We start from the raw sequence: 57,671 nt of genomic DNA on the forward strand, positions 1-57,671 counted from the left end.
TGTGGGTTGGTATACGACAAGTCCACAATCATACCCAAAGTCACTTGGTTGTTTTCTGCGTGGTATAACCACCAACCGCCTGAAGAACCTGTTTCACTTAATGGCCAGCCTGCACCGTGCATGACTAAACCTGGTTTGTGTTTTGCAGGGTCAATTTCCCAAAGTTCTTTAATACCAATCCCGTAGTGTTGCGGATCGGCATCTTTATCCAAATTGAATTGCTGGATTAAACGCTTACCTAAATGACCACGACAGCCTTCTGCGAAAATGGTGTATTTGGCATGTAGTTCATAACCCGGTGTGAAGTTATGCGTTGGCTCGCCATCTTTACCAATGCCCATGTCACCAGTTTGGATGCCTTTAACCGTACCATCGGCATGGTAAAGAATTTCAGATGCCGCAAAGCCAGGGAAAATAGAAACTTCTAATTCTTCGGCTTTTTGACCTAACCAACGCACCACGTTGCCTAACGAGATCACGTAGTTACCATCGTTATGCATGGTTTTAGGCACCATCCAATGCGGTGCTTGCTGAGCTTTTTCAGGTGACATCAAGAAGAAAGTTTTATCTTCAGTCACAGGCACATTTAAAGGCGCACCTTCTTCTTTCCAGTTAGGAAATAACTCGTTGATGGCGCGAGGCTCAAGAATTGCACCCGAAAGGATATGCGCACCAACTTCAGAGCCTTTTTCGACCACACAAACGGACAGATCATTTAAATTGTTTTCAATTGCAAGTTGACGAATTTTGATCGCAGCAGAAAGACCCGCAGGGCCTGCGCCTACGATGACTACGTCAAACTCCATCGATTCACGTTCGATGTGTTCCATGTAGGACTCCTCATATAATTGAAGGTGGCAACCGCATCAAGCAACGGTGCTGCCATGAGTATTTTTAGTTGCCAGACACAAATTTAATCGTGTCTTTTACAGTATGGGTAAGTATTGTGAGCTAGTATAGTTTTAAACCGAGTCTTAGCCAATTGGCTGAATCGTATTATTTTTCCGTCAGTAAGGTACTGCAGCATGAAGCATGACGATAATTCAATCAAACCGACAGAAAATGTAGCTACGGCTGATAATAAAAATTTAATGCACATTGCACAATATATAAAAACTGGACAGTCAGGTCACAAAAGATCAATCCCTCCTTTGGAGCAATGGCATCCAAAGCATTGTGGAGCAATGGATTTGCTGGTCAAAGCCAATGGAGAATGGTGGCACGAAGGTCAATTGATCAAACGTCAGGCATTGGTTGATCTGTTTTCTAGTGTGTTATGGAAAGAGCAGGGCAAGTTTTATTTAAAAACCCCAGTGGAACAAATTGAAATCCAGGTAGAAGATGAGCCTTTGTTCATCAATCAGGTTGATGTGGTCGAAATCGGACAGCAAAATTATATTCAACTTATCACTACACATCAGGATATTGTGATTGTTGATGCCGAGCATCCTATTTTTATGCGTGAATATGCAGGTGAGCTGCGTCCTTATGTGCATGTGCGTTTTGGTATTAATGCCCTGATTCAGCGTGCGGCTTTTTTACATTTGGTGGAATTGGGCGAGCTGAGTGAAAATGCGCAGGGCGAAACGATTTTATCGTTGAAAAGTGGTGATTTGCACTTGCATTTAAGCAGCTGAGGTTTAAGCTTTATTCATCCCATTTTGTATTGCTGAATCTCTTGCTATGACAGCCATTCATCCTGTTTCTCCCTTAAATCAAGCCATGCCAAAAGCACAAGCCAGTGCGCCAATTGGTATTTTTGATTCGGGCATAGGAGGCTTGTCAGTTGCCATTGAAATTGCAGAATATTTGCCCAATGAGCGCATCCTTTATTATGCCGATACTGCACATGTGCCGTATGGCCCACGTGATGATCAAAATATTCGAGAACTCACTGCAGCTGCAATCGAATGGTTATATCGACAAGGTTGTAAAGTTGCGGTCGTGGCGTGTAATACTGCTTCTGCTTTTAGTCTAGATTATCTGCGCGATCATTACGGCGAAGATTTTCCCATTATTGGTTTAGTGCCTGCTTTAAAGCCTGCCGTATTAAATAGCCAAAGCAAAACTGTGGCTGTACTTGCGACGCCTGCGACTTTTCGCGGACAACTTATTAAAGATGTGATGCAGCGTTTTGCGATTCCTGCTCAAGTGCAAGTCTTGAATGTCACCAATCTAGATTTAGTGCCTTTTGTTGAGCAAGGGGCGCAAATGAGTAAGGCATGTTTAAGTTCCTTACAGCAGAGTTTGCAACCTGTGGTCGATCAGGGCGCGGACTATTTGGTGCTCGGTTGTACCCATTATCCTTTCCTAAAACCTGCGATTGAGTCCATTTTTGGTCAGAAACTGACATTAATTGACTCAGGAATTGCCGTTGCGCGTCAAACTTCCCGCATTTTAATTAAAAATGAGTTATTATTTGAACAAAGTTTGGCAGATACTTTACAAATTGCGTGTTATGTCAGCGGGAACAATGCAGAACAATTAAAGCCCGTGTTGCAGCATCTTATTCCAGGCAATATTTCTTGGAGTATCGCAAATGTGAGTACTGTGGACTGACTTTAAGATAATTTTTTTATGATTGGGGAAAGGCATTACAAGTAGACGGTGACCGACTTGTAATGGCAATAGGAGAGGGGAAACCAATGCTCGATAAGCGCTATCAGGTCTTTATCTCGACGTCTGGGGCAGATATGCAGCCAGAACGAGTGATCTTGGCACAAACATTGGTGGGAATGGGTTTTTTTTCGTGGGGTTTAGAACAACGTACCCCACTCAGCACTGCATTTGCACGCCGTCAAATTGATGATTGTGATTATGTGGTGATTCTATTGGGCAGCCAGTACGGTGAGCAATCGGTGTCGGGCGTGGGGTATATGCATTTAGAGTATATTTATGCAGTCACCAAGCAAAAGCCGATCATTGTATTTATGCACGAAGACCCAGATTCACGTGATTCATCTTTACATGATGAAAAACCTGAATTGCGTGAAAAATTCAAAGAGTTCCGTAAATTATTACAACAAGATGTCGATCAGGTGTTTAGCTACCGCACTCTGCGTGATTTAGAGCTTGCTGTCCGCTTTAATATGTCGCAAATGCTAGAACGTTATCCGACTTCTGGTTGGGTGCGCCCGCAAAATACACAAGCTTTGCATGATGAAATTGAACGTTTAAAAAGTAAGTTACGTCAGCTGGAAACCGATGTGGGACAGCGCGAAGCAGACCCGTTTCTAAGCGTATCTAAAGTGTCGATGAATGAATCATATCGTTTTGAATATCGCATGCATGCCTATCAGGATGGTAACTTTAGAGAGCTGAAAGTTGAGCGAAGTTTAAGTTGGGCGCAGTTGTTGGCAATTTTAGGCAATACTTTTATTCATCCAACCCCTGAAGAATATTTTTCGAAACGCATGAATGAATATTTGAATGAAACTGGTTTGGAGGATGCACGTCGGATCATGCCACGTGCGCATGCAGTTGCACGTGCCCAAATCAATATTCGGGCCTTGCATCAGATTAAAATGCAAATGCGTCAAAATGACTGGATTGTGCAGGCGGGGCGTGATGATCGTCAGCGGATGTTGTGGCAAACCACGGCAAAAGCGCAAAAACTTTTAGAGAGCAATTTGCTAGATACCGATCGGGTTTATTCATTTAAAACACCGTATTAATCTCTCAATACAGAGTGAAAAAACTGTTAAAGTAGTCGGGCTCAATCATCAGACACGAGGGCTGAATGTTGTCTACAGCAAAACCCAAAGTAACCGTTCTTTTAGCCAATTTAGGTACGCCTGATGAACCGACTGCAGCAGCGGTTCGCCGTTTTTTAAAGCAGTTTTTATCCGATCAACGGGTGATTGAAATTCCAAAACCGATTTGGCAAATCATTTTGAACTTATTCATTTTGCCATTTCGTCCTAAGCGTGTTGCACATGCTTATGCCATGGTCTGGCAGCAAGATTCACCGATGCGGGAAATTTTGTTGCAACAGGTTGATGCTTTAAAACAGCAGTTATTGCCGCTATATCCTGAGTTTGAATTGAATATTCTACCGGTAATGACCTATGGCAATCCGGGTATTCAACAGGCTTTGGCAGCTTTGAGTCAAAATCCTCAAGATCACGTGATTTTGTTCCCTTTATTTCCACAATATTCGGCAACTTCGACTGCACCTTTATATGATGCCGTTGCCAAATGGGTGCCACAGCAGCGTAATTTGCCGGGCTTATCCATCATTCGTGATTATTATCAGCATCCTTTATACATTCAGGCGTTGGCGCAAAGTGTGCGTGAATTTCAAGCCGAGCATGGTGTGGCAGAAAAATTATTGATGTCGTTTCATGGCATTCCACAGCCGTATGCCGATAAGGGTGATCCGTATGCAGAGCGTTGTCGGATCACGGCCAAATTGCTTGCCGATGCTTTAAATTTAAATGATGATCAGTGGGCAATTAGCTTCCAGTCACGTTTTGGCAAACAAGAATGGGTCAAACCCTATACGGATGTTTTGTTAGAAGAATGGGGACAGCAGGGCGTGAAGTCGGTGCAAATTATGAGTCCTGCTTTTTCTGCAGATTGTTTGGAAACGCTAGAAGAATTGGCAATTCAAAACGCAGAATTGTTTTTACAAGCAGGTGGCAAAGAATATGCCTATATTCCTGCACTGAATACCCGTGCCGATCATTTGGATTTGCTCAAACATTTACTTCAAGCTAATCTTGATGCTGTAAAGCTTAACCTAAGCCATTAATTTTTGAGGTTCGCCACCATGTTGCAAGTCAAAATTGTTCCCGTCACCGCTTTTCAGCAAAACTGCTCGATTGTGTGGGATGCAGAAAGCAAAGAAGCAATTTTGATTGATGCAGGCGGTGAGCCTGAAAAGCTGAAAGCCGAAGTTGAAGCGTTGGGTTTAACGGTGAAAGCTTTGTGGCTCACTCATGGACATTTAGACCATGCGGGGGCTGTTGGTGCGTTGCAACATTACTGGAATGTTCCTGTGATTGGTCCACAGAAAGAAGATGCTTTTTGGCTAGATCAGTTGCAAGAAGTATCTGCGCGTTATGGTTTTCCTATCCCTGAAAAAGTCACTGTGAGCCAGTGGCTAGACGGTGGTGAAGTGCTACAACTCGGTGAAGAAAGTTTTGAAGTGCGCTATGCCCCAGGGCATACTCCAGGTCATGTGATGTTCTATAACGCCAAATATGGCATTTTGTGGACGGGTGATGTGCTATTTAAAGGCTCGATTGGACGCACCGATTTTCCACGTGGGAATCATCAACAATTGCTAGATTCAATTCAGCGCGAATGTTTTAGTTTGCCCGATGACACTCAGTTTATTTCGGGGCATGGTCCCATCAGTACCATTGGATTTGAAAAACAGCATAACCCGTTTGTAGCAGGGCAAGCAGGTTAGAAGCAGTGTGTATTTATACTTTAAGAAAAAGTCAGCAGTCGCTGACTTTTTTATTTGCGAAAGGGATTATTCAGCATTTGTTTGCTTTCAATTGCAAACAGCATTGTAAAAATTGTCAGTAAGATGCCTATGCACAGCATGAGTAAATCATGCGCATATAGTCCAAAGCCTAAACTGCTGGTAGAGAGTAAAATACACAGCATTACAATTCCTTTTAACATGATTTCCATGGTGAGATGTTCCTAGGTTATTTTTTGCTTTCTTTATTGTTATGTGCAGTGACGGAGTCACGAACAGTGCAAAGTATAACCTGTGCTATTTCTGCTGAAAGCAATTATAGAACAACTAAGTTTTGAGCAATTTTTCTAAAAATGTGAAAAATTCCATGAAACTGCGTGTAGTTTTAGGCAATATTTGGCGTGGTAATTTATTGCTTATTCTTCAGAATTTTCTGCTTGAGGCGCATCCTGCGTTGGCAGTCTGTATTCATCATTTGCCCATGCACCTAAATCAATGAGCTTGCAACGTTCGGAACAAAAAGGACGAAATGGATTATTTTCCCATTGCGAAGGTTTGCCACAACGTGGGCAAGGAAAAGAGCGTGGCATGATCAACTCCAAATGAAAAATGCAGGATTGGATTAGGCAAATAGCACCTGACTTGGTAGACTTGTGCCGAATTTTGTAAGTTTGATCTGATTATGCCAATTCGTCAATTTCAAGCACAGCGTATGCATGCCCCTCGTGATTTTCAAGCCATTGCCAATGAATCGATTTGTGTTGAAATTGGTGCGGGAAAAGGCAGGCATGCTTTATTATTTAGTGGGCAACATCCCGATAAAAAATTAATTGCGATTGAGCGTACCCGCGAAAAATTTGTAGCGATGCAAAAACAGCATCAACTTGAAGGTCAGCACAACTTACAAATTGTGCATGCCGATGCCATTCCATGGATTGTGCATGCTTTATTTCCTGCTCAAGTTGGGCAATTCTTTATTTTATATCCGAATCCAGAACCACATAATGCCACCCAGCGTTGGTTGAATATGCCATTTTTTGAGTTTTTATTGTCGCGTTTAAAAGCAGGCGGCAGTATTACTTTGGTAAGTAATATTCCTGAATATATTGCAGAAGCACAGCAACAGCTGATTGAAGTGTGGAAATTGCCATTTATTCAGCAGGATGTTCCAGTGGATTCAGCACGCACTCATTTTGAAATCAAATATTTAGCACGTGGTGAGCGTTGTCAGGAACTGCTGATCACCAAACCTGCGGCTTATACAACCCGTTTTGATGATTTTCAGCCTTTGCAAGGACAGCAGCCGACTTTAACACCTGCTGCAGTTGAGGCGAAAGTTTCTGCAGACTCAAGTGCAACAACTGAGTAAACAGGCATGAAACAGCGCATTGCAATTATAGGAGCAGGGCCAGCAGGGCTAATGGCTGCCGAAGTGCTGAGTCAGTATGCCTATGATGTGCATGTCTATGAGCAGAAACCTTCAGCGGCACGTAAGTTTTTGATGGCAGGTAAAACGGGGCTGAATATTTCACATGCCGAACTGATTGCACAATTTATTCAGCGTTATGATCGGGCGGAATGGTTGGCGCCGTGGATTCAACAATGGGATGCGGCTTGGATTCAAAACTGGATGCAGGGTTTAGGTATTCAGTCTTATGTAGGTTCATCGGGGCGAATTTTTCCACAAGAAATGAAAGCCGCACCTTTGCTACGCGCATGGTTAAAACGCTTGGTTGATGCAGGCGTGCAGTTTCATTATCGGCATCAGGTATGTGATTTAAAGAACAATCAACTCAGTATTCAAAATCTAAGTACAGCGCAAGTTGAACAACAGCAGTTTGCCGCCATTGTGATGGCATGTGGGGCTGTGTCGTGGTCGAAATTAGGTAGCGATGGTGCATGGCAGCGTTGGTTATCTGCCAATGAAATTCAGCCTTTTCAAGCCAGTAATGCAGGGGTGGAATGTCACTGGTCTAACTATATGCAGCCAGTTTTTGGACAACCTTTAAAACGTGTGCAAGCATGGGTGAAAGGCGCTGAAGCGAGCATGGGCGATATTGTGATTAGCCATTATGGTTTGGAAAGTGGCTTAATTTATAAGCAAGGGCGAGCATTGCGACAGTTGCAGCACGCTCAACAACCGCTGCAGTTACAACTCGATTTGCTACCCGATTTAACCGTTGAGCAACTCTACCAAAAGTTGCAACCTTCCAAAAAACAGTCTGTAAGCAATATTTGGCGTAAGGCAGGTTTGGATGCCGTGAAGTCTGCAGTCGTGCGTGAGTTGGTGGATAAAGCCCTTTGGCAGCAACCTATGCAATTGGCGCAGCAGATTAAAAATTTAACGGTGCCTTTAAAGGGTTTTCGTCCTATTGAAGAAGCAATTAGCTGCGCGGGCGGGGTTAAACGCGAGGTTTTATCTGCACAATTGCAGTTAAACTCTAATCCTCACGTTTTTCTTTGTGGTGAAATGCTGGATTGGGATGCACCAACGGGCGGCTATTTGCTGACAGCCTGTTTTGCTACGGGACGCGCTGCTGCTGAAGGAGTGCATCAGTATTTACAGCAGCGTCCGTAAAAATACGCTATTCATCTAGTTGTGGATATTGCCCACGCCAATGTTCTAGTTGTTGCTGCGCCTGTAATAAGTCTGCTAAGCCTTGCTGTCGTTGTTGTTTGCTGACAGGATAAGGTGCAGAAGCCGTATTTTGAGTTGCCAGATATTGCGCTTGCTGTTCCCAATAATGACTCATTAAGCCTTGAATATAACGCCCTTGCGGCGTTTTTAAATCCAGCTCTTTAAGCATACTCAAGGCAGATTGAACATTGTCCTGCAGGCGATTTTGTGCAAATGCAGCATCGAGTTGTTTGCTTTCATGTAGGCGTTCTAACTCATCTTCCAAATCATTGCTCATTTGGTCATGGCGTTGTTCATAATCCATCAGCAATTGAATGTCATGCGGGTCATCCGCAGTCATTTCAAAGGGTTGAATCGCGGCTTGCTCGACCTGAGTTTGCATGATTTGATCTTCAGGGCTGAGTTTGTCTGCATGTTCTACTTTGCTGCGCTCGCAAGCGCTGAGGGAGAACGCCAAAAAAATTGTTAAGGGAGCAATCGCGTGTTTAAAGGTTATTTGCATTTATTTGCTCCCTCTCATTCAACTTTTTGATAGACATACAAATGTGTACAATAGGGAAATTCAATTTCATCTTGCACATGCTTATTCGTATATTCTAATACTAATTGTTCAAATTGTGTTTTGAGTTGTTGTTGCTGTTCAGTTGGCATTGCAGCAATGAAACTGGTCGAAAGCAAACGCTTAGACACGACTTGTTCAACTGTACCAACATGCGTGTGATGAAATTTCTGCTCGTGAGTAAGTTGGAATAAATCTGTATCGGCAAATACCTGACGCCAGTCCTGATTGTGAAAACGCGGTGTATCGCCCTCAAAAGGCAAAATCATCTTTGCCAGTGCATTGACCCAATTGACTGAAATATCACGTTGATTCCAAATTAACAGCAAATGACCTTGCGGTTTTAAGATTCGGTGAATTTCCTTTAAACTTTGCAGATTGGCAAACCAATGAAAAGATTGCGCACAGCTCACCAAATCTGCACACTGGTCGGGGAGTGGTAATTGCTCACTTCGTGCCTGAATTGTCTCAACATGCGGGTAAAGTTGCTTTAATTGGGCTAACATGTTGGCAACTGGATCTACCGCTATAAGCTGAGTTGTCAGTTTGAGCAAATGTGGCAGGAACTTTCCTGTGCCAGAACCCAAGTCTACAATATTGCTATTCAGTGGAACTTGGAGCCGATCTTGCAGGAAAACATCGACTTCTTGCGGGTAACTGGGGCGAACTTGTTGATATAGGTTTGCCCCTAAAGCAAAGCCTTGTTGTGCGGCAGGATGTAGAGATTGTGTCATATTTTGCGATTTTTAATCTGCTGTGCATCTATAAAATAACATATTCACTTTTGAACTTGCGTACAGTGTATTCAAGTTTAAAGTAACGGTTTAATTCAGCGCCTTGGCGCCGGTGTGGGAATGGACAAACACATAATTTTTGAAGACGGACATATCCGCGCTATTTTCATGAAAGGCTCATCTCAGGAGCTGATTTTTTCTTTTGGCGATTTAATTACACGGGCCAAAGGAACGTCTATTAATGCCGAAAAATCACTGGAAAAGTTTCATTTTAATGTGATTGGGGTCATGCCTAAGGAAAAATCATGGTTTCCTGAAGCTTCTATGCGCGCCATGTTGGCAGCCATTCAAGACCTGATTGCCTCGTTTAAAATTCGAGTGGGCTATGGCGGCTCAATGGGCGGCTATGCAGCAATTAAATATTCCAATTTGCTGGATTTAAACCGTATTGTGGCTTTGGTGCCGCAGTATTCAATTGACCCTGAAGATATTCACGACCCACGCTATAACATGTTTTATCAGGCAGATTTAAATGCCAATATGCGCATTCAAGCGCAAGATGTATCGGCACAGCGTGAATATATTGTGGTCTATGACCAATATTATGCTGAAGATCGTGGGCATTATTTAAAAATTCAGCCTTTAATTCCGCATTTACATACCTTACATTTGCCATTTACAGGGCATGATGCAATTGCGATTTTAGCCAACTCTGAATTACTGAATGACTTTTTAACCCATCCTTTTGATGCGCCGTTCTTTTACCAAAAAATTCGCAAGGTGAAAAAGAACAGCAAGTTTTACTATCGTAAAGTGATTGAAAATGTCTTGCCGAATCATCGTTGGTCTTTAGGTCGTATTTTAAAATACAATAACTTACAGCTAGACAGTAACTTTTTTGATGCCAAGTTAAAACAAAACCTGATTCGCTCTTTGCTTAGTAATAAACAGGTCGATCAGCACGATTTAAACAAACTTGGCTTACAAATTCAGTTGCCGTATGAAAATCGTAATGTCTTGCTCGACCATTTTGGTCATGGTTTGGTGTTTAACATCATCAGCCAAAAAATTGAGAGCTATGCCGCACATGCGATTGCTTTGAACCATAAATTCCTGATTCCGATTTATGCAAAGGGCAGTGGTTTGGTGCAAATTTATCTGAATGATGAACGCTATTTAATTAGTATGAATGATCGTCATATCATGAAACTATGCAAGGAACAAGATGCGCTTGCTGCAGGCATGCACCCATTAATATTGAAAAAATATAGCGACTATTTTGTGTTGAGCTATAAAGATTTAAACTTGAGCAGTGATGAGTTTGGCGGCAATGATTTTGTAGAAGATTTGCCAGATACTGCCAAATTTTCCCTAGAACTGGAACAGTAAGCTGCAAAGTTTGATCCATGATTTAGATGGTTTAAATTTTAGACACTTGTATTGTTTTGCCATTGGGCTAAGATGATCTTAAAACATGGTTTTGTTGATCATTCCAAGGGTAGTATGTATGACCAAGTTGTTGATGCCTGCTGTGCTTGTTTTGCTGTCCAGTTTCATTTTATCTGCGACTTTATTTGTAGATGCGCCTGAGCCGAAGGCTTATCTATTTTTCGCTTTAGGTTTGTTGGTATTGTTGGGATTAGGCGCTTATGTATTCCGACAAGTTCAAAAATCGATACGCTATCACATGAATAAGCCTGCAGATTAAATGCAGGCTTATTTATTTGCGCTGAGTTATTTTTGTGCTTTTCAAGCAACCAATAAATCAAAAAAATTATAGTTTAATCACTTTAATTTCTTCTTCAGCCTCTGCACTTGGTGCAGCCTGAGTTTGTGCTTCCTGATTAGGTGCGGTAGTGGTGGCTGCAGGGGCGATATTCTGCGAAGGCGCGCTTAATGGTGCTTGATAGATAGGTACGGCTTGATCACTTTGCCCTGTAATCACTTCTTTGGTTTCCTGAATTTTATTATTGACCTGACCCGCCAGTTGCTGCCCTGTTTGCTTGGCTTGCGCTGCACCCTGACTGCCCAAAGTTTTGGCATTGTCTAAAGCCTGATGTGCCGATGGACGAATTTTCTCAATGCCTTTTTCTGTGACTTCACCCACTTTTTGTGCAGCCTGAATCACATCTTCCTGAGTTTTATAAGCCCAGACGTGTAATAAATTTGGATTGTCTGCATAAGGGCGAATCGGTTTGTGGCTTTGATTGTCTTGTGTAGGTTCAGAACTGTTTTGCGCACATACAGCAGCACTGCTGAGCAATAATCCAATGGCAATACCGAAACTGATTTTATTCATGTGTTGGCCTCTTTAAATACGCAGTGTGGTGGCTACTGAAAGCTTGAATGTAGATGAGGATTCTTGGCAGTACCCATCTTAAAATTACAACCTTCACGCGCTATGTAGTGATGTTGTTGAGGATTGTATAAGGAATACATGACAAATACTGTTTGCTTCTCGCAAGTTTAATTGTCTTTAGAGTGATGATTGAACATGCGTTTGAATCATGTGGTGTTTCTAAGCACAATTTATGCAGATCATAAGCAGAGCATAAATAGAAAGACCCACAATAATTTGTGGGTCTTGTTACTCTGGAGAGTTTTAAAGCAGGGCAGTATTGGACTGCACTGCACGATTATCTTAATTTGAAATATCTGAAGATGGCGGGTTTGTGTTAAAAGTCACACAATCTTGCTACATCAGGATACATTCAGGTTCGTTTTAAATTAGTTGCATTGTGCAAGTGCATCTTTATGAAAGTGACTGCGCAAGGTAATGAAGTTTTTTTGTACCGTAGCATCGTGCAAGTCAAAGTGCTGTGCGGTACTGGTGCCGTCTTGGGCAAAAGTTGCAGAACCTGCTGAAATTAAAGTGTTGCCTTTAAATGCCCATTGTTCAATTGAGCGACCTGCCTTGAGTGTACCTGTAAATTCAATAACACATTTATCAATAAATTTAGTGAGTTTTGCGCTGTTGTTTACGGTGTCTGGGTAAACTTCGATATTTTGAACTTCTTGTAATACACCTGCAGTAAGCTGCGGAATAACAGGTGCAGAGGTACACGCACTAAGAGAAAGGCAAGTTAAACCCGATAAGATGAGTGTTTTAAGTTTCATAAGCTTGTTTTCTTGTTGAGTGTTGTTAGGTTGAGTATAGGGAATTGGTTAGAAAATGACTATAGCTCAGTGATTAACGATTCCAATCTTGTGTGCGAATACGGCCAGTCTGATAATAAATCGACACTAATTCGATAAAATTCTTAAAATCTGAGTTTTCATTTAGAATTCTATTGATTGATTGCCAATCCACTTCGGGTCTTCGGCGAGCAGGAAGTAAGATTTCACTTTCAGTTGGATTTTCTGGGTTGAGTAAAATTACACCTATACCATGTAAAGCTGAAAGCATACGCAGTTCTTCTTCAACTTCATTGGTAGAAATTGAGGTTGCAACTAAATATCCTTCATTTGCCCAACTTGAATTACTAACAGCTTGGAAAAAACTACTTCTAATATTTGAGTTATTTAGTTCTTTTTTTACCTCGAATGACCAAAGGCGAACATTCTGACCTGAACCATGTTTAACGCAGGTCTTCACTAGTTCATGCCACTTTTTATCAATAGGCTGTATAGCAACAATATCAGGGTGTAACCATTGATTACCATTTTGTCCTCGATTATTTGAAGACTTTTTTTCATCAATTCTCAGGCTATAGAGGTTTAGCTCTTTAGATAAATATTCGATGAGAATAGGATATAAGTCGTACTCTGAAAATATTTTTTCTTGAATTGGTGGTGGATTATTGTCTTCTGCATCAATAATTAATGAATTATGGAAGTCAATTCCTGTTATTGGTGAAAGATTTGAAGGGGGTTCATACCAATATTGGCGTGGACGTGGCCTTTCTTGATATTTTACACAAGGATTATTTTGAATTAAGTCTGGGAAAATACTATATAACTCTCGAATAACTTGTTGTTTAAAAGCACCCTCATTGTTTTCAAATTTAATATTATTTCTTTTCTCGATATAATCTTGAGGATATGTAGCAATTAATTTATCAGCAATAAATCTAGCTGTAAATTTTTGATTAGGATTAGATTTTAAAAATTCTAATGCTTTTTGAGCTTGTGATAATTTCATACTTTTGATAAAAATAAAAAACCCCACTCATTTATAGCGGGGTTTCTTTTAACTTACAAGCAATTAAGACTTTAGTGCTGCAACACACTTACATCTGCAACACGTGTAAATAAATCACGTAATTGCGCGAGTAAACGTAAGCGGTTGGCTTTCAACTCAGCATCATCAGCCATCACCATGACACTGTCAAAGAAAGCATCAATAGGCGCACGTAATGCGGCCAATTGAGAGAGTGCAGTGGTGTAGTCTTTTGCTGCCAATAATGGCTCAACCACAGGTGTGATTTTTGATAGTTCAGCGAATAATGCTTTTTCTGCATCTTCCACCAAGTCTGCTTCAATGACGCTTCCTTCAGGCGCAGTTTCTTTGGCTAAAATGTTGGCAACACGTTTGTTTGCAGCAGCCAATGCAGCCGCCTCAGGCAAGGCACGGAAGTGATTTACTGCATTCACACGCTTATCAAAATCTAGTGGAGATTTTGGTGATAAAGCTTGAACGGCTTGAATCACATCTACCGCAACGCCTTGGTCTTCGTATTTCGCACGGTAACGACCTTCTAAGAAGGCTACCGCATCTGCCAAAGTCTTGTCGTGATCTTTTAATACATCGCCATAAGCAGTCAAGGCTAGCTTAATCAAGTCTTCAATTGAAACATCAAGATTATTTTCAGTCACTAAACGCAAAATACCAATCGCAGAACGACGCAATGCAAATGGGTCTTTAGAACCTGTCGGCGCTTGACCAATACCAAAAATACCTGTGAGGGTGTCTAAACGGTCTGCAAGGGCAATGGTCGTGCCTGTTTTGGTTTTAGGAAGTACATCACCCGCAAATTTAGGTAAGTATTGTTCACCCAGTGCTTCTGCAACTTCGTCATTTTCACCTTCAAGACGTGCGTAGTAAGTTCCCGCAATCCCTTGAAGTTCTGGGAATTCACCCACCAATTCAGAGGTTAAGTCACATTTTGCAAGCAAAGCAGCTTTTTCTGCATCTTGTGGATTTGCACCCGTAATTGGCGCCAAAGCAACAGCCAGTTTGGCAATTCGTTCAGATTTGTTCCAAAGTGTGCCCAATTGCGCTTGGAAAACCATGTTGACCAATTTTTCTTTGCGTGATGCAAGCGGTTGTTTCTGGTCTTGCAAGAAGAAGAATTCAGCATCAGACAAACGTGGGCGCACCACTTTTTCATTACCTTCAATAATTTGAGTCGGGTCTTTAGACTCAATATTGGAAACTGTAATAAAGTAAGGCTGTAATTTGTTGTCGCTATTGACCAAACAGAAATACTTTTGGTTGTCCTGCATGGTGGTAATTAACGCTTCTTGAGGCACAGCAAGGAAACGCTCTTCAAAGCTGGCACGTAAGGCAACAGGCCATTCAACCAATGCAGTTACTTCATCACGTAGATCCGCAGGAACAATCGCAATCGCATTAACTTCATCTGCCAACGCTTTTACTTGTTGGTCGATGATAGCTTGACGCTCTTCAAACGACGCTACAACGTAAGCAGCTTTTAACTTCGCTAAGTAATCATCGGCATGCGTTAAAGTGATAGCTTCAGGTGCATGGAAACGGTGTCCATAAGTGACATTACCTGCCTGATGATCTTGAATCGTTGCTTCAATTACTTGATGATCTTTAAGTAAAACGACCCATTTAACTGGACGCACAAATTCAGTACGGCTCGCAGCAGAGCGCATGCGTTTTGCAATTGGCAGGTTGTCCAACGCAGTTTGTAGAATTTGTGGCAATAATGCATCAATGCTTTGACCTTTCACATCTTTTAGGTAGCACACTTTTTCAACTTTACCTGCTTGGAATGTAGAGACTTGATCTACCGTAATGCCTTGACCGCGCATAAAGCCTTCAAGGGCTTTGGTTGGTTTGCCTTCGGCATCGTAAGCAGCTTGAACAGCAGGGCCGTCAAAGCGTTTTTGTGTGTCTGCTTGTGCGGCATCGACATTAGCAATTTTAAGTGCCAAGCGACGTGGTGCTGCATAGGCTTCAATTGCATCAAAAGCCAAGCCTGCATCTTTTAAACCTTTTTCAGTTTCTGCAAGTAGTGCATCACGTAAGGTTTTTAAGCTTTTCGGTGGGAGTTCTTCGCAACCGAGTTCAAATAAAACTGTATGTTTAGACATTATTTGCTTTCCTCAGTATTTTGCGCTTTGGCTTCCGCTTCAACCTGTGCTTTTAATTGTGCCAAGACTTCATCACGTAAATGCGGTTCAGCCATTGGGAAGCCTAATTTTGCACGTGCAGTCACATAACTTTGTGCAATAGAACGTGCCAAAGTACGAACACGTAAAATATAACGCTGACGTTCAGTCACAGAAATTGCACCGCGCGCATCCAACAGGTTAAAGCAGTGAGATGCTTTAATCACTTGCTCATAAGCAGGTAATGGTAATTCTGCTGCAATTAAACGGCTCGCTTCTACTTCATAGAAGTCAAACAGTTCAAACATTTTTTCTACAGGTGCGTATTCAAAGTTATAGGTCGATTGCTCAACTTCGTTTTGATGGAACACATCGCCATACGTCACAGTACCAAACTGTCCTTTAGTCCAAACCAAGTCGTAAACTGAATCTACACCTTGCAGGTACATTGCCAGACGTTCAAGACCATAGGTGATTTCGCCTGTTACAGGGTAGCATTCAACACCACCGACTTGCTGGAAGTAAGTAAACTGAGTCACTTCCATGCCGTTTAGCCATACTTCCCAACCTAAGCCCCAAGCGCCAAGTGTTGGAGATTCCCAGTTATCCTCTACAAAGCGAATGTCATGCACCAATGGGTCAATTCCAATTGCTTTTAAAGAATCTAAATACAATTGTTGGATGTTGTCTGGGTTTGGTTTCAGCACCACCTGAAATTGATAGTAGTGTTGTAAGCGGTTCGGGTTTTCGCCATAACGACCATCTTTAGGGCGGCGAGATGGTTGTACATACGCCGCGTTCCATGTTTCTGGACCTAAAGCACGTAGGAAAGTTGCAGTGTGGAATGTACCTGCCCCCATTTCCATATCGTAAGGTTGTAAAACGACGCAGCCCTGCTCCGCCCAGTAGTTTTGTAAGGCAAGAATTAAGCCTTGAAAGGTATCAATATGCGATATGGCGCGACTCATGGTCATCCACTTAAAATTAGAGAAAAATTGTGCTCAATTATAAGGATTTTGAGGTGCAGTGCAAAGGATTCGAGCGTTTCAGCGACAAGTTCTGATAATAAATTATTTAAACGCTTTTGTTTAATTTTCGAGTTAATTCAAAACGTACCCCATACCAGACATATTTTCCCAGTTGGCAAAGTCCTGAATCGCAGACCATTCACATAAACGTCACCTCATGACGCATAACATCTTTCTCAATCTTAATTTTCAAATCATGAAATGTTAGCTTTGAAATGATGTTGTCACTGAGGTGTTTGCTATGTCTGATCGCATTCGTGAAAAATTACAAATTCTTGCCGATGCAGCTAAATATGATGTGTCCTGTTCCTCTAGTGGTAGTGACCGTAAGAATAAAGACAAAGGTTTAGGCGATGCCAGTCGGGCAGGGATTTGCCATAGCTATACCGAAGATGGGCGCTGTGTTTCATTGCTGAAAATCTTGTTCAGTAATGTCTGTATTTTTGATTGTGCTTATTGTGTGTCGCGCCGTTCTAATGATGTGAAACGTGCTGCATTTACGGTACAAGAGGTGGTTGATCTGACCATTAATTTTTATCGTCGTAATTATATAGAGGGATTATTCCTTAGCTCAGGTATTTTTAAATCCGCCGACTATACGATGGAGCGGATGCTTCAAGTGGTGAAAAAGCTACGTCTCGAAGAAAATTTTAATGGCTATATTCATCTCAAAACTATTCCTGGAGCATCGCCTGAGCTGATTCATGAAGCAGGACTTTATGCTGACCGTATGAGCATCAATTTAGAAATGCCAACTGAGGTCGGATTAAAAGCGTTTGCGCCTGAAAAATCACATCAAGAAGTACAAAAAGACTTGGGGCTAGTGCGAGATCGACTGATTCAACTCAAAGATGAACGCCAGATTATCAAGCATGTGCCAAAATATGTACCCGCAGGGCAGACCACGCAAATGGTAGTCGGCGCACATCAGGAAACTGATCAAGACGTACTTATGATGGCAGATCGACATTACAAGGAATTTAAACTGAAACGGGTATATTTCTCAGGTTATATTCCAATCAACACAGAAAATAACTATTTACCAGCGGTCGGTTCGGCGCCGCCTTTATTAAGGGAAAATCGGCTTTATCAAAGTGATTGGTTGATGCGTTTTTATGGTTTTGAAGTCAATGAAATCGTCAATGAAAAACACCCACATTTAGATTTGGATGTAGACCCCAAACTGAGTTGGGCGTTGCGTCATCCCGAGCAGTTTCCAGTGGATTTAAATCGTGCTGACTATCGCATGATCCTTCGTGTACCAGGCATCGGCGTAAAGTCAGCCAAGAAAATCGTGCAAGCGCGTCGTTTTGGCAAGATACATACTGATTTATTGAAGCAACTCGGTGTGGCGTATTCACGTGCCCAGTTTTTTATTCGTTGTGAAGACAGTCCACGATTTCAAAAGGAACTTTCTACGACTGATATTCGTCAGCAAATATTAACGCAGGGTTCATCTAAATACGTTAAACAACTGTCACCGCAATTGAGTTTAGGATTTTAAACATGCTCAGTGATGCGGTGGTTTATTACTACTTTGATGGCTCTATGGTCGGTTTACTCAACTGCGTATTTCGTGCTTTTCAATTTAAAGAGTTTCACGTGCAACTGTGTTTAAACCAAGGTGCGCAGCATGGCTTATTTGCTACGGTGGTTGAAATTCCAAATCATGAGCAACATGCAAGTCGTGTTTGGTCAGCTTTACAGCAGAAACTTTCGCATTCATCTCTGAGACAATTTTATCTTGCTTATTTGTCAGAATCGTTGGATGCCTATCAACATTTATTTAATTACTGTATCTATGTTTTTCGGCATCAACATTCAGTCGAAAAAAATTACTCTCATCCCAGTGTTTTAGCGATTTCGCAATGGACGAAAAAGGTCGGGCGCGAAAAGCATCGTATGGAGGCTTTTGTGCGGTTTAAGAAAACCACAGATGGATTGTTTTTAAGTTTAGTTCGACCTGATTTTAATGTATTACCTTTGATACAGCCGCATTTTAAGCGTCGTTATCAAGATCAACGTTGGCTCATTTATGACGAACAACGTAAATATGGACTGTATTATGACTTACACGAGATTCATGAGGTGTCTCTAGATGCTCATCAGATTGACCGTAATATTGAAAATGGGGCTAGTCAAAATTTTCAATTAGAATTAGATAAACAAGAAGAATTATATGATCAGCTTTGGAAAGATTATTTCAATAGTATCAATATTAAAGAACGTCAGAATGTGAAATTGCATGTGCAATATTTGCCAAAACGTTATTGGCGATATTTGAATGAAAAATATGTTTAAGGCATTTTTTTGATTATTATTTTAAAAATACCAACATAACAAAAGAGCACATTCATGACTAAATTAGTTTAAAAAACAGCAGTACTGATTATGGCTTGTTTGAGTACTTTGGTATTTGCCAAAACGCAAGATAAAGCGATAGATCCTTATAGCCAATGTGTCGATGACATAATTCCACAGCTAAAACTGGGCAATATCAATAATGCTGTGGTGGAGATCTGTAGTACCAGAACCAAAACTTTATATGCAAAGCAGATTGTGCAGGTATGGGATCAAATAAAAAAACAGAGTCAGGAATACAAGCAGCTTGAACGCTATCAGGACATCATGAAATCACAACAACTCTTGAAAAATTTTGTCGATCAAAAGTGCCGTAATGCTGGTGCTTATATCGGTTCGCCGATGTATGAGTTTTGCCCCATGCAAAAATATGTAGAGCGATTGGAGCAATTGGAGGAGTATTTAAATTAATCTTGATCAGTTTTCGTTATTATTTAAAACTGTAATTTAAATACATCTTCAGTCTGAGTCGGCGTATACTGCTGCAACCAATGAAACAACACTATTCCAGCAAGGTGCATTGTGAGCTTAACCCAATCAGACTGGCTAAATGTCTTAAAACCGAATTACAAAGTATTACCTTTCAAAGAACGCCTACTTTGTGGTTTGGGCGCATTATTGGGTTTGGCATTATCTTCCCTGATCAGTTGGTGGGTGTTGGGCGATATTAACGCATGGTATATCGCGCCAATGGGTGCATCTTCGGTATTGTTGTTTGCTGTGCCTGCCAGTCCTTTGGCGCAGCCGTGGAATATTGTAGTTGGGAACAGTATTGCAGCAATTATGGGCGTGAGCTGTGCTTTATATATTCCAAATTTAACCGAAGCCTTTAGTGTGGCTGTGGCTTTATCTATTTTCTTGATGATGACCACCGATTCGCTGCATCCACCGAGTGGAGCAGTGGCCATTACCGCAGTGCTTGGCGGAGATGCCGTGCGTGAGCTGGGTTATCACTTCATCTTTTATCCTGTGCTGCTTAATTCAGTTTTGCTGATGATGATTGCAATCGTATTTAACCGCATGATTGGCAAGCCTTATCCTCAAACGCCACAGTTGAATCAACGTACCCAAGACCCAACGCCTACTCAAAAAGCCACTATTCAGCCGCAAGATATTCAAGATGTTTTAGATGCACAAACCCAGTTGCTAGATATTAGTGAATACGACTTACAAAAAATCATTTTAGAAGCGCAACACAAAGCCAGTGAACGACAAACTCAAGCACTGACTTGTGCCGATATTATGAGTAAAGATGTGGTCAGTTTGCAGCAAGATGAGGATATTCACAGTGCTTTAGAAAAATTCAAACACATGAATTTAATGAGTTTGCCAGTCATTGATACTGAACAACATTTGGTGGGAACTTTGGCATTGTATGAAGTGGTGGAATGGTTTAAACACGTAACAGATTTACCTTATAGCTGGAAACATCAAGTAAAACATATCATGTTGCGCCAAGTGGTCACGGTGCAACCGCAACAAAGTATTCAAGACCTTGTACCGTACTTTGTCGAGCGTTCTTTTAACTACATTCCTGTGGTAGAGCAGCAGCGTTTGGTGGGGATTATTAGCCGTGCCGATATGATTGCCGTCTTAAATCAACAGCTTGCTGTAAAGACCAATTGATTGACTTGTATTGTCGATGCGTATTCAACACGACTCAATCCTGAAATGCTGTGACTTTTAAAATATATTGCAGGTTGAAAGGCAAAAAAAAGCTACGATGCTTGGGGGAGCAATCGTAGCGAAAAAGAAGAAAGTTGTGTGAATAGGGTGGTGTCTACGAGTGAATCGGTAAACGATTCAAGCCTATGAATCTTTAAATATGGTCAGTCTTTCAAATTTCAATACCGTTTATCGGTCTTGATCAGGATTGACTGTGCGCACAGGTCTTGTGTAGCCCTGAGTATAGTTTGCTGTATTCGACTGGTTTTGTTTAGGAATCACCAACCACAACACCAAATACACCAAAATGCCAGGAAAGGCAGCGCTCATCACGGAAACAATCACAAAAATTAAGCGCAGTAAATTTGCGTTCCAACCAAAACGTTCAGCAATACCACCCATAACCCCAGCAATCATATTTGAGCGGTTTGAGCGATATAAACCAACATTGGCCATCTAATTCTCCTTGAGAGATCTAAAATTCAAAATAAATACCCGCTGATGTTTAGCTTCGCAGCACATCATCTGTATATAGAATAAAAATGGTGATGCACTTGGGTTTTTTAAAGGGCGGTGGCAAAGCAATTAGTAAAGTTATGTAACTTTTAGTGTTGCTTAAACCAGCATCCACCTAAAATATCGTAAAGAAGCGATGGGCAGAGTAAGCGCTTGACCACAAAGGATTGAGGAAAAGCATGGCTTACATTGAGTTGCCTATTCGGTGGTTTGAATAGGACTGAACATTCAGTCTATTCACTCTATATGAGGGATAGTGTGTCGGCTAAATCAAATATTTGCGCAGTTTCTATATGGAGTGCAGTGGCATTGCTTGGATGCGATGATTCACAACTTGAGCAAGCTGCAGTGCAAAAATATACAGAACAGGCAGAAACTAAAAGACTGACTGAAGTAGCAGGGCAGGCAACCGCACCCATGCAAACGGCTGCAACAGAACATCATATTCCCGAAAATCATCTGACTTATGTGGGACGCTATACTATTCAGATTAGCTGTGAAGATAAGTTTGTTATGTGCGAAAGCGGAAAAGTCGATTATATTCTGACCTTATTGCCTGATGGGACAGCGCATCGTATTTTTGTCAATGCGGGGCAAATCAGTTACGACAATAAAAAAAAATACCGCAAAGATTTATGGTTCTATGATGAAGACGCGCATCAAATTGTGGTGGCACGCGCCTCTGGGGTGAACTTTTACTATAATGTTGATCAAGACCATAATTTAATTATGGATAAAAACAAAATTGCGATTGCAACAGAAAATAATCGTGAATACTTTAAAAGCAATCCCTTACCTTCGCAAAACTATCATTTAATCAGAGCAAGTTAATTATTCGCTCATTCAATTCTTAGCCCATTCGTGAAAAACTTTTGGGCTTTTGTTTTTTTACATCAAGTTTTTATTTGGGATGTGTAAAGTATGATTTATCAATGATGGCACATCGTCTACAACTGAATTGAGCAAGGTGTAGTGGATAAAAGTGTTAGTCAAACAGGGCAGAATACGGGAATTCTATAGTAAATTACGAAACTGCACGATCCACAGAACAGTGCTGTGATGACTGGTAATTTAAAGATTTTTTAGAAGGAATGGTGGGTCGTCCGCGATTCGAACGCGGGACCAACGGATTAAAAGTCCGCTGCTCTACCGACTGAGCTAACGACCCAGAGGAGTAAAAATGACGATGATCATTTTTAAAGTATCAACCTTGAAGAAGATGGTGGGTCGTCCGCGATTCGAACGCGGGACCAACGGATTAAAAGTCCGCTGCTCTACCGACTGAGCTAACGACCCATCTAAGGTTGATCAAGGAAATGGTGGGTCGTCCGCGATTCGAACGCGGGACCAACGGATTAAAAGTCCGCTGCTCTACCGACTGAGCTAACGACCCTGAACCAGCAATCAAGCAGGCTTGATTGTGAAGTGCAAGAAAAACCAGAGGGTTTTAAGCACCACTTCGTTTGATGGAGCGTATTGTAGCAAGATATGAAGCGAGCGCAAGTAAAAAATAAAAAAGTTGCCTATGTTTGATTATAAATGCAACAAATTTGTCGTATCTAATCAAAAAATAGGCAACATAGTGGCTTAGAAGCGATATTGATACTGTTGAATATTGTCGTAAATTTCTTGGGTCAGCTCGCAATAAGCAGATTGGTTTGGCAATAACACCAGAATTTTTTCATCACACTGTTTTAAATCAAAACCTTGAGTTTTCAGGGTGTTCTTCTGATATTTAAATGTACCTGTGGTTTGCATTTGCTTTTGAATGCGTAAAAAAACGGGTACTGCATAAGCGGGCATTGCTTTTTTAAACTCCACCAGCATTTGACGCAAGTCTTGTTCATCTAACTGGCAGCCTTCGTTTAAGGTAATCGCAGCCATACCTGCACGACCATTGGTATGTGGGATTTCAACGCCATACACGACAGCTTCAGCAATTTTTTCATAGTCACTGACAATGTTTTCTACTTCTGTGGTGGATACGTTCTCACCTTTCCAGCGGAAGGTATCACCTAAACGATCAACAAACTGGGCGTGACGGAAGCCAATGTCGCGGACTAAATCGCCCGTGTTAAAATAGGCATCGCCTTGTTTAAACACGTTTTGCATCATCACCGCCTTGTTTTTTTCAGGGTCGGTGTAGCCATCAAACGGTGAGCGACGGGTGATTTTTCCAATCAATAAGCCGACTTCGCCTTTTTTGACTTTCATGCATTTGCCTTTGGCATCGCGTACGGGTTCATTTTTTTCTTTATCAAACTGAATGACCGCATAAGGTGTCGGTGAAAAACCAACCGTGTTGTCAAAGTTAAACACATTGCTAAAGCCGACGTTGCCTTCGCTAGATGCATACAGTTCCAGAATTTCCTGAACACCAAAGCGTGTTTTGAATTTGCTCCAAATATTAGGACGCATGCCATTGCCAATCATTTTGGTCACACGATGCCCACGCTCTAAATCAGAAGCAGGCGCATCCATTAAATAACGGCACAATTCGCCCACATAGCCAATCGCAGAGGCATTGAATTTGTGTACATCTTGCCAGAAGCATGAAGTGGAGTATTTTCTACGGATGGCAAAGGTGGCACTGCCTGCAATTACGCCACACCAGCACACCACAATACCTGTGGCATGGTACAGCGGCAGAGTGCAGTACATCACATCATCCTGATTTAAACCCAAGACATGACCATAGGTACCATAAGCCAACGTCCAACGGCTATTGGTGAAAATCACCGCTTTAGGCAAGCCTGTTGTACCTGAGGTATAGATATAAAACAGCCCATCTTTGCCCTGTACCGACTGTGTGGTGGCAGGATTAAAGCTTGGGAATGATGCAATGCATTGCGCTAAATTTTGAAAACCTTCAGGGGCAGTGCCAGCATCGGTACGGGTATTTTGATCTGCAAACCAATACAGTCGATTTTCTGTAAGCTCAAGTTCTTGGCGAATATCGGCAACGGCTTGACGACATTCCTCCCCCACAATCACGGCAATTGGTTTGACTAAATTGATGCTGTGCGCCAAAACTTTGGCAACTTGTGCGGTATTGACCAAAGCCACGGTAACGCCAATTTTTGCTAAGCCAATGACACTGGCAATTAATTCAGGGCGATTTTCCAACATCACCGCAATGACATCACCTTTACGTGCACCTATGCTTAAATAGTAATGGGCAATTTGGTTGGCCCAAGCATTGAGCTGTAAATAGCTGTACTGCTGATCTTCAAACACTAGTGCACAGCCATGCGGGTTACGATGCACGGCTTTTTCAAATGCTAGACCTAAGCCTGCAGGCGTGTTGGGTGTGCGTAAATAGGCTTGCTTTAACCCTGTGATCAGGTGAGGCACTTTAGTCATAAACTGCGGAATTTTTGCCGCAACATCCGTTAAGCCAATTAAATCGCTTTTTGTCATCTGGTTCATAAGAATCCTGTTTTTGTCATCATCCGTTGCATCTGCACAGCATCACGTCTTGTTGTTTTGTAATCCCTAAGTCCTAGTGCAATCAACCTAATTTTTCAGCTTTGTTAGGTGTTTTTAGAAAAGCTGTTAAAAATCAAAAACACCTAAGTTCAAATTAGCTCGCTTAAATTTAAGTCAGCACCGCGTTGGCTCTAAAGTAGCAAAAAAAATCCAGCCATTAAAATGACTGGATTTTTTTATTCCGCTGCAAAAGTGCGAATTACGACTCAGTTGGCGGAGTTACTTTTTTAGGTGGACGGCCACGTGGACGACGCGGACGTGCAGTTTTCTCTTTCTCTGCTTTGTCCTGTTCAGATTCAGCAGTTTCGACTAGGTCGTCTACAGCCAATTCCGCTTGTACAGGTGCGACCACTTCAACGGCAGTTTCTTCTTGCGCTGCTGCAGTTTCAGTGACAGTTTGTGCAAGGTCGTCTTGCGCGTTCAACTCTGGCTGAGTAGCTTCAGTTGTAGCCACTGCTTCAGGGTTTACTTCTGTAGTTGTTTCGACTTCTGTGCTTAGCGCTACAGACGTTTCTACAGTAGAGTTTGCTTCTACAGATGCGTCGTTAGTTGCCACAACCTCAGTCGTTGGCTTTGCTGCAGGTGTGCTTTCCGCTTCAGCCTTTTCTACTGCCTGTGCTTGCTTGGCTTGTTCCAAGGCTTGCTCAGCAGCTTGTTTGGCTAAACGACGACGTTCACGGGGATCATTTGCAACACGCTTATCTGACACAGGTTTTGGTGGTGTCAGATCTAAAACAGGCGCAGGTTCTGCTTCTGGTGCGGCTTTCGCAACTTCCACATCACGTGTGACAGGTTTTTTCTCTGCCACAGGCGCAGTGCTAACAAGGCTTGCAGCATACTCGTCAGTGAACTTCTGCAAAGCACGATTGAACGTTGGAATTAAACCAAACTGTTCAATCAGAACTGAACAATCTTCGCCATATACGTGGCGAATCAGGCTACCAATGCTGTATTGCGCTAAAGTTGGCACCTGTGAAGGTGTTAACTTTGGTGCAGTTACTTGCTGCGCTTGACCTTCACGTTGCTGACGACGACGCTGACGCGGGTCATTGCTGGCACGTTTTGCAGGCGCAGTCGGTTGTGCTTGAGCTTCCGCAGGTGCAGCTGTTTCTTCTGCAACAACGGCTGCAGCTTCTACCACTGCAACAGCTTGAGTTGGTTCAGTAACCGTTTCAAGCACAGTTGCTTCTACTGCTGTCACTGGTTCAGCCGCTACTGGCGCAGCATTCAATGCCACAATTTCAGTTTGAGCTTGATCGACATTCACTACCAAAGCCGTCGTGTTGAACTCTTGACGCGGTGCATCAATTAACTCCACTTTCGGATGATTAGAAGCCACTGCCGTAGTCGTTGCTTGCTCATTCAATACGCTTGGGTCGCGGTGACGATTTGGGCGTTCTGGACGAGGTTGGTTGCGACGGTCACGACGTGGCACGGCATTTTGCTGCTGCTCATTGTTGTTTTGAGCTTCTTGCTGCTGCGGTGCTTGGTCATTGTTGTGCTGACGACGAGAGTTGCGTTTGTTTTCACGCGCTTCTTGACGTTGCTCCTGACGCGACATTTGAACCACTTCTTCATGCACTTGATGTTGTTGATTGTCGTGCTGAGTTTGCGGCTCACGTTGCTCTTTGTGCTTGTTATTGTTGTTGCTGTGACGCGGCTTTTTGTTGTTGTGACGCGGAGCAGGTTTGTCTTCACGTTCAGCAGATTTATCTGCAGAGTCACGTTCAGTTTTTTGTGCCACTGTTGATGGTGCAAGGTACACATTTTGACTGCTTGCAGCAGGGGCAGTAGACGCAGTTGCAATTTGACCAAACTGACCACGGCTCACAGCACCGCTATTTACCATTTGCTCAATGGCTGCTGCAGCATTGTTGGCACTACGTGCTTGATCAATAGTGCTGGCTTGCTTTTGAACAAACAGGTTTTCTAACCATGCACATGGGCTTGCAGCTGTTGTGGCTGCCGCAGGTGCAAGCTGCTGTTGTGCAGATGCTTTATTTTGCTGTGCTGCTTGTGGTTTTCTTGCAGAAGTTTTTTCTGCCGCAGGTGCAGCAGCGTGGCTGTGCGATTGATCGGCTTCTTCTAAATGCCATTCAGAAGATTCATAACCCAACTCTTTTTCGCTTGAACGAGTTGCTTCAGTACGTTCATAGCTGGTTGGTGCAAAGCCTTCAGGATTATACGAAATTTCGTAATGCGGGGTTTCTAAGTGTGGGTGCGGTAAAACTGTCACACGTACATTTGAGGTTTGCTCAAGGTAAACCAAGCTATGACGTTTTTCATTCAGTAAGAAGGCTGCAATTTCAACAGGTACTTCGACTTGAACTTCACCATGACGTTCACGTAGTGCAATTTCTTCCACTTTACGCATAATCGAAAGAGATAGAGAGCGTAAGTCACGCACCATACCTGTACCGTGACAGCGTGGGCAAACGTAACCCGTCGCTTCTTCAAGCGATGGACGTAAACGCTGACGGCTCATTTCCATTAAACCAAAACGTGACAATTGACCAAACTGGATACGTGCGCGGTCACTTTGAGTGGCTTCACGTAGTTTGGCTTCAACCATGCGTTGGTTGCGGTCTTTGGTCATGTCGATGAAATCGATAACAACCAAACCACCAATATCACGTAAACGCAATTGGCGTGCAATTTCTTCAGCAGCTTCAAGGTTGGTATTTAACGCTGTATCTTCAACGTCTTGACCACGGGTCGATTTTGCTGAGTTGATGTCAATTGAAACCAATGCTTCAGTTTGGTCAATGACAATTGAACCGCCTGAAGGCAGTTTTACTTCACGCTCATACGCAGTTTGAATTTGGCTTTCAATACCAAAATGTGCAAACAGTGGTTCATTTAAAGTGTAAGTTTTTAGCTTGTCTAACTGACGTGGCATAACCGCTTTCACAAAGTTATAAGCTTCGTTATAGGCTTGTTCTGAGTCAATTAAAATTTCTGCAACATCATCACGCAAATAGTCACGAATGGCACGTGTGACGACACCTGCTTCTTGGTGTACTAGCATTGGTGATGGGCCTGAACTTGCAGTGCTTTGAATTTGTGCCCAAAGGTCCATTAAGTGTTGAAGGTCAAGCTGCAATTCTTCTTGAGAACGACCAATACCCGCAGTACGCACAATCACGCTCATGCCACGAGGAATGTTCAGTGAAGCTAACATCTCTTTCAGTTCTTCACGGACTGAACCCGAAATTTGACGACTGATACCGCCACCTTTCGGGTTGTTTGGCATAAGTACTAAATAACGACCTGCCAAAGAAATGAAGGTGGATAGCGCAGCACCTTTGTTGCCACGTTCTTCTTTTTCTACCTGAACCAAAAGCTCAGTACCTTCAGTAATCAGTTCGCGGATATTTGAAGTTTGGCGAGGATCGGCTTTGTAATAAGAGTTTGCGATTTCACGCATCGACAGGAAGCCTTGGCGACCTGCACCGTATTCAACAAATACGGCTTCTAAAGAAGGTTCTACACGGGTCACATGACCTTTGTAGATATTCGATTTTTTTTGTTCACGGGTACGATTTTCTAAATCAAAATCGTAAAGACGCTGACCAGTGACAAGTGCAACGCGAATTTCTTCGGCATGTGTTGCATTAATCAACATACGTTTCATGGGTGTAACACCTAATAGTGATACACAGCAAAAAATCGCTAGACACGTAGCGAACATCAAGCATCACGGATCAACTGCTCAGATCTCAAAAAAACCAATTGTGGTCTGAGCTTTTTTTACCGGCCTTTTTGTGTGGGGCTGCGGTGTATGATTCACGTATTGATGATGGCAATACGGCTTTAACCTTTAAACGGATAAAGTCACCTGATCGCTTCACTGGCGGACGAGCGGTGTATTGGATGTGTGTAACTTTCACTGTCACATTGCTCGAAGATCATCTCTTCTTTCATAGATAGAGTGTCTTGATACGGAATTATCGTCGTATCTTTACAAATTGTGCAGATCCAATACATCAAACGCTTTAGCCTGAAGTGGTTTTCAGGGTGCGACTAATCTGATGTGTATCAGTTTACGTTTAAAAACCAACTAGAGTTGGCGACATATTTTTTCAGGCAAACTGATTTATGTACCTGAGGTACAATTAAACGCAACAGTTTGCTTTTTTGCCGATATAATAAGCCTTCGGCGTCGGCATAATTCTTTTGGGACCTGCTCGTATGTAGTGGGATGTTGGTTGATTGCTCTATTTCAGAAAAACCTGAAAAGATTCAACGTGAACCCACTGACGATGGTTTCCGTGCGCTGACTATATCAAACCTTGCATCATCTGCCTATGGGCTAAGCTTATGTTTCTTGTGTAAAGCATAGCCTAAATGATCAGTTTTTAATCAATTTTAGTATTTTATTAGGTCTCTTAACTGTATGAATTCTACCCAACAATGGCAAAGTGTCACTTGGTTTGAAGTGGATGAGCATCAAGCGGGTCAACGCATCGATAATTTTTTGTTTAGTCGTTTAAAAGGGGTGCCTAAAAGTCGCATCTATCGTTTGATTCGTGAAGGGCAGGTGCGGGTCAATAAAAAGCGCATTAAAGCAGAAACCAAACTGAATATTGGCGATCAAATTCGTGTGGCGCCGATTCGCTATGAACAAAAAGACGACAGTGCTGCTCCAATTTCAGACAAGGTCGCACAAAGCTTATTAAGCCGTGTGATTTATGAAGATGAAGGCTTGATGGTGGTGAATAAACCTTCGGGCATTGCAGTCCATGGCGGCAGTGGCGTTGCCTACGGGTTGATTGAAGGCTTACGTGCTGCGACAGGTAAAAAATATTTGGAATTGATTCACCGTATTGACCGTGATACTTCAGGCTTGGTGATGATTTCCAAAAAACGCAGTACCTTAAAAACCCTGCAAGATTTATTGCGCGAACATAAAATCCAAAAAACTTATGCTGCCATTGTCAAAGGGCAGGTGAGTTTGGATAAACAATTGATTGATGCGCCGTTACATCGTTATGAATTGGCGAATGGCGAACGTCGTGTACGTGTGTCTAAAGAAGGTAAAGAATCTAAAACCCAGTGGAATGTGGCAGAGCGTTTTATGCATGCAAGCTTGGTATATGCTTCGCCATTGTCTGGACGTACCCATCAAATTCGTGTGCATGGTTTAAGTATTGGGCATCCGCTAGTAGGTGATGATAAATATGGTCATCAAACTGAATATCGGGGTCCTGCGCCACGTCGTTTGTGCTTACATGCCATGCGTTTGGAAATTCCAGGCTATCCTGTGATTGAAGCGCCTTTACCTGAAGATATGCAGAGTTTGGTGGCGCAGTTGAGAGCGCAAAAGGCGGATAAGCCGACGGCGCCACCTGAGTTTTAATTTTTGTAACTCTCTGTTGTGCGATAGCAGCTTGCTTCTTTTTAAAGATGAGGAACATTGTTTCGCAAAAAGGAGATGAGGTTTTCAGGGGTAATTCACTGCCACATTTTAAAGTTTTTAATTTAAATTTTTGGTGTATAGGCTATGCCTTACTTTTCAAAGATGAAAAGTAACAAAAAACTTTTGTTTCGCTGATGGAACATCTCTGTGCCACAGCGAAACGGCGACATCCATGTCGCCCTTCGCGTATCGAATATTTGTTGTGATATATGTGCTGATTCTTGGTCGTTTATCCTTTTGAGTTAAGGTAAAGCGAGGGAATTTAAAAGCCGAATCAAATCTAGGAATCTAATATGAACAAACCTGTAGAACTCATCATTTTTGATTGGGATGGCACCTTATTTAATTCCGTCGGTCAAATTGTGGCGAGTTTGCAGTTCGCAGCACAACAATTTCAGCAACCCCTGACCGATGCTGCGGCTAAAAGTATTATTGGTTTGGGTTTGCCTGAAGTGGCACAGCGTTTATTTCCTGAAGTGCCAGAGCTGCATCAAGCGATTTTGCAGTGCTATTCAGAACACTATGTCGAACACTCAAAAACCGATGCTTGGTTTGAGGGTGTGGCAGATATGCTCGATGAGTTGTCAGGTTTGGGACTGAAATTGGCAGTGGCAACAGGCAAAAGCCGTAAAGGTTTAGACCGAGTGTTGGCGCAAACCCAAAGTCAGGATTTGTTTGTGGCGACACGTGCTGCAAGTGAAACCAAATCTAAACCTGATCCTTTAATGTTGCAGGAAATTTTGAGCAGTACCGATGTGCAGGTCGAGCAAGCGATTATGGTGGGTGATACTTCTTACGATTTGGAAATGGCACAAAACATTGCCATGCCGCGTGTAGGCGTGAGTTATGGCGTGCATAGTGTAGAGGTGTTGCAGCGTTATCAGCCTTTAACCATTGCAGATGATGTGCCGAGTTTGCATGATTTTTTAGTGCAGCAATATCGTTTACGTCAGGCGAGTTAAACCCAGTAAAACAATTTAGATGAATTTGAAATTAGAGTAACTTGAAAAATTTCAGGTTGCTCTTTTTTTATGTACTTTTGGGAGCGTCATAAAAAGGCTTAGCTTTTAGTCTAAAGTTAGGATTAAGACATTTTAAGATTGCTGCGAATTGCCGAGTCAATGACTCGGAAAATAATGTCATAGCCTACAGACAACTGTTTTGCTTGCTTTTTATAAAAATAGATTAATAGCTAATAGCTATTGAAAAAAAGAAAATAAGTATTGGCATAAACCCGCCATTTTTCCGATTCTTAATCAGTTTACATACCTCTGAGCTGGATAGCTTGTCCTGAGAATGGACAAGATCGGGGTCATCATCCCTATTTTCTATTATTACCTTTCCAACATCTCGGGGTATATGCCCAATTTTTGCAGTTTAAGGAAACATTGATGTCGAATTCTGCTGTTGTTGAATCAGTTGCGCAAGCATTACGTACTGCCGAACTCTCTCAAACTGCGATTGCGCCAATCCGCCCAGAACTTGGTGGTGAAAGTGCTGACGTAGATATTGCCTATGCCGTTCAAGAAGTGAATACCGAACGTGCCTTAAAAGAAGGTCGTCGTTTGGTGGGGCGTAAAATTGGTTTGACCTCTAAAGTGGTTCAAGCACAACTGGGTGTAGATCAGCCTGACTTTGGCATGTTGTTTGCCGATATGGCTTATGGTGATGGTGAAGCGATTCCTGCAGGTTTGCTGATTCAGCCAAAAGTAGAAGCAGAAATTGCATTGGTGATTAACCAAGATCTAACCAAAGAAAAACACACGTATGCGGATATTATCAGCGCGACTGAATATGCCTTGCCTGCCATTGAAGTGGTCGATAGCCGTATTGAAAACTGGAAAATTAGTTTGATTGATACCGTGGCCGATAACGCATCTTCTGCTGCATTCGTTCTAGGTTCAAAACCAGTCAAGCTAGAAAATCTGGATTTGGTGAACTGCAAAATGGTGATGACCCGTGGTGAAGAAGTAGTTTCTCAAGGCGTGGGTAAAGCTTGTTTAGCAAATCCATTAAACGCTGCCGTGTGGTTAGCCGATGAAATGGTGCGCCGTGGTCGTCCATTGTTAAAAGGCGACATCATCTTAACTGGTGCTTTAGGTCCTATGGTTGTTGCACAGCCAGGTGAAGAATTCAAAGTTGAAATTGAAGGCTTTGGTTCAGTGACAGCTGCGTTTGCTGCGGAATAAATCGAGATTCTAAGAGAGTACATGCATGAAAAAGATTAAATGTGCAATGATTGGTCCAGGTAATATTGGTACAGATTTGCTTTATAAATTACAACGCAGTGAATGGTTAGAGCCTGTGTGGATGGTGGGAATTGACCCAACATCTGAAGGTCTAGCTCGTGCGGCAAAAATGGGTTTAAAAACCACAAGTGACGGTGTAGATGGTCTTCTTCCTCACGTACTTGAAGATGACATTAAAATTGCTTTTGATGCGACTTCTGCGTATGTGCATGCAGAAAACAGTCGCAAACTGAATGAACTTGGCGTGTTGATGATTGACTTAACGCCTGCAGCAATTGGCCCATTCTGCGTACCACCAGTGAACCTTGAAGCGTTGCTAAAAGCGGGCGAAGTGCCAAACGTCAACATGGTGACTTGTGGTGGTCAGGCAACAATTCCTATGGTGGCTGCAGTTTCTCGCGTTCAACCTGTGGAATACGGTGAAATTATTGCAACGGTATCGACTAAATCTGTGGGGCCGGGTACACGTAAAAACATTGATGAATTTACCCGTACCACTGCAGGCGCGATTGAAGAAGTTGGCGGTGCAAAACAAGGTAAAGCCATCATCATCATTAACCCAGCTGAGCCACCTTTAATGATGCGTGATACCGTTCACTGCTTGGTAGAAGGTGAGCCAGATCAGGCAGCGATTACAGCATCTGTGCATGCCATGATTAAAGAAGTGCAAAAATATGTACCAGGTTACAAACTTGTAAACGGCCCTGTTTTTGATGGCAACCGTGTTTCAATTTTCTTGGAAGTTGAAGGTTTGGGTGATTACTTGCCTAAATACGCAGGTAACCTAGACATTATGACTGCAGCGGCTGCACGTACTGCAGAAATGTTTGCAGAACACGTTTTCAAAACTGCTGAAGCTTAAGGAATACCAAAATGTCTAAGATTATTATTAATGATATGACTTTACGTGATGGTATGCACCCAATGCGCCATCAAACCACACCAGAGCAAATGGTTGCAATTGCCACTGCGTTGGATGATGCAGGTGTTCCTTTAATTGAAGTCACACACGGTGATGGCTTAGGTGGTAACTCTGTGAACTATGGTTTTGCAGCAGCTACTGATGAAGAATATCTGAAAGCAGTGATTCCAAACCTGAAACAGGCAAAAGTTTCTGCACTGTTATTGCCAGGTATTGGAACAGTTGATCATCTGAAAATGGCGCATGATGTAGGTGTGGCAACCATTCGTGTGGCGACACATTCGACTGAAGCAGACGTTTCTGAACAGCACATTACTGCAGCACGTAAACTGGGTATGGATACTGTGGGCTTCTTGATGATGGCGCACATGGCTTCTCCTGAAAAATTGCTCGAAGAAGCACAAAAAATGGTGTCTTACGGTGCAAACTGTATCTATGTAACAGATTCTGCAGGCTATATGTTGCCTCAAGATGTGACTGATCGCGTAGGTATTTTACGTGCCAACCTCGGCTCAGACATCGAAATTGGTTTCCATGGTCACCATAACTTGGGCATGGGCGTTGCGAACTCTGTATCGGCTGTGACCGCAGGTGCAACCCGTGTTGACTTGGCTTCGGCTGGTTTAGGTGCAGGCGCAGGTAATACACCACTTGAATTGTTTGTAGCGGTCGCAAACCGTATGCAAATGGAAACAGGTGTGGACTTGTTTAAAGTGCAGGATATTGCTGAAGACTTGATCATTCCAATGATGACGCATCAAATTCGTGCAGACCGTGATGCAGCAACTTTAGGTTATGCAGGTGTTTACTCATCGTTCCTATTGTTCGCAAAACGTGCCGAAGCAAAATATGGCGTATCTGCGCGTGAAATTCTACTTGAGCTTGGTCGTCGTGGCACGGTGGGCGGTCAGGAAGATATGATTGAAGACTTGGCATTGACTATGTCTAAAGCACGTGAAATGCAAGCCTAAGTTTTTAATATAAAGCAGGCTTGAATTAAGCACTCCAAATGCGTTTGGGGTGCTTTTTTATGCTGTGAAAGATGTAAAACGTGCTGAATTTTGTGCTGATTAAAATGTTTTTCTTATAAGTTCGGTTTATAGAAAATAACGCTAACACATGGGTTTAAAGTTAAAAAAGATTAATCCTTCACATGATGCAAAAAATAACAGCGTTTTTCACCTAAATTAAGCAGTGAATTCAAATAAAAATTCATTTAGTGAGGATTTTGAGCTTAATTTTTTATCGTTAAAAAGAATTAAAAATATTTAAAAAAAATCATAATGTAAAGAAAGGCTAAAATCTGCTGAAAACCCTAATACTGTGGTCGGATTTTTTTCAATTACAGAGTTTTGCATGATGCGCTAATTCGCTTATTGGATGAATAGGAAAAACTCATGCATCGTCACAATTTATGGATAGCACTTTTTGCTGCGACAGCAACTTTAGGGACATCTGCCACTCAGGCAGATTTTATTGACGACAGCAATGTTCAGCTTAAATTTAAGAATTTTTATTTAGATCGTCAAATTAAGGACAACCCTGCGGGTAATTGGGGCTCATGGTCACAAGCTGTCACTTTAGATGCTAAATCAGGTTATCACGATTTAGGTGGAATTAAGGTTGGAGCCGATCTTCTTGTTCAGCATGCAGTGAAACTCAAAGGGCGCGATAAAAACCCTGACTGGGTGTTGCCACATAACGGTAAAGAATCAAAAGATCACTTTGGGAAAGTGGGAGCAACGCTCAAAGCGAAAGTATCTGAAACTGAGCTTAAAGTGGGGGAGTTGTTACCTGTATCTCCAGTTTTGGTCTTTGATCCATCACGTCAATTGCTGACCACTTATAGTGGTGCATGGTTAGAATCTAAAGATATTCAGAATACTAAACTATCCGTTGCTTATATTGATAAAATTAACAACCGTTATGACAATCAGTTCCGTGATCTGACTTTATTCGCACCAGGTAAAACCTTGCCAGATGCTTCAAAAGGACATTTTGATCTTGGTCCAACTTCTGATGGTATGTGGATTGCGGGAGTAGATCACCAATTCACAAAAGAGTTGGGTGCAAGTTATTGGTATGCAGATGTGAAAGATATTTACCAACAACATTATGTAGGTTTGAGTTATAACCGCCAATTGGCTGAAAAGACCAAACTCACTAGCCATGTACGCTACTTTGATAACGCCGAATCGGGTGATCAATTATATGGTGAAATTGATAACCAAGCACTTTCGGTAGGTGCAAAGGTGAATTATGGTGCGCATACTTTTGGTGTTGGCTATCAGCAAATGTTTGGCGAAACCAACTTTCCAACATTGGGTGGTTGGGTGCCACAGCCTTATTTAGTGAACTGGGGTGTTGCAACCTTTACCAACCCTGATGAAAAATCATGGGGCTTCACTTATGGCTATGATTTTGCTGAATTGGGTGCAAAAGGCTTAAACGCAACAGCTGTGTATATGTTAGGTAAAGATGCAACGTATGGTGTGAAAAAAGACCAAGACTCAAAAGAGTTGAACTTGATTGTCAATTACACCGTACCAGAAGGTAAATTGAAAGGTTTAGGTGTTCAGGCAATGTATATTGATGCAGATTTTGATTACAAATCTGATTTACAAGAGTACCGTGTAGCCACCACTTACACCTATAAATTTTAAAATTTGAAAAAAAGAGCGACTTTAAATAGTCGCTCTTTTTTTAATATTTACGCACTAAATACCTTGTAAAAATTAAGACTTTAATTTTATTAAATTTATAAAATTCAAAGAGTTGTTTAATCGGTTTTTTGTAGGTTGTGATCGTAAATTTGTATCAGTTGATGCCGTGTGAACAGGTAGTATAAGCCTGTAAAAGTAATGTTGAATGAGTCCACTTGACGTCAAATTCTATACCTAGAGCCAAACGCAAGCTAAAGACTGTACGAGGAGTATATATGAGCACTGTTCAAATCCCTGACTATACAACAGATCCATTCTTTGGCTTAGAAGATAAATGGATTGAAACAGCAGAAGGCGAATTAACGCATTATCATGAAGTGGGTGAAGGTACACCTATTCTATTTTTACACGGTTCAGGTACAGGCGTATCGGCTGCTGCAAACTGGTGGTTAAACTTGCCACAAATTGGTGAGCAAGCACGTTGTATCGCCATTGATACCATCGGCTATGGTCAAACTGTGGTTGCACCGGGCACACAATATGGCATCCGTGCATGGGTAGATCATGCTGTACGTACTTTAGATGCATTGGGCATTGAAAAAACTTGGTTGGTGGGTAACTCGTTGGGTGGCTGGTTGGCATTCCAGTTGGCATTGGATTACCCAGAGCGTGTTCTTGGTATTATCTCAATGGGTACAGGCGGTGCAAAACAGACTGCAGCCCTCAAAGCGCATGCAAATCCTGTATTGACTGAAGAAGGCATTAAAAAGACGCTTTCAATGTTCGTGGTAAATAAAGACTTGATTACAGATGAGTTGGTCAAAGTCCGTTTTGCTTCTGCAAAAAATGACTATGCTTCAGACCGTTTAATGGATGTTGTGGGCGCGCGTGACCGTGACCGTTTCGAGTTCCCACTCGACTTTGACAAAATGAAAGACATCACTGTGCCTGTATTGCTGATTCACGGTACACAAGATGTGGTGATTCCAGTATCGCGTACATGGGATATTTTAAATATTGTGCCACATGCCGATGCACACATTTTCAGCCAATGTGGTCACTGGTCACAGGTTGAAAAAGCGGAAGAATTTAACACTGTGATTAAAAACTACTTAACTGCACGTGGCGTAAATTAAGCGCAGTGAGGTAAAAAAGGATGGCAATTTGCCATCCTTTTTTATGGATGTTTTATGTACCCAATTTAGTGCTGAATAAAGCTCGCGACCAAGTTAATGCAAATTGCCAAAATAGTGGTATTAAAGCTATAAGCCAAAATAATATGTAGCGTGTTCAGTACCCGCATGGGTTGTGAGCTAATCGAGACATCGGCGGTTTGTGCAGATGTACCAATCACATAGCTGAAATATAAAAAGTCAGGATAGGTTGGATGCGACGTCTTGGGAAAATCCAAACCACCTTCTTGGTGCTGTTGCAGTGCCAAATAATAGTCATGCGCATAGTGAATCGCAAAAATGGTGTGCATAAAAAACCAAGCACATAAAATAGTGGTAATGGATAAAATAAAATGTCCCATGCGCACAAACTCACTTTGTGCAAATAAATTCACCTCGACAATGATCGCAATAAAGCACATCACTAAGGTTAGAAATACCAAGAATAAAATCAGCCATTTGCTGGCATCTTGTTGTTGGGCACGTTGTAAAATATGTGCATGATCGCTGTGCCACAAACTGCGCATGGTTAAAACCAAATAGCAGGAAATCGCGATATTCCAGCTAATCAATAAACAGCTTGACCATGACCATGCAGTGAGGGTCTGAAAAATAGCATACAGCACAATGGTAATCACAAAACTGATAAAAAAATAAGGACGATATTGAATCCCTGTTTTCATTCTGCTGAAGGGTGTTTTTATCATTCTTGATCCTTTCTGGATGTGCAATCTAAAGGTGTTACTGCCTGTTATCATCGGCTTAATTTTAGAAAATAGCGATGGGGTGTCTATTTTAACTTATTAGACTTAAGTTGTAATTTGCAGGAAATGTGGTAGCGAAGCGAGGAAAAAGCAGACTGCAAAAATGCGAATGTTTGAGTGTAAGAATGAGCAGTAGTTCAGAAAAAGATTAAAAAATAAGTTTAGACTTAAGTCTAAAGCTGTGTTTTAGCATTTAGGATGCACAAAAAAGTGCTTACTACATCAAGCAGCAAGCACTTTTGAAAGGTTGAAAAACGCGAGTGGTTTTAGAATTATTGTTCGCGGTTGATGTCCAAATAGAACACACGTGTGAGCAGTTCCATAAATTTCTGTACCGCAGCGGAATGGCTGTTTTTGCCGTAGCTGACGTATAAATCTAAATGTGGAAGTTCTACATCAAGTGGACGGATGACGGTATTTTCCATGGTTAGCGGAGCAACATAGCCTGGTAAAATGGTGCAACCCAAGCCCATACCAATCGAGTTGATATTAAATAAAATGTTGTCAGCTTTTTGCACAATGTTTAGTTCAATGTTGTGCTGTTTGGCAAAATCGACAATCAAGTGATGCAGATTATACGAAGCCTCTGCCGAAGGAATAATAAAATCAATGCCATTCAATGCTTTGACAGGAACGCGTTCGTATTTTGCTAACGGATGATCTTTGGGCAAAATAAAAATCAGTGGTTCACGCAGTACAAACTGGCTTTCAATTTCATCACTGTTGATATTGTGACGGGTAAAGGTGATGTCGAGTTCACCTTTTTTAATCATTTTCATTTGCTCAGTGTTGTTTAGGCTCAGCAATTCAATTTTTAAATCTGGGTTTTGTACTCGTAAATTAGGCAGTACAAAAGGGAAAATTTTCATTTCTGCCACAGGAACAAAGCCAATGCGCAGCATTTGCTGTTTGGCTTGTGACACCTGACGCGCCATGGCAACCGCTTTGTCGGCTTGCGCCAAAGTCAGACGCGCCTGTTCTAAAAATACAGCACCTTCTTCGGTTAGCTCGACTTTACGTTTGGTACGGTTGAGTAGCTTAACGCCGACATCTTCTTCTAAATCTTTAATTTGCTGACTCAGCGAAGGTTGAGCCGTATAAAGTTTAAGTGCGGCTTTACTGAAGTTGAGTTCTTCAGCAACGGTAATGAAGTAGCGAAGGTGACGTAATTCCATACAACCATTCCAAAGATTAATTCAAAATATGTCTAATTATAGATTAATAAAAGAATGATCTATAAACAACTATTCGGTGAGAATTATTGTGTCATTCGCGAAGTAAATAGGGTTTCATCATTATGCAACGATTTAAATGCAAAATATAATGTTGGATTAATCTATAAAAACTATTAATTGAAACAAAAAAAATATTTCACTAAACGTCCCTAAAAAACCATTATCCATCAAAAGTTGAGTCTATTTACTTTGTGCCGTTGTTGGTCACAGGAGAGCTTTTCATGAGTGGAAAAATTGATGTGCGCGAAATCGACGCTTTGGTCGATGCACAAAATGGACGTATCACTCCATCTATTTATACAGATCCAGATATCTACGAATTAGAACTTGAACGTGTGTTCGGCCGTACGTGGTTGTTCCTGTGTCATGAAAGCCAAATTCCTAAAGCTGGCGACTTCTTCAACACCTACATGGGTGAAGATCCAATTATTGTGGCACGTCAAAAAGACGGTTCAATCAAAGCATTTTTAAACCAGTGCCGTCACCGTTCTATGCGTGTGAGCTTTGCAGACTGTGGTAATACCCGTGCATTTACTTGCCCATATCATGGTTGGTCTTACGGTATTGATGGTTCACTCAAAGATATTCCTTTAGAAGAACGTGCGTATCCACAAGGTGCTTGTAAAGAGCAATGGGGCTTGGTGGAAGTGAACCGTGTGAAGTCTTACAAAGGCTTGATCTTTGGTTGCTGGGATGAAACTACTCCAGATCTAGAAGAATACATGGGCGACATCGCTTGGTACTTAGATGGCGTGATTGACCGTCGTCCGGGTGGTACTGAAATTATTGGTGGTGTACACAAGTGGGAAATTGACTGTAACTGGAAATTTGCTGCAGAACAGTTTGCTTCTGACCAATATCACGCTTTGTTCTCACACGCCTCTGCGATTCAGGTACTTGGTGCAAAACCAGATGATGACAGCAGCAAACAATTAGGTGCAGCGCAAACAGCTCGTCCTGTTTGGGAAACTGCCAAAGATGCGATTCAGTATGGTTCACGTGGTCACGGTTCAGGTTTCTTCTTTACAGAAAAACCAGATGCAAACGTTTGGGTTGATGGTGAAGTTGCCAACTACTTCCGTGAAACTTACGAAGAAGTGAAAGAGCGTTTAGGCGAAGTACGTGCCTTACGTCTTGCAGGTCACAACACCATGTTCCCAACACTGTCTTGGTTGAACGGTACTGCAACACTGCGCGTATGGCATCCACGTGGTCCAAATAAAACTGAAGTATGGGCATTCTGTATTGCCGATGCTGAAGCACCTCAAGACGTGAAAGAAGCATTTGAGCGCTCTGCAACACGTGCCTTCGGTCCTGCAGGTTTCTTAGAGCAAGATGACTCTGAGAACTGGATTGAAATTCAAAAAGTATTGCGCGGCTATAAAGCACGTCAAAACAAGCTCATTGTAGAAATGGGTAAAGGTAACGAAAAAGTACGTGAAGATGGTATTCCAGGAATCACCAACTACATTTTCTCTGAAACTGCAGCACGTGGTATGTACCGCCGTTGGGCAGACTTGCTGATCCATGAAAAATGGGAAGACGTTGAAAAAGCAGCTGACGAATACGAGAAGGAGCTAATGAAATGAGTCAAATCAGTTTAGAACTTCAACATGAAGTGAGCCAATTCTTGTATCGCGAAGCAAAATTGCTGGACGACTGGAAATTCCGTGAGTGGTTAGACCTCATGGCAGAAGACATTTCTTATACCTTGCGTACCACACCAAATGCGCAAACCCGTGACCGTCGTCGTTCAGTTGAACCACCTACAACTTGGGTGTTCAACGACAACAAACACTTGCTTGAGCGCCGTGTTGCACGTCTGGAAACAGGTATGGCATGGGCTGAAGAACCTCCGTCACGTACCACGCATATGGTCAGCAACGTGATTGTTGAAGCGACAGAGGTCGAAGGTGAATACGACGTACACGTAACTTACTTGTTGTACCGTACTCAAAAAGAGAAAGACGTGACTATTTACTGTGGTAAGCGCCATGACAAAATCCGTCGTGTTGAAGGTGGCTTAGGCTTCCAGATCTTCAACCGTAAGATTGTACTTGACCAAGTAACCTATAACTCACACAACCTGAGTGTATTCTTCTAATGAATAAAATCTTTGTTTGCCAAGTTGACGAATTAGACGAAGGCGAAGCGTTAAAAGTGGATTGCGGTGTGAACGGTATTGAAGCACTGGCAGTATTCAACAACGGTGGTGAGTTCTTTGCCATGAATGACCGTTGTTCACACGGCAATGCCTCAATGTCTGAAGGTTATCTTGAAGATGATGGCACAGTTGAATGCCCACTGCATTCTGCACGTTTCTGTTTAAAGACTGGTCAAGCATTATGCTTGCCAGCCACCGACCCGATTCAAACTTTCCCTGTGGTAGTTGAAGACGGCGCGTTATATGTAGAAATGGCAGGAGAGTAAGCATGGGTTGGCTAAAAGGCGAAGTGGCACTGATTACAGGTGGCGGTTCTGGTTTAGGTTGGGCTTTGGTCGAGCGCTTTCTTGAAGAAGGTGCGCATGTGGGCGTGTTACAGCGCTCACAATCTAAAGTCGATGCCTTAAAAGAACGTTTTGGTGATCAAATCGTGGCAGTCGCTGGTGATGTTGCCAACTATGCAGACAATGTCCGTGCTGTGCAGGCCACTGTGGAGCGTTTTGGAAAGCTGGATTGCTTTATTGGCAATGCAGGGATTTGGGATCACTACGCAGATATCGTCAATACTTCTGGTGAGCAGCTTGAAAAAGCCTTTGATGAAATCATGGGCATCAATACCAAGGCGTTAATCTTGGGGGCAAAAGCAGCACTGGATGAGTTGGTGAAATCTGAAGGTTCTATCATCTTAACCTTATCCAATTCTGCGCTGTATTCTTCAGGCGGTGGTCCTGTTTACACTGCATCTAAACATGCAGGTGTTGGCATCATGAAAGAGTTGGCTTATGAATTGGCACCTAAAGTACGTGTCAATGCTGTTGCGCCTTCAGCGATGAATGTCAATATTAAGGGCGCAGCGTCTTTAGGTCAGGAAAACCTAGGCTTACTCGATGCACGTGATCCTGAAAAAATTGCACGCGGTATGCCGCTGAATTTCTTGCCTGAGCCAGAAGACATGACTGGTTCGTATGTGCTCTTGGCATCGCGTCAAAATAACCGTGCGCTGACTGGCGTTCTGATCAATGCAGAATGTGGTTTGGGTATTCGTGGTTTGCGTCAACCACGTGCAGGTTTTTTTGACGAATAAAATTGAGTCTAAATTCAATAGACGAATCGGCAGCCTTTCTCTGGGCTGCCTTCCTTATTTAGGAGTCTTTTATGGCCGTTAAACTCATTTGTGCATCGCACAGTCCTTTAATGGAATTTGCAACACCGCAAGATCAATCTAAAGAACAAAAAGTTCGTGCTGCCTTTGAGCAACTTTCTGCCGAAGTCAAAGCATACGATCCAACCCTGATCATTACCTTTGGTCCAGACCATTTCAACGGTTTCTTTTACGATTTGATGCCAAGTTTCTGTGTGGGTATTCGCGCAACGGCTGCGGGTGACTGGGACTACGGCAAAGACAATGACCGTATTGATGTGCCTGAAGACAAAGCTTTGGCTATGGTACATCGTGTATTGGATGAAGGCGTAGATGTGGCGTACTCGTATCGTATGCAGGCTGATCATGGGGTGACTCAGCCTTTACATTTCTTGTGCGATGGTCAGTTAGACCGTTACCCAACCATTCCTGTATTTATCAATGGTGCTGCTGCACCAATGCCAACCACGAAGCGTACCATTGCTTTGGGTCGTGCAGTGGGGCAGTTTATCAAGTCTTTAAATCTTGAAAATGAACGCGTTCTTGTTTTAGGTACAGGTGGTTTGTCGCACGATCCACCAACACCGCAAATGGGTTCAGTGCCACCTGAAGTTGAAGAGTTTTTAATTGCAGGGCGTAACCCAAGTGCTGAAGCACGTCATGCACGCCAAGCCAAGATTATTGCTGTTGGGCAAAAACTTGCAGCGGGTGATACATCGGTCGCAGTACCACTTAGCCCTGAGTGGGATATTGCCTTGCTTGAAAAATTCAAACAGGCAGACTTTGCAGCTATGGAAGCCATGACCGAAGCTGAAATTCGTCGAGATGGTGGTCGTGGTGGTCAGGAAGTCCGTTCGTGGATGGCTGCTTTTGCTGCGTTAGATGAACTGGGTGCGTATGAAATGACCACGCATTGCTATGAAGATATTAGTGAGTGGATTGCGGGCTTTGGCATCGTATCTGCCGAGTTAAAAGGTTAAGCCCATGAGTGTAGAAACAATTGTGATTGTGGGGGCAGGTCAGGCAGGGGCGAGTGCTATTCTTGAGCTGCGTGGCAACCAATATGCAGGCAAAATCATCCTCATTGGTGATGAAGCACATTTGCCTTATGAGCGCCCACCACTGTCTAAAGATGTAATTTTACGTCCAGAAGAAACCAAAATCGAAATTCTGTCTGAAGAAAAATTGGCAGAATTGGGCGTGGAAACCATCCGTGGCAATGGTGTGAGCAAAATCAATGCTGAAGCGAAAACCGTCGAACTCTTAAACGGTGAGGTTGTTGCTTACGACAAACTTTTGCTTGCTACAGGTGGTGCAGCACGTCGTTTGCCAAATTTTGATGCTTTGGGTAAACACGTTTACACGCTGCGTAACCTTGAAGACTCACAAGCTTTGGTTCCTGTGCTGCAAGCGGGTCGCCGTATCATTTTAATTGGTGGCGGTGTGATTGGTTTGGAGTTGGCATCTTCAGCACGTTTCAAAGACTGCCAAGTAACGGTCATTGAAATGGGGCCAATGGTGATGGGTCGTTCATCACCACGTATTTTAAGTGAATTCTTGCTTGAGCAGCAGCAACTGGCAGGTGTTGATGTACGTCTATCCACGCAAATTGCAGATTGTAAGTTGGATGGTGAAGAAATTGTTGTCACCCTTGAGGGCGGCGAAGAACTTCGTGCTGATGCTGTGATTTACGGTATTGGTATTATTCCAAATGCACAACTAGCAGTTGAAGCAGGTTTGGATGCAGATTTTGCAGTGCATGTGAATGAAAACTGTCAAACCTCAAACCCAGACATTTATGCTGCGGGCGATGTTGCTTCACAACTTCGTGAATGTGGTAACCATCGGCGTGTAGAAACTTGGGAAAATGCCAACTTGCAAGCAGGCATTTTTGCACGTCATGTCATGGGCGTGGCGCATCCTGTTGCAAATCCTGCTTGGTTCTGGACTGATCAGCTCGACATCAACTACCAATTCGTTGGTGATATGTCGGCAGCAGAATGGCGTGTACGTGGTGAGATGGATACGACTAAACGCAGTGACTCCACATTCGTACTGTTTGGTGTGACTGATGGCGTGATTGTAGGTGGAATTACCGTGAACGCTGCCAAAGACATGCGTCACCTGAAAAAGCTGATTAGCAAACAGGCTGCATTTGACGCAGACAAGTATTTAGATGTGAGCCAAGACCTTCGCAAACTGGTGAAGTAATCTTGAATAAATGAAACAGACATGAGGCAACTTAGGTCTGTTTTTTATGTGCTTAAAAAAGTTAGATTTCATGTTGGGTAAAGTATGAACGCCAATACATCTCCGCTTGTTGTGACCGCCAGTATTTATGTGCTCTTGGTGCTGATCTGGGCCACTACGCCATTGGCGATTGTTTGGAGTGTGCAAGAAGTCCATCCGATGTGGGTGCTGATAATCCGCTACTTTGGTGCTTCTGTGATTGCGCTGTGTTTACTCAAATTGATGCGTGGCCCATTGCCTTTTGATAGCACTTCTATGAAAAGCTATTTGGCAGGAAGTCTGAACTTAATTGGTGCGCAACTATTTATCTATTTGGCAGCAAATTATTTAACTTCAGGTTTAATGGCGCTGATTTTTGGTTTCTCGCCATTGATTGCAGGCTTGATCGGTCATGTGATTCTACGTACACAAAAACTGATTGCGTTACAGTGGATTGGTATGGCAATTGCCATTTTAGGGCTAAGTTTTGTTTTTGCTGATTCTGCCGACAGCAAAGTGAACCCTTGGGGTGTGGTGCTCATGCTGATTAGCATGGTGTCTTATATCAGCTCAATTTTTTGGGTCAAACAAATCAATGCACCTTTAAGTCCTATGTCTCAGGCCACAGGTTCATTAATGGTTTCGGCACTGGGTTCATTGTTATTAATTCCTTTTATTTGGCAGCATGTTCCAACCGCCATGCCTGGGGTGAAAACCATGATTGGTTTTATCTTTACCATGATCATGTCATCTATTGTGGCAATGCTGTGCTATTTCTGGCTAATTCGCCGTTTAACTGCATCTACGGTTTCTTTAAGCAATGTGATGACGCCTATTATTGCGCTGATTCTGGGTGCAACGCTAAACAATGAACACATCAGCATGAATGCCTTTATTGGTATTGCTGTGGTGATGTTGGGTATTGTGATGTATTTCTGGAAAGAATGGCGCGAACAGTATTTCTGCAAAGGCTAATTTTGCAGTGCTGAGTTGTTGTCCGATACGACTTTTTCCTCAAAACAACAAAAACATAAAGGAAATTGCCCGCTTGATTTCGCTACTATGCGTGATAGAGTCAACACATGAACCAAAGCTGTGTTTATTTCTGAACAGATCAGGACTAAAAGCATCATGGCCGATGCGCTATATATTATTGGGCTTACATGAACAACGTGGAACAAAAGCATTTTCAACTGCCAACGGAAGCCTGTTGGTCGCATACTTGGCGTAAACCCAAGCTGCAGTTTTTGCCTTCAAATCATTATGATGGAGCGCAGTTTTTTAATCCGATTGCGTGTCCTGAGGGGCGCAGCCAAACTGATTTATTGAAATGGTTGCTAAAACGCAAATCGAACAGTTGGAATGTCAATCCGCAACAAGAAGCACAGCAATTTTTTACAGCGCCAAGTGCTTTGCCACAATTACGTCCACACGCCAGTTTGGATGATTGGCAAGTTTGGTTTGTGGGGCATGCAACGGTGCTGATTCAAATTGGACCGTATAACTTTTTAACCGATCCAGTCTGGGCAGAGCATGCCAGTCCGAAACAGGGGCGAGGGCCTAAACGTGCCTGTCCTGCAGGGATTGCACTGGAAGATTTACCGACCATTCATGCCGTCTTCTTGAGCCATAACCATTATGACCACATGGATTTAGCCACCTTAAAATGGCTGAATCATCAATTTGCCATGCCTATTTATACAGGTTTGGGCAATGCTTGGTATTTGCCGCCTGATTTGCATGTGATTGAAATGGACTGGTGGCAATCGGCTTTATTTAAAGAAGTGAAAATTGTCTACACCCCTGCACAACATGGTTCAGGGCGTGGCGCACGTGATCAGAACATGGCGTTATGGGGCGGTTTTTCTATTTTGCATGGGCAAGATCATTGCTTCTTTGCGGGCGATACAGGTTACTCGCCACACTTTAAAGAAATCCAAACCCGCATTGGCGCACCGCGCGTGGCACTTTTACCTATAGGTTCTTACGAGCCACGGAATCTGATGCGTTATATGCATATGAACCCTGAAGATGCCTTTCAGGCCCATAAAGATTTACATTCCAAATGTTCTTTGGCCATTCATTACCGCACTTTTGAGCTGACCGATGAAGGGCGTGAGCAACCAGAGGCAGACTTGCATCATGCCATGAAGCGTTCATCTAAATTAATGAATCCGTTTTATTGTATTCGTGAAGGTAAGAAATTAATTGTTTAATCTTTTAAAAACTTGACCTTAAATAAAAGTGACACGCTACTTTTCACGCTACTGAAAAGTGGCAATGATAGATATAGAACACAAAGCCCCTATCGAAATAGGGGCTTTGTTTTGGTGTTTAAAGTCTTGCTGTTCAGACTGACTTGATCTTTAACTACAAAGATTACAGTACGCCAGGCTGACCAAGTGCAGGGTCACTGGCACGTGCTGCTTGCGCATCGGCAACGGTCATGCCTAAAGCCGCTGCAACGCCTTCGCCATAAGCAGGGTCACATGCATAACAGTTACGAATATGACGATACTTAATAAAGTCTAAAGCATCACCCATTGCACGTGCCGTGTTATCAAACAGTGCTTGTTTTTGCTCAGGGTTCATTAAATTGAACAAGGCACGCGGCTGGCTAAAATAGTTGCTATCATCTTCACGATAATCCCAGAAATCTGCATCGCCACGAATTTTTAGCGGTGGTTCGCGGTATTGTGGTTGCTCTTGCCATTGATGGAAGCTGTTTGGCTCATAGTGTGGCAAGCTGCCATAGTTGCCATCCATACGACCCTGACCATCACGACGGTTTGAGTGCACAGGGCAGCGTGCAGCATTCACTGGAATTTGTGAATGGTTCACACCAACACGGTAACGTGCAGCATCGGCATAGTTGACCAAACGCGCTTGTAACATGCGATCTGGCGAGTAGCTAATTCCTGGTACAAGGTTGCTTGGTGCAAAGGCAGCCTGTTCAACATCTTGGAAGTAGTTTTCAGGGTTACGGTTCAGTTCAAATTCACCCACTTCAATCAGTGGATAATCACCTTTCGGCCAAACTTTGGTGAGGTCAAATGGGTGATAAGGGACTTTTTCTGCATCCAGTTCAGGCATGATTTGCACGAACAGCGTCCATTTCGGGAAATCACCGCGTTCAATGGCATTGTAAAGGTCAGTCTGGCTGCTTTCACGGTCACGACCAATCAATTCTGCTGCTTCTGCATCGGTCAGGTTTTGAATGCCTTGTTGAGTGCGGAAGTGGAATTTCACCCAGAAACGCTCATTATTGGCATTAATAAAACTATAGGTGTGGCTACCAAAACCATGCATGTGACGATAACCCACAGGAATACCACGATCCGACATCACAATGGTGACTTGGTGCAGTGCTTCTGGCAGCAAAGTCCAGAAATCCCAGTTATTGGTCGCATTACGCAGGTTGGTGCGTGGGTCACGCTTTACCGCTTTATTCAGGTCAGGGAATTGACGTGGGTCGCGGAAAAAGAACACTGGTGTGTTGTTACCGACTAAATCCCAGTTGCCTTCTTCAGTATAGAATTTTAAAGCAAAACCACGAATGTCACGTTCTGCATCGGCAGCGCCACGCTCACCTGCAACGGTAGAGAAACGAGCAAACATTTCAGTTTTTTTGCCAACTTCAGAGAAAATTTTGGCACGGGTATATTGGCTGATGTCGTGCGTGACCGTAAACGTACCAAACGCACCTGAACCTTTGGCATGCATACGACGCTCAGGAATTACTTCACGTACAAAGTTTGCCAACTTTTCATTGAGCCATAAATCTTGAGTGAGGAGTGGGCCACGTGCGCCCGCAGTCATACTATTTTGGTTATCTACAACAGGTGCGCCTGCATCGGTGGTTAAATGCGTTACAGGGCATTTTTTTATCTCTTGGCTCATCGTTGTTCTCCATTATTGTGATCATCATGTGGTGGGCTGTATTAGAAATTTAGCTTCTAAAACAAGCGGCCATGAACCGTTTTGTTTGTTTAAAAAATCAACTACAACACCACAATACCATGCAGATCGGGCTTTGTAGATGAAAGCTTTTCAAATCTCACCATTTTAATGTAAAACGATTTTTATAATTTTACAAATAGATAAATTTATTGTTTATGATTGGCATTAACGATGCTAAAACTGAGTGTTTGGCTGATGTAAATCGGAAGCTATTAAAGGCTTTTAAGGTTGTTATAAAAAGGCAGCATGGCTTGCAATATATCGCTACGCAATTGCGGCCAATCCTGAAAATCAGGCTCAATTAATAAACTTTGTGCGATAAAACCATAGCAAATACGCTGCATATTTAAAGCAAGGGTGTGGCATTGACTTGCATTGGCAATAAATGGGTTAAGAATATTCAGCCACATCTGCACCATCATGGCATAACTTTTTCTATAAATTTCAATACTAGAAATCTGTCGCTCTAATAAAAAACTATGTGCCCATAAAAATTGCTGAGCCTGAATCTGTTCGAGCTGAAAGCCAACAACTTGCTGCAAATAATCCTCGAAAGCTAGATTTGTGGATAACTCCAGTTGCCGATATGCATAACTTTGTAGGCGTTCTACATTGGTTTTCACGTGCAGGTGAATGGTGAGTGCAATTAAATCTTCTTTTTTAGAAAAATATTCATAAAACGTGCCTAAACCCACGCCTGCCAAGTCTGTAATTTCACGAATGGTAATGTGATCTGCAGGGCGTTCATGTAAAAGCCGAACAAAACTTTCCTGTAAAGCCTCTTGGGTCAGTTTAGCGCTTGATTGGCGCGGTTTACGACGCACTTGTATCTCAGAATTTTTCATAAATAAAGCCGAACACCTTGCTGCTTATTATTTTCTATACTGAAAAGCATCATCAGGAAAAAATCATCAGGGATCTAACACAATGCAAACATGGGCGACCCATCAAATTCAAAATCAGTTTGACGAACTACAAGACTATAACTTATTTGAAAGTGACATTGTTTTACAAGAAATTTTATCTCGTTATGGCAGTACGGATCAGACACGGCTCAATGAAATGGGGCAAATTGCGGCTTCAGCAGAATTTTATCACTATGCAGATTTAGCCAATCGGCATACCCCTATTTTACATGCCTTTGATGCTCGTGGACGTCGTCAGGATGTGGTTGAGTTTCATCCTGGATGGCATCACTGGATGGCGCTGAATCGTGAATTTGACACCCATGCGCATCCATTTAAACAGCCTCAATCTACAGCAAAATGGGTGGACTGGGCCAGTCGGTTTTATTTGGCAGGACAAGTCGAATGTGGCAATTTATGCCCGAATTCTATGACGTTGGGCAGTATTCCACTGATTCAGCGTGAACCTGAGTTGTGGGCCAAAATTGGCGAAAAACTGCTAAGTAATGAATATGACCCACGCGATGTGCCTATTTCACAAAAGAAATCTATTTGGCTCGGCATGGGGATGACAGAAAAGCAGGGTGGTTCAGATGTGCGTGCCAACCAAACACTTGCCGTTCCAGTCGCAGAAACAGGACGAGGCCAAGCTTATTTACTGACAGGGCATAAATGGTTTTTCTCGGCCCCGATGTGTGATGCGCATTTGGTGGTGGCCAATACCGAGCAAGATGGTTTGGCTTGTTTCTTTGTCCCGCGCTGGTTGGAAGATGGCAGCAAAAATCATGTTCAGGTACAGCGCTTAAAAGACAAAGTCGGAAACCGCAGCAACTCCAGTTCAGAAGTCGAATTTCAGCAGGCTTGGGGCGTTATGATCGGAGAAGCGGGGCGTGGTATTCCCACGATTATTGAAATGGCGAATTACACCCGTTTAACCTGTGCTGTGGGCAGTAGTGCCATGCTCCGCCAAGCCCTTGTGCAGTGCCTTGCCTATACCCGACAGCGTCAAGCTTTTGGGCAGACGCTGGCTAATCAGCCATTAATGCAGGCGGTTTTGGCAGATTTAGCACTGGAAACTGAAGCGGCAGTACAACTCAGTTTTCATTTGGCGCATTGTTATGAAAGCGATGATGCTGTGTCTTTGGCATGGAAGCGTTTAATGACGCCTGCAGCGAAGTTTTGGGTATGCAAACGAGCTGTGGAGCTTACAGGCGAGATGATGGAAGTCTTTGGCGGCAATGGTTATGTCGATAATGGCATCATGGCACGTATTTTCAAAGAAGCGCCTGTGAATACCATTTGGGAAGGTTCAGGCAATGTGATGTGCTTAGATGTGCTACGCGCCATGCAGCGAGAACCTGGGCTAATTCAGGTGTTATTACAAGACTTGGCGGGTACTGCCATTACAGATGTTATTTTAAGTCGTGAGTTAGATCGTTTGCAGCAGTTATTGAAGAGCACGAACGGTCAAGATTTACAGTTTATGGCACGTACTTTAGTCAGCCGTTTGGTGATCTTGGCACAAGCGGTATTGTTGCTGCGTTATGCCCCAGATTTTGTTGCGCAGGGTTTTATTCAGTCACGTTATAGTGAATCGCATGGGCAAGTGGTGGGTATGTTGAAGCCTGAACAGGTAGATGTTGCCGCTATTTTACAGCGTGCATTTGCGGCATAAAATCCAGTGCTACTTGTATCTTGATTGATATAGTGATTAGCTACCACTATACGCAAATTGTAGAGTTTGGAGTGCTGCTAAAATCTTAAATTTGAACCTGAGATAAAACCTACAATTTGCCCTTATCCCTCATACAACTCTGAACGGTAACTAAGCACTTTGATGCTGTATTCACAAGGTAAGATGATGGTTAATGGGATAAAAATCATAGCTTAAACTCAAGGAATATCACCATGATTATGCTAGGTATTGATGTCAGTAAAACCAAAATAGATTGTTGCATTTTCCCTCAAGGTTTGACTGGAAAAAGAAAAAATAAAATATTTACTAATACAGAAAGTGGCTTTGGCAGTCTGCTCAAATGGCTCATCACTCTTAAAATTGAACCTGATCAAGTGACAGCAATCATGGAAGCGACTTCGGTTTATCATGAGAATTTGGGATATTATCTATATGATGCAGGTGTAAAGGTTTGTGTGGCTAATCCTTCACGAGTAAGAGCCTTTGCCAAAGGCATGTCCATGCTAAATAAAACGGATAAAGCTGATAGTGAAGCTCTTTCACGTTATGGTTACACCGCAAAGTTAATCATATGGCAGCCTGAACCTGAAAATGTCAGATTATTAAAAGCTTTACTAGGCAGACGAGATGTCTATCTAGGTAGTCTATTGCAGGAAAAGAATCGACTTGAAAAGGCGCAGTCCACTCATACCTCCGTTGTTGTGATTAAATTACTTGAAGAGAATATTGAGTATTTAAATCAGCAACTTGAACATATTGATAAGTTAATAAATAATCACATAGATCAAGATCCAACATTGAAACAGGATTTGAAATTACTGCAAACTATTCCTTCAATCGGTGAACGATCAGGCTTATTACTGTTGGGGTTATTTCATTCGCACAAGTTTGAAAAAGCAAGTCAAGCTGCTGCATATGTAGGTTTGGTTCCAGTACATCAGTTGTCTGGCAGTTCAGTCAACAAGCAAAGTCACTTATCAAAAGCAGGTGACAGTAAAATACGCTCAGTATTGTATATGTCAGCATTAACAGCGATTAAATATAATCCACACATTGAAGCTTTATATCAACGATTATTAAGCCAGGGTAAAAATAAAATGTGTGCTTTAGGTGCTGCAATGCGCAAGCTTATACATCTGTGTTATGGCGTTTTAAAACATCAGACTGCCTATCAAAGAGATTATTTATTGGTCGAATAATATCAAAACCTGATTGACTACCAAGACGGTATCTCATAGTTAACACATAAAAAAATTCACCCGCTTGGCAAATACCAAACGGGTGAATTGAACCGTATATTGCAGTCGAGTCGTGATCAATCACGCTCGCTTGTAGCAAAGCTGATTGCTTCAGCGAAACTTATTTCGCAGGCTCTTCAGCTTTTACACCTTTTTGATATAGAGTGTAGATGTAAATTGGAATATCCAAATCTTCTAAGTGTTTGTAGATGAGTGGACGTACATCTTCCCAATCTAAACCGCCTACACCTGTTGCAAGACGCGGTAACGCCAAGCTTTCAATTTTCTCTTCTTCAATCAACTGTTTTAAGTTTTTCAAAGTGCGGTTGACGTATTCTGTCGATGCTTTACCTGGTTTTGAACCGTTGTCATAAGCCGCTTCCTGAGTCATCAGGTTGACGATGCGTTCACCTTCGGCATTGACCCAAGTCCATTGCTCACCCGCTTTAGGATGGTAAATATGACAATAGTTGCGGAAGTCTTTATATAGCGCAGGCCAGTGCTCACGCAGACTTAAAGCCAAACCTGTTGCAAAGTTATCGTTAGGGGCAACACCGTGAGCAATCGCACGTGCTTCGCTCAGTAAAATATCTCCAGAAACTTCATAAATCATGAATTTGACTCCTGTTTTTAATGGTCTTGTTAAACTGATCTTCTATATTCATATTAGCCAATCATTGCAGTTTTTCTAGTGGATTTTATAACTAATAAGTCTTTGAAAGGTAATAAAATTTTTTAGAATTTTATGCTATAATTGTATGGGTAAAGCCGCTGAGTGTTCTTTAAAATAGCCTTCAAAAATAACCGTCAGAAAAATCTGATAAAGTGGCGGCAATAATTTATTTACCCTTCTTTTTATCTTAGCACTATTGAGTGAAAATCGCTTGTAAAATGTACAAAAAAGCGTATGATCGGCTTCCCAATTTAATATGGAACATTGGTGAGAGAATAGTCACGTTATGCAGAAGCAATTGGCTTGAATTTTCCCTCAACATCTCCATCTAAAAGAGTAGCGACACTGCTCATTTCCATGATCAACCGAAAGGAACAGCGTAATGGCAAAGAAAAAACAGCCTGAGCTTATTCAGCATAACTTTGTGGCCAAGCACATGCACGAGGTCAACAAAAGTCAGGTTTTTGTAGACCGTAAGAAAAATGCCAAACGAGGCTATAGCAAACACAAACAAGGGCGATATTCCGATGATTATCGCCCTTGTTGTTTTTGGAGTGAATGGTGTGTTGCTTGAGGCTTAAACTAAGTTTTATGGAGATACGATACGTGTCGCTAGTTTCACCATATCGCCCAAGCCATGGGTTTTAAAATAATATTCCATCAGACTTTTCACCATCAGCGGATTATTCATTTTTAACGCCTGATCTAATAAATGTTGCGCATCGGTCATCGGTACATGACAAATTGCTTTACGCACCCGCAAGATATTACTTGAACTCATCGACAGGGTATTAAAGCCCATTGCCATCAGAATTACCGCAGACAGCGGATCTCCTGCCATTTCGCCACAAACGCTCACAGGCTTGTCATATTTATGACATTCTTTCACCAAGCGGGTTAAGGCGCGCAGTACTGCAGGATGAAAGTGTGAATAGACGTTGGCCACACGCGGATTGTTACGATCCACTGCCAATAAATACTGGGTTAAATCGTTTGATCCTACCGAGAAAAAATCCACCAACGGGGCAAATTCATCAATTTGCAGCAGCACACTCGGTACTTCTACCATAATGCCAATTTTCGGTTTGGTGATTTTAACCTGTTCTTCTTCCTGCACTGCTTGCAAGTCACGATCTAGCAAATACAAGGCTTCTTCAACCTCACTGACACTGGTGATCATTGGCAGCAAAATATGCAGATTATTCAAACCAATACTGGCTTTGAGCATGGCACGAATTTGCGAAGAAAAAATTTCAGGATGATCTAGCGTGAAGCGAATCCCGCGCCAACCCAAGGCTGAGTTTTCTTCTTCAATCGAAAAGTACGGCAAGTCCTTGTCTGCGCCAATATCTAGCGTACGCATCACCACAGGTTTGTTGGCAAAGTGACTGAGCTGTTGGCGGTAAATAGCACGCTGTTCTTCTTCGCCCGGGAAACGGTCACGTAGCATAAATGGAATTTCAGAACGATATAAACCAACACCTTTAGCACCGCGTTGTACGCCACGCACTACGTCAATCATCAAGCCTGTATTGACATACAATTTTACCGCTACGCCGTCAGGGGTAATGGCATCTTTGGTTTCATATTGCTTGAGGTCTTTGGCAATCTGTTCTTCTTCTTTTTGAATTTCTTTATAGCGCGTCCGCATGCGACGTGGCGGGTTGATAAACACCCGACCTTGGTGCGCATCTACAATCATTTCCACATCGTCTAGGCTGTTGATGGGCAATTCAGTTACGCCAACTACGGTTGGAATACCCAAAGCACGTGCCACAATGACCATGTGAGAATTCATTGCGCCTTCGGTGGTAACAATCGCTGCAATTTTATCGACAGGTAGTTCTACCAAAGCTGCTGTGGAAATTTCTTCGCCAATTAAAATACTTTCATCGGTCAGTTCACGGTGACTGGCATCGGCTTCTTGTAAAGAGGCGAGAATACGACGCCCTAAATCTTTCAGGTCAGAAACACGTTCGCGTAAATAGTCATCTTCCATTTGCGAAAATAGGGCAATGTGATTGTCAATTACAATACGCACTGCACCTTGTGCCCAGTTACCTTCACGAATCAGTTCTTTAATTTCTGCAGGCAGGGCATTTTCATCCAACATGCGTAGGAACACACTGAATAAAGCGCGTTCTTCTGCCATTAAGGCATCCTGCATTTTGTCATCTAGTGCCTGAATTTCTTGACGCACTGCATCTAGTGCGTTGTCTAGTAATTCTAACTCTTCACTAATGTCTTCAGCTTCACGATCAGGTACAGCCGCCAAATCTGCAGGTGGATACAGAATTACCGCACGACCCAGTGCAATCCCGCCCGAACCCGATACGCCCTGAAAGGTTTTGTAGGCAGGCAGGTTGTTGGGTTTGCGGAACACATCAATGTTGCCCACGGCATGCGCATGCGCAATGACACCTGAAAGCTGAGCACAAAGTGTGACTAAAAAGGATTCTGCGGCTTCAGAAAAGTCTTGTTTGTCCTTGTTTTGCACCACAAGAACGCCCATCACTTTACGACGATACATGACAGGCACGCCAAGGAAAGAATTATAAATTTCCTCGCCTGTTTCGGCCAAATACATGAAGCGTTCGTGTTTGGGCGCATCGTTTAGGTTGACAATTTCTTCACGTTGTCCGACTAAACCGACCAAACCTTCACTGGTATGTAATGACACATGCCCCACGGACTCAGGATTTAAACCCTTTGATGCCATGAGCAAGTAGCGTTGATTGCGTTCATCTAACAGGTAAATAGAGCAGACATCCACATGCATGGCTTCTGCGACCTGATTGACCATAATATCGAGTGATTCATGCAAACTGGTGGACGCATTGATTTCTTGTACAATGCGTCTAAGGGTATCCAGTTGCATGTTCGACATACGCGCTACTCCATATTCCAATCAATGATTTAAGGTCAGTTTTACACCACAGATGACCCTATAACAATAAGCTAAAAAATCTACATCTTCATGCAAATTTTAAGGTTTTTTCAGGGGCAATTGATTGCACAATTCCACCATCGCTTTACGGTAGACGTCACGTTTAAAATTGACGACCTGACCAAGCGGATACCAGTAACTGACCCATTGCCATTGATCAAATTCGGGTGGGTCTGACAAATTCAGCCGAATATGATGCGCTGACGCTGTCAGTTGCAATAAAAACCACTTCTGTTTTTGACCAATACATACGGGATCTGAATCCGTGCGTATATACCGATGTGGCAAACGATAACGCAGCCAACCTTTAGTTTGCGCGATAATTTGGACGTGTTCGGGCAGTAAGCCAACTTCTTCTCTCAGCTCACGATAAAGTGCCTGTTCAGGGGTTTCTCCATACTGGATACCTCCTTGCGGAAATTGCCATGCATTGTGACCAATGCGTTTTGCCCATAAAACTTGTCCAAACTCGTTTGCCAAAATGATCCCGACATTGGGTCGGAAACCTTCTGAGTCGATCATTTGGCTACCTAAATATTGTTTAATTTATGACTTTGCACTCGGGGATGATGATTTCTTTTCTCCAACTCGAAAACGCAAAGTGTAAATAATGTTAAAATTGCTATGATCTTAACGAATTTCTATCGACTAGCGGAGATAGATTTACAATTTTTTTCTTAAATTTCAGTTTTTACGAGTATTTTCATGAAATTGGCGCTATTTGATCTCGATCACACCTTGTTAAATACTGATTCAGATCATTCTTGGGGTGAGTTTTTGGTAAGTGAAGGCTTGGTTGATCCTGTTCGCCATCGCGCCATGAACGACAAGTTTTATGAAGACTACAAAGCAGGGCAACTCGACCCAATTGCATATAACGAATTTGTATTTGAGTTTTTAACCCAGCACGACAATCAGTACCTCACAGATTTGCATGAATTATTTATGCAAAAGGTGATTCGTCCACAAATGCGCCCTGAAGGGTTTAAAGCTATTCAGCGTCATCAGGCTTTAGGACATGAATTGGTGGGCATCACCGCAACTTCTGACTTTATTACAGCACCTATTTTTCGTGAATTTGGCATTACTGAAATTATTGCCACCAATGCCGAAGTGGTCGATGGTAAATATACAGGCAAAGTGATTAACACCGCATGTTACCAAAAAGGCAAATTAGTGCGTTTGGAGCAATGGCTAGAAGGCCGCGATGTGACTGAGTCTTGGGCGTATTCAGATTCCATTAACGACCGTTTCTTGCTGGAATATGCCGATCATGCCATTGCGGTAAACCCAGATGCACGTTTACAGGCTTTGGCGGAAGAGCAAGGGTGGGATGTCCAGGACTGGTCAATTTAAAGCTTAGATTAGTGCAATTGTTGCTGTATCAGGTGTAACTAGTCGCTTGTTTCTGTTTTGTTTTTATTTGCTGCAATGTTGGATTATGTCATTCATTTTTAGAATAGGCATGCTAAGGTAAGACAAGAATTAAAAATGATCAGGAGTGAAAAAATGAGTGGTGTACGCCCAAGAATGACACATTTATTTGAACAACTGGGTTTGGATGCCAGTG

The 57,671-nt window shown here is 42.5% G+C and carries 54 protein-coding genes and 3 tRNA genes (2 of these 57 only partly in view); 34 read left to right on the forward strand and 23 right to left on the reverse strand.

The genetic code is table 11. The features are described from left to right. Positions 1 to 830: the start of an electron transfer flavoprotein-ubiquinone oxidoreductase gene (locus C3Y93_RS11595; protein ID WP_004975965.1), read on the reverse strand. Its footprint begins 883 nt before the window's first position; 830 of the gene's 1,713 nt are visible here — the first part of the coding sequence; its start codon is at positions 828 to 830; its stop codon lies off the left edge, out of view. Positions 831 to 1,025: 195 nt separating this feature from the next. Between C3Y93_RS11595 and C3Y93_RS11600 the strand changes: the two genes are divergently transcribed. From C3Y93_RS11600 to C3Y93_RS11620, 5 genes are all read left to right on the forward strand, one after another. After that, complete coding sequence (locus tag C3Y93_RS11600; protein WP_004975967.1) at positions 1,026 to 1,637, forward strand: DUF1285 domain-containing protein; 612 nt, start codon at positions 1,026 to 1,028, stop codon at positions 1,635 to 1,637. 46 nt (positions 1,638 to 1,683) lie between these two features. Then, entirely contained in the window at positions 1,684 to 2,559 is an 876-nt protein-coding gene (gene murI, locus C3Y93_RS11605) for a glutamate racemase (protein WP_104852983.1), read from the forward strand. A gap of 86 nt (positions 2,560 to 2,645) precedes the next feature. Next, the gene (locus tag C3Y93_RS11610; RefSeq protein ID WP_104852984.1) at positions 2,646 to 3,674 is read left to right on the forward strand and encodes a DUF4062 domain-containing protein; all 1,029 of its coding nucleotides are present in this window, start codon (positions 2,646 to 2,648) and stop codon (positions 3,672 to 3,674) included. Between the two features lie 65 nt (positions 3,675 to 3,739). Then, positions 3,740 to 4,753: a ferrochelatase gene (gene hemH / locus C3Y93_RS11615; protein WP_104852985.1), complete on the forward strand. Its 1,014-nt coding sequence runs from the start codon at positions 3,740 to 3,742 to the stop codon at positions 4,751 to 4,753. An 18-nt stretch (positions 4,754 to 4,771) separates the two neighbouring features. Further along, positions 4,772 to 5,416: an MBL fold metallo-hydrolase gene (locus C3Y93_RS11620; protein WP_104852986.1), complete on the forward strand. Its 645-nt coding sequence runs from the start codon at positions 4,772 to 4,774 to the stop codon at positions 5,414 to 5,416. A gap of 50 nt (positions 5,417 to 5,466) precedes the next feature. On the opposite strand, the gene C3Y93_RS11625 is transcribed toward C3Y93_RS11620, so the two are convergent. Both C3Y93_RS11625 and C3Y93_RS11630 read right to left on the reverse strand, forming a co-directional pair. Continuing rightward, positions 5,467 to 5,646: a hypothetical protein gene (locus tag C3Y93_RS11625; protein ID WP_004975984.1), complete on the reverse strand. Its 180-nt coding sequence runs from the start codon at positions 5,644 to 5,646 to the stop codon at positions 5,467 to 5,469. Between the two features lie 204 nt (positions 5,647 to 5,850). Then, positions 5,851 to 6,024 (reverse strand): DNA gyrase inhibitor YacG, encoded by a 174-nt coding sequence (locus tag C3Y93_RS11630; RefSeq protein ID WP_104852987.1) that lies wholly within the window; start codon positions 6,022 to 6,024, stop codon positions 5,851 to 5,853. Positions 6,025 to 6,110: 86 nt separating this feature from the next. Here C3Y93_RS11630 and C3Y93_RS11635 point away from each other — a divergent pair, with 86 nt between their 5' ends. Together C3Y93_RS11635 and C3Y93_RS11640 are read left to right on the forward strand one after the other, a co-directional pair. Beyond that, positions 6,111 to 6,803: a tRNA (guanine-N(7)-)-methyltransferase gene (locus C3Y93_RS11635; protein WP_228153797.1), complete on the forward strand. Its 693-nt coding sequence runs from the start codon at positions 6,111 to 6,113 to the stop codon at positions 6,801 to 6,803. 6 nt (positions 6,804 to 6,809) lie between these two features. Then, positions 6,810 to 8,012 carry a TIGR03862 family flavoprotein gene (locus C3Y93_RS11640; RefSeq protein ID WP_104852989.1) on the forward strand — a complete coding sequence of 401 codons (1,203 nt, stop codon included), beginning with the start codon at positions 6,810 to 6,812 and terminating at the stop codon, positions 8,010 to 8,012. A 7-nt stretch (positions 8,013 to 8,019) separates the two neighbouring features. On the opposite strand, the gene C3Y93_RS11645 is transcribed toward C3Y93_RS11640, so the two are convergent. Continuing rightward, positions 8,020 to 8,574, reverse strand: a complete 555-nt coding sequence (locus tag C3Y93_RS11645; RefSeq protein WP_104852990.1) for a hypothetical protein — start codon at positions 8,572 to 8,574, stop codon at positions 8,020 to 8,022. Positions 8,575 to 8,588: 14 nt separating this feature from the next. Continuing rightward, positions 8,589 to 9,365: a class I SAM-dependent methyltransferase gene (locus tag C3Y93_RS11650; protein ID WP_104852991.1), complete on the reverse strand. Its 777-nt coding sequence runs from the start codon at positions 9,363 to 9,365 to the stop codon at positions 8,589 to 8,591. A gap of 120 nt (positions 9,366 to 9,485) precedes the next feature. Between C3Y93_RS11650 and C3Y93_RS11655 the strand changes: the two genes are divergently transcribed. Next, the gene (locus C3Y93_RS11655; protein WP_104852992.1) at positions 9,486 to 10,754 is read left to right on the forward strand and encodes a hypothetical protein; all 1,269 of its coding nucleotides are present in this window, start codon (positions 9,486 to 9,488) and stop codon (positions 10,752 to 10,754) included. A gap of 118 nt (positions 10,755 to 10,872) precedes the next feature. Then, entirely contained in the window at positions 10,873 to 11,073 is a 201-nt protein-coding gene (locus tag C3Y93_RS11660) for a hypothetical protein (RefSeq protein ID WP_104852993.1), read from the forward strand. 66 nt (positions 11,074 to 11,139) lie between these two features. Here the strand turns inward: C3Y93_RS11660 and C3Y93_RS11665 are convergent, their stop codons facing one another. From C3Y93_RS11665 to glyQ, 5 genes are all read right to left on the reverse strand, one after another. Next, a complete protein-coding gene (locus C3Y93_RS11665; RefSeq protein ID WP_104852994.1) occupies positions 11,140 to 11,664 on the reverse strand; it encodes a hypothetical protein in 525 nt (174 codons plus the stop codon). Between the two features lie 428 nt (positions 11,665 to 12,092). Continuing rightward, positions 12,093 to 12,482, reverse strand: a complete 390-nt coding sequence (locus tag C3Y93_RS11670) for a hypothetical protein (RefSeq protein ID WP_104852995.1) — start codon at positions 12,480 to 12,482, stop codon at positions 12,093 to 12,095. 73 nt (positions 12,483 to 12,555) lie between these two features. Next, on the reverse strand, positions 12,556 to 13,506 hold the full coding sequence (locus C3Y93_RS11675) for a COG2958 family protein (protein WP_104852996.1): 951 nt from the start codon (positions 13,504 to 13,506) through the stop codon (positions 12,556 to 12,558). A gap of 71 nt (positions 13,507 to 13,577) precedes the next feature. Further along, positions 13,578 to 15,647, reverse strand: a complete 2,070-nt coding sequence (gene glyS, locus C3Y93_RS11680; protein ID WP_104852997.1) for a glycine--tRNA ligase subunit beta — start codon at positions 15,645 to 15,647, stop codon at positions 13,578 to 13,580. Continuing rightward, the gene (glyQ, locus tag C3Y93_RS11685; RefSeq protein ID WP_104853290.1) at positions 15,647 to 16,633 is read right to left on the reverse strand and encodes a glycine--tRNA ligase subunit alpha; all 987 of its coding nucleotides are present in this window, start codon (positions 16,631 to 16,633) and stop codon (positions 15,647 to 15,649) included. The genes glyS and glyQ overlap by 1 nt, the downstream gene beginning before the upstream one ends. Positions 16,634 to 16,934: 301 nt before the next feature. Between glyQ and C3Y93_RS11690 the strand changes: the two genes are divergently transcribed. The 4 genes from C3Y93_RS11690 to C3Y93_RS11705 all read left to right on the forward strand — a co-directional run bounded on the left by C3Y93_RS11690 (position 16,935) and on the right by C3Y93_RS11705 (position 20,680). Continuing rightward, positions 16,935 to 18,197, forward strand: coding sequence for a putative DNA modification/repair radical SAM protein (locus tag C3Y93_RS11690; RefSeq protein WP_104852998.1), 1,263 nt, complete (start codon positions 16,935 to 16,937; stop codon positions 18,195 to 18,197). 2 nt (positions 18,198 to 18,199) lie between these two features. Continuing rightward, positions 18,200 to 18,994: a TIGR03915 family putative DNA repair protein gene (locus C3Y93_RS11695; protein WP_104852999.1), complete on the forward strand. Its 795-nt coding sequence runs from the start codon at positions 18,200 to 18,202 to the stop codon at positions 18,992 to 18,994. Between the two features lie 90 nt (positions 18,995 to 19,084). Beyond that, entirely contained in the window at positions 19,085 to 19,465 is a 381-nt protein-coding gene (locus C3Y93_RS11700) for a hypothetical protein (protein ID WP_070154443.1), read from the forward strand. A gap of 111 nt (positions 19,466 to 19,576) precedes the next feature. Beyond that, positions 19,577 to 20,680 carry an HPP family protein gene (locus tag C3Y93_RS11705; RefSeq protein ID WP_104853000.1) on the forward strand — a complete coding sequence of 368 codons (1,104 nt, stop codon included), beginning with the start codon at positions 19,577 to 19,579 and terminating at the stop codon, positions 20,678 to 20,680. Between the two features lie 228 nt (positions 20,681 to 20,908). Here the strand turns inward: C3Y93_RS11705 and C3Y93_RS11710 are convergent, their stop codons facing one another. Then, positions 20,909 to 21,175 (reverse strand): PspC domain-containing protein, encoded by a 267-nt coding sequence (locus C3Y93_RS11710; RefSeq protein ID WP_004976022.1) that lies wholly within the window; start codon positions 21,173 to 21,175, stop codon positions 20,909 to 20,911. 363 nt (positions 21,176 to 21,538) lie between these two features. Between C3Y93_RS11710 and C3Y93_RS11715 the strand changes: the two genes are divergently transcribed. Further along, positions 21,539 to 22,066, forward strand: a complete 528-nt coding sequence (locus C3Y93_RS11715; protein ID WP_228153766.1) for a hypothetical protein — start codon at positions 21,539 to 21,541, stop codon at positions 22,064 to 22,066. Positions 22,067 to 22,327: 261 nt separating this feature from the next. Here C3Y93_RS11715 and C3Y93_RS11720 read toward each other — a convergent pair. The 5 genes from C3Y93_RS11720 to C3Y93_RS11740 all read right to left on the reverse strand — a co-directional run bounded on the left by C3Y93_RS11720 (position 22,328) and on the right by C3Y93_RS11740 (position 28,358). After that, positions 22,328 to 22,403: transfer RNA gene (locus C3Y93_RS11720), tRNA-Lys, on the reverse strand. Positions 22,404 to 22,455: 52 nt separating this feature from the next. Continuing rightward, a tRNA-Lys gene (locus C3Y93_RS11725) sits at positions 22,456 to 22,531 on the reverse strand. A 21-nt stretch (positions 22,532 to 22,552) separates the two neighbouring features. Beyond that, positions 22,553 to 22,628 (reverse strand) — tRNA-Lys (locus C3Y93_RS11730). A gap of 194 nt (positions 22,629 to 22,822) precedes the next feature. Beyond that, complete coding sequence (locus C3Y93_RS11735; protein ID WP_096901309.1) at positions 22,823 to 24,664, reverse strand: long-chain-acyl-CoA synthetase; 1,842 nt, start codon at positions 24,662 to 24,664, stop codon at positions 22,823 to 22,825. Positions 24,665 to 24,923: 259 nt separating this feature from the next. Then, positions 24,924 to 28,358: an Rne/Rng family ribonuclease gene (locus C3Y93_RS11740; RefSeq protein WP_104853001.1), complete on the reverse strand. Its 3,435-nt coding sequence runs from the start codon at positions 28,356 to 28,358 to the stop codon at positions 24,924 to 24,926. A 762-nt stretch (positions 28,359 to 29,120) separates the two neighbouring features. On the opposite strand from C3Y93_RS11740, the gene C3Y93_RS11750 reads away from it, so the two are divergent. The 7 genes from C3Y93_RS11750 to C3Y93_RS11780 all read left to right on the forward strand — a co-directional run bounded on the left by C3Y93_RS11750 (position 29,121) and on the right by C3Y93_RS11780 (position 37,113). Further along, positions 29,121 to 30,083: an RluA family pseudouridine synthase gene (locus C3Y93_RS11750; RefSeq protein ID WP_104853002.1), complete on the forward strand. Its 963-nt coding sequence runs from the start codon at positions 29,121 to 29,123 to the stop codon at positions 30,081 to 30,083. Between the two features lie 353 nt (positions 30,084 to 30,436). Beyond that, a complete protein-coding gene (locus C3Y93_RS11755) occupies positions 30,437 to 31,105 on the forward strand; it encodes an HAD-IA family hydrolase (RefSeq protein WP_004976034.1) in 669 nt (222 codons plus the stop codon). Between the two features lie 429 nt (positions 31,106 to 31,534). Beyond that, positions 31,535 to 32,332 carry a 2-keto-4-pentenoate hydratase gene (locus tag C3Y93_RS11760; protein WP_004976036.1) on the forward strand — a complete coding sequence of 266 codons (798 nt, stop codon included), beginning with the start codon at positions 31,535 to 31,537 and terminating at the stop codon, positions 32,330 to 32,332. Between the two features lie 25 nt (positions 32,333 to 32,357). Then, positions 32,358 to 33,254: an acetaldehyde dehydrogenase (acetylating) gene (locus tag C3Y93_RS11765; protein WP_104853003.1), complete on the forward strand. Its 897-nt coding sequence runs from the start codon at positions 32,358 to 32,360 to the stop codon at positions 33,252 to 33,254. Positions 33,255 to 33,265: 11 nt separating this feature from the next. Then, the gene (dmpG, locus tag C3Y93_RS11770; protein ID WP_004976038.1) at positions 33,266 to 34,285 is read left to right on the forward strand and encodes a 4-hydroxy-2-oxovalerate aldolase; all 1,020 of its coding nucleotides are present in this window, start codon (positions 33,266 to 33,268) and stop codon (positions 34,283 to 34,285) included. Positions 34,286 to 34,711: 426 nt separating this feature from the next. Then, positions 34,712 to 35,977: an OprD family outer membrane porin gene (locus tag C3Y93_RS11775; protein WP_104853004.1), complete on the forward strand. Its 1,266-nt coding sequence runs from the start codon at positions 34,712 to 34,714 to the stop codon at positions 35,975 to 35,977. Between the two features lie 275 nt (positions 35,978 to 36,252). Beyond that, complete coding sequence (locus tag C3Y93_RS11780; RefSeq protein ID WP_004976044.1) at positions 36,253 to 37,113, forward strand: alpha/beta fold hydrolase; 861 nt, start codon at positions 36,253 to 36,255, stop codon at positions 37,111 to 37,113. Positions 37,114 to 37,178: 65 nt separating this feature from the next. Here the strand turns inward: C3Y93_RS11780 and C3Y93_RS11785 are convergent, their stop codons facing one another. Together C3Y93_RS11785 and hcaR are read right to left on the reverse strand one after the other, a co-directional pair. After that, positions 37,179 to 37,856, reverse strand: coding sequence for a DUF1345 domain-containing protein (locus C3Y93_RS11785; RefSeq protein WP_104853005.1), 678 nt, complete (start codon positions 37,854 to 37,856; stop codon positions 37,179 to 37,181). A 329-nt stretch (positions 37,857 to 38,185) separates the two neighbouring features. Then, positions 38,186 to 39,088, reverse strand: a complete 903-nt coding sequence (gene hcaR / locus C3Y93_RS11790) for a DNA-binding transcriptional regulator HcaR (protein WP_104853006.1) — start codon at positions 39,086 to 39,088, stop codon at positions 38,186 to 38,188. 281 nt (positions 39,089 to 39,369) lie between these two features. Between hcaR and hcaE the strand changes: the two genes are divergently transcribed. The 8 genes from hcaE (at position 39,370) to C3Y93_RS11830 (ending at position 46,898) form a co-directional block, all read left to right on the forward strand. Further along, the gene (gene hcaE / locus C3Y93_RS11795; protein WP_004976053.1) at positions 39,370 to 40,737 is read left to right on the forward strand and encodes a 3-phenylpropionate/cinnamic acid dioxygenase subunit alpha; all 1,368 of its coding nucleotides are present in this window, start codon (positions 39,370 to 39,372) and stop codon (positions 40,735 to 40,737) included. Further along, entirely contained in the window at positions 40,734 to 41,252 is a 519-nt protein-coding gene (gene hcaF / locus C3Y93_RS11800; RefSeq protein WP_104853007.1) for a 3-phenylpropionate/cinnamic acid dioxygenase subunit beta, read from the forward strand. The genes hcaE and hcaF overlap by 4 nt, the downstream gene beginning before the upstream one ends. Beyond that, entirely contained in the window at positions 41,252 to 41,578 is a 327-nt protein-coding gene (gene hcaC / locus C3Y93_RS11805; protein ID WP_004976057.1) for a 3-phenylpropionate/cinnamic acid dioxygenase ferredoxin subunit, read from the forward strand. Before hcaF ends, hcaC begins: the two co-directional genes overlap by 1 nt. Before the next feature lie 2 nt (positions 41,579 to 41,580). Beyond that, the gene (hcaB, locus tag C3Y93_RS11810; RefSeq protein ID WP_004976058.1) at positions 41,581 to 42,396 is read left to right on the forward strand and encodes a 3-phenylpropionate-dihydrodiol/cinnamic acid-dihydrodiol dehydrogenase; all 816 of its coding nucleotides are present in this window, start codon (positions 41,581 to 41,583) and stop codon (positions 42,394 to 42,396) included. 71 nt (positions 42,397 to 42,467) lie between these two features. After that, complete coding sequence (locus tag C3Y93_RS11815) at positions 42,468 to 43,433, forward strand: 3-carboxyethylcatechol 2,3-dioxygenase (protein WP_104853008.1); 966 nt, start codon at positions 42,468 to 42,470, stop codon at positions 43,431 to 43,433. A gap of 4 nt (positions 43,434 to 43,437) precedes the next feature. Beyond that, positions 43,438 to 44,664, forward strand: a complete 1,227-nt coding sequence (gene hcaD, locus C3Y93_RS11820; RefSeq protein WP_104853009.1) for a 3-phenylpropionate/cinnamic acid dioxygenase ferredoxin--NAD(+) reductase subunit — start codon at positions 43,438 to 43,440, stop codon at positions 44,662 to 44,664. 84 nt (positions 44,665 to 44,748) lie between these two features. Continuing rightward, complete coding sequence (locus C3Y93_RS11825) at positions 44,749 to 45,657, forward strand: DMT family transporter (protein ID WP_104853010.1); 909 nt, start codon at positions 44,749 to 44,751, stop codon at positions 45,655 to 45,657. A gap of 188 nt (positions 45,658 to 45,845) precedes the next feature. Further along, the gene (locus C3Y93_RS11830; RefSeq protein WP_096902684.1) at positions 45,846 to 46,898 is read left to right on the forward strand and encodes an MBL fold metallo-hydrolase; all 1,053 of its coding nucleotides are present in this window, start codon (positions 45,846 to 45,848) and stop codon (positions 46,896 to 46,898) included. 163 nt (positions 46,899 to 47,061) lie between these two features. Here the strand turns inward: C3Y93_RS11830 and C3Y93_RS11835 are convergent, their stop codons facing one another. Beyond that, positions 47,062 to 48,582: a catalase gene (locus tag C3Y93_RS11835; protein ID WP_096902685.1), complete on the reverse strand. Its 1,521-nt coding sequence runs from the start codon at positions 48,580 to 48,582 to the stop codon at positions 47,062 to 47,064. A 272-nt stretch (positions 48,583 to 48,854) separates the two neighbouring features. After that, positions 48,855 to 49,487, reverse strand: coding sequence for a TetR/AcrR family transcriptional regulator (locus C3Y93_RS11840; RefSeq protein WP_104853011.1), 633 nt, complete (start codon positions 49,485 to 49,487; stop codon positions 48,855 to 48,857). Positions 49,488 to 49,569: 82 nt separating this feature from the next. On the opposite strand from C3Y93_RS11840, the gene C3Y93_RS11845 reads away from it, so the two are divergent. Both C3Y93_RS11845 and C3Y93_RS11850 read left to right on the forward strand, forming a co-directional pair. Beyond that, positions 49,570 to 51,222 (forward strand): acyl-CoA dehydrogenase family protein, encoded by a 1,653-nt coding sequence (locus tag C3Y93_RS11845; protein WP_104853012.1) that lies wholly within the window; start codon positions 49,570 to 49,572, stop codon positions 51,220 to 51,222. A gap of 233 nt (positions 51,223 to 51,455) precedes the next feature. After that, entirely contained in the window at positions 51,456 to 52,442 is a 987-nt protein-coding gene (locus tag C3Y93_RS11850) for an IS110 family transposase (protein ID WP_004278529.1), read from the forward strand. Positions 52,443 to 52,602: 160 nt separating this feature from the next. On the opposite strand, the gene C3Y93_RS11855 is transcribed toward C3Y93_RS11850, so the two are convergent. Next, entirely contained in the window at positions 52,603 to 53,094 is a 492-nt protein-coding gene (locus C3Y93_RS11855) for a macro domain-containing protein (protein ID WP_104853013.1), read from the reverse strand. Positions 53,095 to 53,536: 442 nt separating this feature from the next. Here C3Y93_RS11855 and C3Y93_RS11860 point away from each other — a divergent pair, with 442 nt between their 5' ends. Then, on the forward strand, positions 53,537 to 53,728 hold the full coding sequence (locus tag C3Y93_RS11860; protein ID WP_004976081.1) for a hypothetical protein: 192 nt from the start codon (positions 53,537 to 53,539) through the stop codon (positions 53,726 to 53,728). Positions 53,729 to 53,743: 15 nt separating this feature from the next. Here C3Y93_RS11860 and ptsP read toward each other — a convergent pair whose 3' ends face one another. Together ptsP and C3Y93_RS11870 are read right to left on the reverse strand one after the other, a co-directional pair. Beyond that, entirely contained in the window at positions 53,744 to 56,041 is a 2,298-nt protein-coding gene (gene ptsP, locus C3Y93_RS11865) for a phosphoenolpyruvate--protein phosphotransferase (protein ID WP_104853014.1), read from the reverse strand. Positions 56,042 to 56,140: 99 nt separating this feature from the next. Then, the gene (locus C3Y93_RS11870) at positions 56,141 to 56,623 is read right to left on the reverse strand and encodes an RNA pyrophosphohydrolase (protein ID WP_019836012.1); all 483 of its coding nucleotides are present in this window, start codon (positions 56,621 to 56,623) and stop codon (positions 56,141 to 56,143) included. 183 nt (positions 56,624 to 56,806) lie between these two features. Here C3Y93_RS11870 and C3Y93_RS11875 point away from each other — a divergent pair, with 183 nt between their 5' ends. Together C3Y93_RS11875 and C3Y93_RS11880 are read left to right on the forward strand one after the other, a co-directional pair. Beyond that, positions 56,807 to 57,457 carry an HAD family hydrolase gene (locus C3Y93_RS11875; RefSeq protein ID WP_004976085.1) on the forward strand — a complete coding sequence of 217 codons (651 nt, stop codon included), beginning with the start codon at positions 56,807 to 56,809 and terminating at the stop codon, positions 57,455 to 57,457. A 153-nt stretch (positions 57,458 to 57,610) separates the two neighbouring features. Then, on the forward strand, positions 57,611 to 57,671 hold the beginning of the coding sequence (locus C3Y93_RS11880; protein ID WP_004976087.1) for a DUF2789 family protein. The gene runs 185 nt beyond the window's last position; 61 of the gene's 246 nt are visible here — the first part of the coding sequence; the start codon lies at positions 57,611 to 57,613; its stop codon lies beyond the right edge, outside the window.

Origin of the sequence: Acinetobacter sp. SWBY1 (assembly GCF_002946595.1) — a bacterium.
Lineage (GTDB): Bacteria > Pseudomonadota > Gammaproteobacteria > Pseudomonadales > Moraxellaceae > Acinetobacter > Acinetobacter towneri.

Coding starts and splice junctions, on each gene's coding strand:
- C3Y93_RS11670 (WP_104852995.1), bottom strand. CDS start 12,482: ATGAAACTTAAAACACTCATCTTATCGGGTTTAACTTGCCTTTCTCTT.
- C3Y93_RS11735 (WP_096901309.1), bottom strand. CDS start 24,664: ATGAACCAGATGACAAAAAGCGATTTAATTGGCTTAACGGATGTTGCG.
- C3Y93_RS11695 (WP_104852999.1), top strand. CDS start 18,200: ATGCTCAGTGATGCGGTGGTTTATTACTACTTTGATGGCTCTATGGTC.
- C3Y93_RS11825 (WP_104853010.1), top strand. CDS start 44,749: ATGAACGCCAATACATCTCCGCTTGTTGTGACCGCCAGTATTTATGTG.
- C3Y93_RS11815 (WP_104853008.1), top strand. CDS start 42,468: ATGGCCGTTAAACTCATTTGTGCATCGCACAGTCCTTTAATGGAATTT.
- ptsP (WP_104853014.1), bottom strand. CDS start 56,041: ATGTCGAACATGCAACTGGATACCCTTAGACGCATTGTACAAGAAATC.
- C3Y93_RS11630 (WP_104852987.1), bottom strand. CDS start 6,024: ATGCCACGCTCTTTTCCTTGCCCACGTTGTGGCAAACCTTCGCAATGG.
- C3Y93_RS11835 (WP_096902685.1), bottom strand. CDS start 48,582: ATGAGCCAAGAGATAAAAAAATGCCCTGTAACGCATTTAACCACCGAT.
- C3Y93_RS11755 (WP_004976034.1), top strand. CDS start 30,437: ATGAACAAACCTGTAGAACTCATCATTTTTGATTGGGATGGCACCTTA.
- C3Y93_RS11610 (WP_104852984.1), top strand. CDS start 2,646: ATGCTCGATAAGCGCTATCAGGTCTTTATCTCGACGTCTGGGGCAGAT.
- C3Y93_RS11845 (WP_104853012.1), top strand. CDS start 49,570: ATGCAAACATGGGCGACCCATCAAATTCAAAATCAGTTTGACGAACTA.
- C3Y93_RS11765 (WP_104853003.1), top strand. CDS start 32,358: ATGAAAAAGATTAAATGTGCAATGATTGGTCCAGGTAATATTGGTACA.
- C3Y93_RS11690 (WP_104852998.1), top strand. CDS start 16,935: ATGTCTGATCGCATTCGTGAAAAATTACAAATTCTTGCCGATGCAGCT.
- C3Y93_RS11710 (WP_004976022.1), bottom strand. CDS start 21,175: ATGGCCAATGTTGGTTTATATCGCTCAAACCGCTCAAATATGATTGCT.
- C3Y93_RS11640 (WP_104852989.1), top strand. CDS start 6,810: ATGAAACAGCGCATTGCAATTATAGGAGCAGGGCCAGCAGGGCTAATG.
- hcaF (WP_104853007.1), top strand. CDS start 40,734: ATGAGTCAAATCAGTTTAGAACTTCAACATGAAGTGAGCCAATTCTTG.
- C3Y93_RS11620 (WP_104852986.1), top strand. CDS start 4,772: ATGTTGCAAGTCAAAATTGTTCCCGTCACCGCTTTTCAGCAAAACTGC.
- C3Y93_RS11760 (WP_004976036.1), top strand. CDS start 31,535: ATGTCGAATTCTGCTGTTGTTGAATCAGTTGCGCAAGCATTACGTACT.
- hcaD (WP_104853009.1), top strand. CDS start 43,438: ATGAGTGTAGAAACAATTGTGATTGTGGGGGCAGGTCAGGCAGGGGCG.
- C3Y93_RS11625 (WP_004975984.1), bottom strand. CDS start 5,646: ATGGAAATCATGTTAAAAGGAATTGTAATGCTGTGTATTTTACTCTCT.
- glyQ (WP_104853290.1), bottom strand. CDS start 16,633: ATGAGTCGCGCCATATCGCATATTGATACCTTTCAAGGCTTAATTCTT.
- C3Y93_RS11780 (WP_004976044.1), top strand. CDS start 36,253: ATGAGCACTGTTCAAATCCCTGACTATACAACAGATCCATTCTTTGGC.
- C3Y93_RS11650 (WP_104852991.1), bottom strand. CDS start 9,365: ATGACACAATCTCTACATCCTGCCGCACAACAAGGCTTTGCTTTAGGG.
- C3Y93_RS11860 (WP_004976081.1), top strand. CDS start 53,537: ATGGCAAAGAAAAAACAGCCTGAGCTTATTCAGCATAACTTTGTGGCC.
- C3Y93_RS11665 (WP_104852994.1), bottom strand. CDS start 11,664: ATGAATAAAATCAGTTTCGGTATTGCCATTGGATTATTGCTCAGCAGT.
- C3Y93_RS11785 (WP_104853005.1), bottom strand. CDS start 37,856: ATGATAAAAACACCCTTCAGCAGAATGAAAACAGGGATTCAATATCGT.
- C3Y93_RS11750 (WP_104853002.1), top strand. CDS start 29,121: ATGAATTCTACCCAACAATGGCAAAGTGTCACTTGGTTTGAAGTGGAT.
- C3Y93_RS11740 (WP_104853001.1), bottom strand. CDS start 28,358: ATGAAACGTATGTTGATTAATGCAACACATGCCGAAGAAATTCGCGTT.
- C3Y93_RS11655 (WP_104852992.1), top strand. CDS start 9,486: ATGGACAAACACATAATTTTTGAAGACGGACATATCCGCGCTATTTTC.
- C3Y93_RS11840 (WP_104853011.1), bottom strand. CDS start 49,487: ATGAAAAATTCTGAGATACAAGTGCGTCGTAAACCGCGCCAATCAAGC.
- C3Y93_RS11855 (WP_104853013.1), bottom strand. CDS start 53,094: ATGATTTATGAAGTTTCTGGAGATATTTTACTGAGCGAAGCACGTGCG.
- C3Y93_RS11645 (WP_104852990.1), bottom strand. CDS start 8,574: ATGCAAATAACCTTTAAACACGCGATTGCTCCCTTAACAATTTTTTTG.
- hcaB (WP_004976058.1), top strand. CDS start 41,581: ATGGGTTGGCTAAAAGGCGAAGTGGCACTGATTACAGGTGGCGGTTCT.
- hcaC (WP_004976057.1), top strand. CDS start 41,252: ATGAATAAAATCTTTGTTTGCCAAGTTGACGAATTAGACGAAGGCGAA.
- glyS (WP_104852997.1), bottom strand. CDS start 15,647: ATGTCTAAACATACAGTTTTATTTGAACTCGGTTGCGAAGAACTCCCA.
- hcaR (WP_104853006.1), bottom strand. CDS start 39,088: ATGGAATTACGTCACCTTCGCTACTTCATTACCGTTGCTGAAGAACTC.
- hemH (WP_104852985.1), top strand. CDS start 3,740: ATGTTGTCTACAGCAAAACCCAAAGTAACCGTTCTTTTAGCCAATTTA.
- C3Y93_RS11830 (WP_096902684.1), top strand. CDS start 45,846: ATGAACAACGTGGAACAAAAGCATTTTCAACTGCCAACGGAAGCCTGT.
- C3Y93_RS11660 (WP_104852993.1), top strand. CDS start 10,873: ATGACCAAGTTGTTGATGCCTGCTGTGCTTGTTTTGCTGTCCAGTTTC.
- hcaE (WP_004976053.1), top strand. CDS start 39,370: ATGAGTGGAAAAATTGATGTGCGCGAAATCGACGCTTTGGTCGATGCA.
- C3Y93_RS11850 (WP_004278529.1), top strand. CDS start 51,456: ATGATTATGCTAGGTATTGATGTCAGTAAAACCAAAATAGATTGTTGC.
- C3Y93_RS11870 (WP_019836012.1), bottom strand. CDS start 56,623: ATGATCGACTCAGAAGGTTTCCGACCCAATGTCGGGATCATTTTGGCA.
- C3Y93_RS11875 (WP_004976085.1), top strand. CDS start 56,807: ATGAAATTGGCGCTATTTGATCTCGATCACACCTTGTTAAATACTGAT.
- C3Y93_RS11775 (WP_104853004.1), top strand. CDS start 34,712: ATGCATCGTCACAATTTATGGATAGCACTTTTTGCTGCGACAGCAACT.
- dmpG (WP_004976038.1), top strand. CDS start 33,266: ATGTCTAAGATTATTATTAATGATATGACTTTACGTGATGGTATGCAC.
- C3Y93_RS11600 (WP_004975967.1), top strand. CDS start 1,026: ATGAAGCATGACGATAATTCAATCAAACCGACAGAAAATGTAGCTACG.
- murI (WP_104852983.1), top strand. CDS start 1,684: ATGACAGCCATTCATCCTGTTTCTCCCTTAAATCAAGCCATGCCAAAA.
- C3Y93_RS11675 (WP_104852996.1), bottom strand. CDS start 13,506: ATGAAATTATCACAAGCTCAAAAAGCATTAGAATTTTTAAAATCTAAT.
- C3Y93_RS11700 (WP_070154443.1), top strand. CDS start 19,085: ATGGCTTGTTTGAGTACTTTGGTATTTGCCAAAACGCAAGATAAAGCG.